Genomic DNA, 55,311 nt, shown 5'->3' on the forward strand with positions numbered 1-55,311 from the left:
CCCCTCCCAGTGCGAGGTGCCGTCCCCCAGGCGTACGCGGCCGGAGACGACGTAGAGCGTCGCCTCCTCGGGGGCCTCGTGCTCGTCGAGTTTGTTGCCGCCCGCCAGCGCGATCAGTGTCTGGCGCAGCGAGTGTTCGTGGCCGCCGTAGACGGTGTGGGCGCTGCGGCCGCTGTTGTGCGAACGGGCCAGTTCGAGTTGTTCGCGGGCGAGCGCGGTGAGAGAGATCTTCTCCATGTCTTTCGGTGTTCCCACTTCCTCTTCAGACAATCATGATCGGGGGTCGACCGGGTTCACCCGATTGACGATCAGCGGATCGGCGTTGGTGAACGGGAACTGCGGCAGATCGTCGATGTGCACATCGAACGTCGCCGCGAGCACCGCCCGCGAGTACGCGCTCGCCGACGCGCGGTAGCCGATGTCGGCGGGCGCCGGCTGGTCGAAGAAGATCGCGAAGTGCAGATCGGGTGCGTCGAACACCTCGATGTGGTGGGGATACGCGCGGGGAATGAAGTACATGTCGCCCTGCTGCAGATACCAGGTGTCGAGGCTGCCGTCGGGATTCATGACCGTCATCCGGGAACTGCCCGCGGCCACGTAACCCATCTCCGCGGTGGCCGGGTGCCAATGTGGTTCGCGCATACCGTCTTCACGGATGCGCAGCGAATACATCGACATGTCCTTGAGCGCGGGCCAGAACTGCACCCGGGCCAGCCGGGCCGATCCGACCGCGCTGCCCACGGGTGGGTTCTGGGCCTCCACGGCGAACTTGTGCGGATCGTTGAAGTACGCGTTCGCCGGGATCTCCGGGTCCCCCGTCCGCGCGGCCAGCCTGCGGTCGGAGGTGTCCCGGCGGATCGCGGCGAAATCGGCGGCGGGCAGGTCGTAGGTGTTGCCCAGCACCGCGTCGGTCATCGCGCCGAATGCGGCGCCGAGGCCGAAATCCTCCGGACGCTCGTGACGGAACGCGAGGACGAATTCGGCGGGCTCCTCGCCGATGTTCTCGATGTGGTGCAGCGATCCGGAGTCGATGTGGAACATCTCGCCGGGTCCGACGATGAACGACGAGAACTCGCTGCCGCTGTCGAGCACCGACACCAGTGACGTCCCCGAGATGCAGTAGGTCAGTTCGTTCGCATTGGCGTGCCAGTGCGGTGTGCGCATCGCCCCCGGGTTGATGACCAGACGCTTGATCGACAGCCCCGTCAGGATGGGCAGGGTGTCGGCGGTGACCCGGCGCATCGAGCCGAATTCGGACTCCTCGACGATCTCCCCGTCGAGCAACGAGGTGGAGTGCTGGCGCGCGTCCAGATTCACGGTCATGCGGGTTGCGTCCCCTCACTGCCCGTTGCGCGCTGAAGAGCGAAACTGGGCGCTGAGCAATGCATTTGGCCTACTGGCGTAGGCCGTCCAGGCGAGATCGTATCCCGGACGCGCACGCCACGCGATGAAAGCCGCCGAATCCACGGGCAACGGCAGCGGTACGGCGATGTCGGCCCTGCGGCCGGCGATCAGACGCTGCTGGCCCATCCACCAGTCCTGGTCGCGCCGCGTCGTGAGGTTCATGGTGACGGCCTCGGCCACCTCGACCGAACCGACCACCGGCGGTTCGGCGTCCCCTGGTTGATGGTGAAAACCCCGCTCGAGCCGAGCATCCGCCGCCCACCGCGTACCACAGGCTCATGGCGTTGTCCGGGAACCCGTGGTCGAACAGGCCTTTCGACTCCTGTAGCGGGGCCTCAACTCAGCGCCGGGATGACCTGCTGTTCGAACAACTCGATGCCCGACCGGTCGTACGCCGCCTCGGGGAAGTAGAGGATCGCGTACTCGCAGCCGAGATCGCGCATGCGGGTGAGCTTCTCGATGACCTGCTCGGGCGTTCCACTCGCCGACTCCGGCGCCGTCGCGGTGGACAGCATCGCGTTCACCGCATCCTTGTTGGCGACGCCGACCTGCCGCTCGCGCACTCGCTCGACCCGCGCGGCGACATCGTCCTCGGACTCGCCGATCACGGCGTTGAAGTTGGCCGACCGCACGATCGCGTCGTAGTCGGTGCCGACGTCGCGGCAGTGGTCGGCCAGCACCTGCGACTTGTGCTCGAACCCCTCGGGGTCGGAGGTGAAGTTGGTGTACTGGGCGTACTTGGCGGCGATCCGCAGCGTGACCTTCTCCCCGCCGCCGGCGATCCACAGCGGGATCCCGCTGTCCTGCAACGGTTTCGGCTGCACGATCGCATCGGTGATCTGATAGTGCTTACCGTCGAGGGTGGCCCGCCCGTCGCGCCAGGCGTCGCGCATGATCTGCACCCCCTCGTCGAGGCGGCCCAACCGCTCACCGGCCGACGGGAAACCGTAACCGTAAGCCCGCCATTCGTGTTCGTACCAGCCGCCGCCGATGCCCATCTGCACGCGGCCGCCGGAGATGACGTCGACGGTCGCGGCGACCTTGGCCAGATAGGCCGGGTTGCGGTAGCTCATCGCGGTGCACATCTGGCCGAGTTTGATGCGCGACGTCGTCGCCGCGTAGGCGGCCATCAGCGACCACGCCTCGTGGGTGGCCTCGTCGGTCGGGACCGGGACTGTGTGGAAGTGGTCGTAGACCCACAGCGAGTCCCACGCGGTGCCGTCGGCGTAGGCGGCCAGGTCCGACATCACCCGCCAGTGCTCCTCGACCGGAATACCGACGAGATCGAGCCGCCAACCCTGCGGAATGAACAGTCCGAAGCGCATGACCTCAGACTGTAGACCCGGCAGCGGGGGTTTCGGCGACTTGCGGACAGTGTCGGTCGCCCTCACTACCCTCGCGAACATGGCCCTATCGAAAGACGACCGCGAAGGATTCCTCGCCGAACCCCATGTCGCCGCGCTCTCGGTCACCGCCGGGCCCGAGCGCGGACCGCTGACCGTCCCGGTCTGGTACCAGTACTTCCCCGGCGGGGAGCCCTGGGTGCTCACCGGCGCCGGCTCCCGCAAACACCGGCTGATCGAGGCGGCCGGCCACTTCTCGCTGATGGTCGAGCGCGTCGAGCCGACGGTGCGCTACGTCGCCGTCGACGGTCCGGTCAGCCGCATCGAACCCGCGACCGACGACCACCTCGTCGAGGTGTCGAAACGCTACCTCCCACCCCAGGCGCTGGAGCCCTACCTGGAGGTGGCCCGCCGCGAACACGGGGAGAGCGTGGTGATCCACCTCCGCCCCCAGCACTGGTTGTCGTCGGACCTCGGCTCATTCTGATGTCCTCGCGGCACCGGTTGTTCACGGTGTTCTACCGCCTCGGCTTCACGCCGTGGGACGGTCATCCGCTGGCCGCGACGCTGCGCGACCTCGTCGAAGGCGACCGCGCGCTCCCGCCGGGCACCGCGCTCGACGTCGGATGCGGCACCGGGGACACGGCGATCTACCTCGCCGAGCACGGTTGGCGGGTGACCGGCGCCGACTACGTCGACCGGGCGCTGGGCAAGGCGCGCGCCAAGGCCGCGGCCAGGGGTGTGCTGGGCAGCTTCGTCCGCGCCGACGCCACCCGGCTGTCCGCCGAGGGGCTCGGGGGCGACTTCGACCTGATCGTCGACAACGGCTGCCTGCACGGGATGCCCGCCGACGACCGCGACGCCTACGTCCGCGAGGTCACCGCCGTCGCCGCGCCCGGCGCGCACCTGCTGATCAACGCGTTCATCCCGGGCGGCTCGTTCGGGGTGTCCGGCATCGACCCCGACGAGGTGCGGCGCCGCTTCGCCGGCGACTGGACGCTGCAGGACACCACCGTCGAATCCGGGGGTGCGGCCCGCTCCTACCTGTTCACCCGGTCGTAGAGCGCGGCGACGTCGGGCAGCCGCACCTTGAGCGACGGCGTCCGGGGCAGTTCGTCGACCGCCACGACGGCGACCGGCACGTGGTGCACCGGCAGCGCTGCGCGCACCCACTCGCGCAGTTCGTCGCTGTCCGGAACCGGTTGTCCGCGTGCGGGTTCCACCGCCGCGAACGGAACCTGCCCCAGACGCTCGTCGGGCACCCCGACCACGCACGCGTCCCGCACACCCGGGTGGGTGAGCAGACGGCCGCGCACCGTCTCGGGCAGGATCTTGAACCCACCCCGGATGATCGCGCCGTCGGCCCGGCCGTGAAGGGTGACGAACCCGTCGGCGTCCATCGCCGCGATGTCGGTGGTGCGGATCCAGTCCGGCGACAGCACCGCGATGCGCGCCTCGAGCACACCCTGCTGTCCGGCGGGGACCTCGGCACCGGTGTCCGGGTCGACGATGCGCACCTCGGTGTCGGGCAGCGGACGGCCGACGCTGTCGCGTTTGGCCGGGCCGAAGCGCAAGACGAGATCCGGCGTCCACGCACACACCGACCCCGCGAATTCCGTGGCCCCGTAGGCCAATTGGATCGGGATGCCGAAGTGCCGTTCGAATTCGTCTCGGGTCGCCGGATCCAGCGGACCCGACGCGCTGATCAGGAACTGCAGTGACGCCAGGTCCGCGGCGGGGACGTCGGCGTCGAGCAGCATCCGCACCACCGCCGGTTGCACCCCGGCGCGCGGGATGCGGTGGGTGCGCACCGCGCGCACCCAGTCGTCGACGCTGAAGCGCTCCAGCAGCACGATGCGCTTGCCGGTCGCGAAACCGGCGATCAACTGGCACACCCCGATCCCGCCGAACGGCCAGTAGGACAGCTCCGGCGGATCCTCGGGCGATGCGAACAGTCCACCCGTCACGCTGAACACCGTGCGCTCGAGGACGGCCTCGCCGATCGCCTGCCGCTTGGGCGGGCCGGTGGTGCCGGAGGTGAGGATCGACAGGCCCGCCGACGGCGCCGCCGTCACCGGCGCACCTTTCGCCATGACACGCGGACCGTCCGGCGAAAGAGCAACGCCGCCAACGCCACACCGCGTCACCGCATCGAGCACCGGCACCGTCCAGTCCTCGAGGTCGGCGACGACGGCGGCCGGCCGCAGCTGTTCGACGTCGCGGGCGATGGCCTCCGGCGACTGGAACGAGTAGATCATCGACACCCACCGGCCGCCGGCGAGCGAACCGGCGATCGCGGCGGCGTGCGGCAGCCGGTTGCGCACCACCAGGCCGATCGGTGCGTGCGGGCCTGCGCCCGCGTCACGCAGGGCGGCGTCGACAGCGGCCGCGTACCCCGTCACCTCGTCGCCGCTGTGCCACCGGCCCTCGAACTCGATGCACGGCCGAGCGCCGTAGCTGGTGAAGCCTGCCGCGAACGTTTCGGTGAAGCCCACGCTGGCAGGCTAACGGCGCGGCGCGGGCTGAGTTATTGCATTGAGGGTCGTGATCGTGGGGAAATCACGACCCTGAGCGCAATCTCTCGGCCCCGAACGGCACGAAACCCCCGCGACGAAACGTCGCGGGGGTCCGTGGTGGTGCGAACTACTTGGTCAGCGACTCCGGCGGGGTGAACCGGTCGCCGTAGCGCTCGGCCAGCTGCTTGGCCCGCGCGACGAACGCCTCCTTACCGCGGCCGAGCTCGCCCTCGTAGCCGACGATGTACTGCGCGCTACCGCCGGTGTAGGGCGGGTAGCCGATGCCCATGATCGAACCGATGTTGGCGTCGGCGGTCGAGGTGAGCACCCCTTCGTCGAGGCACTTCTGCGTCTCGATCGCCTCGGCGAACAGCATGCGGTCGATCATGTCCTGCAGGGGGATATCCGCTTTGCCCGACCCGAAGGTCTCGCGCAGGCCCGGCCACAGACCGGTGCGCTTCCCGTCGACGTACTCATAGAAGCCGGCACCCTTCAAGCGGCTGGGTCGGCCGATCTCGATCATCTTGTTGACGACGGCCTCCGCCGGATGCGCATCGTGCGTACCGCCCGCGGCCTCGGTGGCCTTACGGGTCTCGGTCGCGATCTTCTGCATGAGCTCGAGGTTGAGCTCGTCGGACAGCTGCAGCGGCGGCGCCGGGTAGCCGGCCATGCTGCCTGCCCGCTCGATGCTCGCCGGCTCCACACCCTCACCGAGCATCGCCAGCGCCTCGTTGACGAAGGTGCCGATGACGCGGCTGGTGAAGAAGCCACGGCTGTCGTTGACCACGATCGGGGTCTTGCCGATCGCCAGCGTGTAGTCGAACACCCGGGCCAACGCCTCGTCGGAGGTCTTCTCGCCCTTGATGATCTCGACCAGCGGCATCTTGTCGACCGGGGAGAAGAAGTGGATGCCGATGAAGTCCTCCTGGCGCTTGACGCCGGTCGCCAGACCGGTGATCGGCAGCGTGGAGGTGTTCGAGCCGAGCAGCGCGTTGGGCTCGACGATGTCCTCGATCTCCTGGAAGACCTTGTGTTTGAGGTCCTGGTTCTCGAACACGGCCTCGATCACGAAGTCGACGCCCTTGAGATCCTGCGGGTCGGCCGCCGGGGTGATCCGGGCCAGCAGCGCCTCGGACTTCTCCTTGGTGGTCTTGCCGCGCTCGAGCGCCTTGGCCTCGATCTTCTCGGAGTACGCCTTACCCTTCTGCGCGTTCTCCAGGCTGACGTCCTTGAGCACGACGTCGTAGCCGGCCTTGGCCGACACGTAGGCGATACCGGCGCCCATCATGCCCGCGCCGAGCACGCCGATCTTCTTGATCTGCTGCTTCTCGATACCGTCCGGGCGCGACCCGCCGCCGTTGATCGTCTGCAGATCCAGGAAGAACGCCTGGATCATGTTCTTCGCGACCTGGCCGGTCACCAGGCTGGTGAAGTAGCGGCTCTCGATGCGGCTGGCCGAGTCGAAGTCGACCTGCGCACCCTCGACGGCGGCGTCGAGAATCGCCCGCGGTGCCGGCATCGGCGCACCCTTGAGCTGCTTTTTCAGCAGCGCCGGGAACGACGGCAGGATGCTCGCCAGACCGGGGCTCGACGGGGTGCCGCCGGGCATCTTGTAGCCCTTGGCATCCCACGGCTGGGTGTGGGCCTCGGGATTCGCCTTGATCCACGCCTTGGCAGCCGGGACGAGTTCGTCGATGCTGCCGACCAGTTCGTCGACCAGGCCGATTTCCTTGGCCTTGCCGGGCTTGAAGCGGGTGCCCTGCGAGAGCACCTCCATGAACGCCTTCTGGATGCCGAACATCCGCACAGTGCGGGTGACGCCGCCACCGCCGGGCAGCAGGCCCAGCGTGACCTCGGGCAGCCCGATGACGCTGCCCTTGACGTCGGCGGCGACGCGGTGGTGGGTGGCCAGCGCGATCTCCAGGCCGCCGCCGAGCGCGGCGCCGTTGATGGCCGCGACGACCGGCTTGCCGAGGGTCTCGAGCTTGCGCAGGTCGGCCTTGATCGACTCGACGTTCTCGAACACGGCTTGCGCGTCGTCCGGGCCGGTGTTGATCATGCTCTTGAGGTCACCGCCGGCGAAGAAGGTCTTCTTCGCGCTGGTGATGACGACGCCGGTGACGGAGTCGTCTGCCGCAAGCCGTGCCAACTTCTCGACGGCGTTGTGCATCGACTCCTTGTAGTGGTCGTTCATCACGTTGGCCGACCCGGTCGGATCGTCCAGCGTGAGGGTCACGATGCCGTCGGAGTCCTGCTCCCACTTGATGGTGTTCTCAGCCATGGTTGTCTCCTAGACCCGCTCGATGATGGTGGCCACGCCCATGCCGCCGCCCACGCACAGCGTGATCAGCGCGCGCCGGGCACCCCGGCGCTCGAGCTCGTCGACCATGGTTCCGGTGATCATCGCGCCGGTGGCACCCAGCGGGTGGCCGAAGGCGATGGCGCCGCCGTTGACGTTGAGCTTCTCGTCGGGGATGTTGAGGTCCTTCTGGAACTTCAGCACCACCGAGGCGAACGCCTCGTTCAGCTCGAACAGGTCGATGTCGTCGACGGTCAGACCCGCACGGTCGAGCACCTTCTTGGTCGCCGGCGTCGGGCCGGTGAGCATGATGACCGGATCGGCGCCGCTGGTGGCGGTCGCCACGATGCGGGCACGCGGGGTCAGGCCCTGCGAGGTGCCGGCTTTCTCGCTGCCGACGAGCACCAGGGCGGCGCCGTCGACGATGCCCGAGCTGTTACCGCCGGTGTGGACGTGGTTGATCTTCTCGACGTAGTGGTACTTCTGCAGCGCCACATCGTCGAAGCCGCCCATCGCGCCGATGCCGTCGAACGCGGTCTTGAGCTTGCCGAGGCTCTCGACGGTCGAGCCGGGACGCATGTGCTCGTCGTGGTCGAGGACGACCAGACCGTTCTGGTCGCGCACCGGAACCACGGATTTGGCGAAGTACCCGCCCGACCATGCTGCCGCGGCGCGCTCCTGGCTGCGGGCGGCGTAGGCGTCGACGTCTTCGCGCGAGAAGCCCTCGATGGTGGCGATCAGGTCGGCGCCGATGCCCTGCGGGACGAAGCCGATCCGGTAGTTGGTCTCCGGATCCGCGGCCCAGGCGCCGCCGTCGGAGCCCATCGGAACGCGGCTCATCGACTCGACGCCACCGGCCAGCACCAGGTCGTCCCAGCCGGAGCGGACCTTCTGCGCGGCGGTGTTGACCGCCTCCAGCCCCGAGGCGCAGAACCGGTTGAGCTGCACGCCACCGGTGGTGTCGGGCAGCCCGGCCGCCAGCACCGCGGTACGTGCGATGTCGCCGCCCTGATCGCCGACCGGCGAGACGACGCCGAGGACGACGTCGCTGATCAGCGTCTCGTCCAGGTCGGGGTGGCGACGACGGATTTCGTCGATCAGGCCGGTCACCAGGTTCAGCGGCTTGACCTCGTGCAATGAACCGTTGCGTTGCTTGCCGCGAGGCGTGCGGATCGCCTCGTAGATGAAGGCTTCTTCAGACATGTGCGCGAGCGTAACAGCACAAACCAACCTGTTGGTTGGCCGGTCGCGATCTTGCCGCGACCAGACACAGATTCGCGCGCTATGGCCGCTCAGCACCCGAATCTGTGACTGCTCACGCCGACTCCGGAGCCTCCAGCTCGGCGAGCGTCGGGTAGTCGACGTAGCCGACCGGCCCCGGGGAGTAAAAGGTGGCGACCTCGGGTTCGTTGAGTTCCGCGCCGAGCACCAGCCGGTCGATCAGGTCGGGGTTGGCCAGGAACGCCCGGCCGACGGCGACGGCGCTGACCGCACCCCATTCGGCGAAGCTCTCCAGCTGGCAGAAGTCCGTGTCGGTCTCGCGGCCGGTGTTCAGTACGAACACCCCCGACCACAGCGCCCGGATCGCCCCGAATGTCGTCTTGGTCGGGTCGATCAGCACGTGCAGGTATGCCAGGCCCAGCGGGGCTATCCGGTCGAGCAGTGCCTCATAGGTCGAGACCGGATCGTTCTCCCGGACGTCGCCGACCCCGTTCCCGGGTGAGATGCGCAGCCCGACGCGGCCGGCCCCGATCTCGTCGACGACGGCTTCCACGACCTCGGCGGTCAGCCTCGCGCGGTTCTGCGGTGAACCGCCGTAGGCGTCGGTGCGTTGGTTGACGACGTCGGACTGGAACTGGTGCAGCAGGTAGCCGTTGGCGCCGTGGATCTCCACCCCGTCCATCCCGGCGTCGACGGCCCGGCGGGCGGCGGCGCGGAAGTCGGCGACGACCTGGGGGATCTCGTCGGTCTCGAGCGCCCGCGGCACCTCCAGCGGCTGCTTCCCCGCCGGGGTGTGGGCGGACATGTCCGCGGCCACCGCCGACGGCGCGACCGGCTGCAGACCGCTGATGTCGGGGTGGCCCATCCGGCCGACGTGCCACAACTGCATGAAGATGCGGCCACCCGCGTCGTGCACCGCCGCGGCGACCTGTGCCCACTTCTGCTGGTGGCGGTCGGTGTAGATGCCCGGGGTGTTGACGTAGGCGCCGTTGCCGACGGCGGAGACGGCGGTGGCCTCGGTGATGACGATGCCCGCCGACGCCCGCTGGCTGTAGTACTGAGCGGCCAGCGGCGACGGGGTCGCGTCGTCCTGTGCGCGGGACCTGGTCAGCGGTGCCATGAACACCCGGTTGCCCGCGAACGTGTCGCCGACCATCAGCGGAGTCAGCAGGGTCGCGTTGTCATCGAATTTGAAAGCCACGTCGGGTGCAGACGCCACGCGCGCCGGTTTCATTCCCGTCGTTACGCTCGAAGCCATGACGGTGTCGAGGTTGCGGCCGTACGCGGTCACGGTGTTCGCCGAGATGTCGGCGCTGGCCACGCGCATCGGCGCGGTGAATCTCGGGCAGGGGTTCCCCGACGAGGACGGCCCGGCCTCGATGCTCGACGCGGCCCGCGCCGCGATCGCCGACGGGGTGAACCAGTACCCGCCCGGCCTGGGCATCGCACCGCTGCGGGAAGCCATTGCCGCGCAACGCAAACGGATCCACGGCGTCGACTACGACCCGGACACCGAGGTGCTGGTGACCAACGGCGCCACCGAAGCGATCGCCGCGGCGGTGCTCGGTCTGGTCGAGCCGGGCTCCGAGGTGCTGCTCATCGAACCGTTCTACGACTCCTACTCGCCGGTGATCGCGATGGCCGGCTGCCACCGCGTCGCGGTCCCGATGACCGAACACGGCCGCGGTTTCGCGATCGATGTCGAGGGGCTGCGCGCTGCGATCACGCCCCGCACCAGGGCGCTGTTCGTCAACACCCCGCACAACCCGACCGGCATGGTGGCCTCCGACGCCGAACTCACCGCGATCGCCGAACTGGCCGTCGCACACGATCTGCTCATCTTCACCGACGAGGTCTACGAACATCTGGTCTTCGACGGGCGCAGACACCTGCCGCTGGCGGCGTATCCCGGGATGGCCGAACGCACGGTCACGCTCTCCAGCGCGGCCAAGATGTTCAACGTGACCGGCTGGAAGGTCGGCTGGGCGTGTGGCCCTGCCGATCTCATCGCCGGGGTGCGTGCGGCCAAGCAGTACCTCACCTATGTCGGCGGGGCGCCGTTCCAGCCCGCGGTCGCCCATGCGCTCAACCACGAGGACCGATGGGTGACGGAGTTGCGGGACTCGCTGCAGGCCAAACGGGACCGGCTCGGCACGGCGCTGACCGAGCTGGGCTTCGCGGTGCACGACAGTGCGGGCACCTACTTCCTGTGCGCGGACCCGCGTCCGCTCGGCTACGACGACAGCACCACGTTCTGTGCCGATCTGCCGCAGCGGGCCGGGGTCGCGGCGATCCCGATGTCGGCGTTCTGCGATCCGGAGTCACCGCACATCGACCGGTGGAACCACTTGGTGCGCTTCGCATTCTGTAAACGTGACGACACCCTCGACGAGGCGATCCGCCGGTTGCAGGTGCTGCGTCGTTAGAGCGACGCCGCCACCTCCCGCACCGCGGCCACCGATGCGGCGTCCGACCGCCCGACCGGGCTGAGCACCACCTCGTCGGCACCGGCGTCGAGGTAGCGCTGCAACTGCCGCATCACTGCATCGGCCGGGCCCGCGGCCGCCAATTCCACAGGCCCACTGACGTTCTCGCGCGCGATGATCTTCTGGTACGACGGAATCGACTCGTAGAAACTCAGCGCGGCGGCCACCTCTTCGCGCGCCGTGTCCGCGTCGTCGTCGACCAGCACCGGCACCATCGCCACGATCTTCGGGGTGGGCCTGCCCGCCTCGGCCGCCGCCTTGGCGAGGGTCGGTGCGATGAACTCGGCGATCGAGCGCGGCCCCGCCAGATACGGCATGGTTCCGTCGGCGAGCTCACCGGTGACGCGTAGCGCTTTCGGCCCCATGGCCGCGACGTAGATCGGGATCGGGGTGCCGCCGGGCACCCGGACCGGCCACTGGGGTGCGGCGGACAGGTACTCGCCGTGGTAGTCCACCGCCGCGGTGTCGAAGATCGCGCGCAGCACGCTGAGGTGTTCGCGCAGCCGGCCCACCGGGTCGGGCCAGTCGATGCCGAACGCCGGACGTTCGACGGCGCGGGCGCCGAGCCCGAGCCCGAGGCTGAAGTTGCCGTGGGACGCCGCCTGGGCGGTCTGCGCCGCCGAGGCGACCAGCAGCGGGTGGCGTGGGTTGATCGGGACGACCGAGGTGCCGACGCCGAGGCCGGAGACCGCGGCACCGATGAGACCCGCCAGCGCGATGGCGTCGTAGTCGACGCGCTGCGGCAGCCAGATCCGCTCGATCCCGAGCTGGTGGGCGGCGGCGGACTGGGCGATCGCGTCGTCGACCGCGTTCTCCGCGTCGGGGCTGATGTTGACGATGAGTCCGGTAGGCATGTCCGGCACAACCCGTCACCGGCCCACAGTGTTCCTTTTTACTCAGCGTGCGTCTTGGCCATGACGCGAGCGCGCAACCCTTCCGTCGCCGAGTGCAGGACGATCCGCTTGGCGCGCTTGACGAGGAACTGCGGTAGCGGCGCCGAGGGGTCGACGACGACGTCGAACCGCACGCGGGTGCGGTCCCCCTCGCGGGTGAGGTTGTACTCGACGTGCTGGCCGCGCTGCTGGAAGGTGTCCTCGGCGTCCCACACCACCCAGTTCCGGCCCCAGTGGTATTCGAGGATCTCGTTGTCGGTGACGCCCATCAGCCGCAGTGTGGCCTTGACCCGGTGCGGCCGGCCGTCGGGATGGCGGTCGAGCACGGTCACCTTCTTGTACACCGACGACCACGACGGCAGCGCCTCGATGTCGGCGAGCACGTCGAGGATGGCCTCTGGCGGGGCTTCGAAGACCACTTCACGGGATGCGCGAACGGCCATGCCTCAATCTAGCGACCGCAGCGGGACTTTCAACGGGTTCGGCCGAAGAACCTTCGCTCAGCCCTTCTTGAGTTTCAGCACCCGTTTGCGCAGCCCGTCGGTGGCCGTCTCCATCAGCCCCTTGGCACCCTTCTTCACGAGGAATCCGGGCAGCGGCACCGTGGGGTCGACGGTCAGCTCGAACCGCACCGTGGTCTTGTCGCCGTCCGGGGTCAGGGTGTACCGGCCGTCCTGGGCGCGTTGCTGTTTCGAGCTCACCAGCGTCCAGCTCACCCCGTCGTCGTGGACGGAGTAGTCGAGCACCTGCTCGTCACTGACCCCGACTATCTTGACCACCTGACGAGACCGTTTCGGCCGCCCCTCCTCGTCGCGTTCGAGGATCTCCACTTCCTGGTGAGCAGAGGACCACTCGGTCAGCGACTCGAGGTCGTAGAGCACGTCCAGGATCTCGTCGGCACTGGCTTCGATGACGACTTCCCGCGATTCGGTGATGGCCATGGAACCCTATGTGCCACTCTTCGTCACCTTCAAAACCTGTTTGCGCAAACCGTCGGTGGCGGTCTCCATCGCACCCTTCATCGCGCGCTTCATGACGAATCCGGGCAGCGGCACCGACGGGTCGACGGTGATCTCGAACCGCACCTTGGTCTTGGTGCCGTCCTGGGTGAGCGTGTAGGTGGCGTCCTGGCTCTTGAGCTGACCCGCGCTGACCAACGTCCAGCTCGCGGAGCTGTCGGTCCAGGTGTACTCGACGACCTGCTCGTCGCTGATCCCGGCGGCCTTGACCTTCATCTTCACCCGGCGCGGCCTGCCGTCGGGGTGGGTCTCGAGGATCTCGGCGCTCTGGTACTGCGGCGACCAGTCCGGGGTCGACTCGACGTCGGCGATGACGTCGAGGATCTGAGCGGGGGTTGCTTCGATGACGACTTCACGCGAATCGTTGACGGCCATGCGGTGACCCTAGCGACACCGATGCCGCCGCGGGATCAGTTGGCCCGCTTACGCACCTCGAGCACCCGTTTGCGCAAACCGTGGGTTGCGGTGTCGATGACGCCCTTGGCGGCCCGGCGCAGCAGGAATCCCGGCATCGGCATGATCGGGTCGACGGTGACCTCGAAGCGCACGCGGGTCCGGTCACCCTCGGGGGTCAGTTGGTAGCGCGCGTCCTGGGAGCGCTGATAGGTGGAGCTCAGCAGCGTCCAGCCGTAACCGTCGTCGTGGTAGGTGAGCGCGATCTCCTGGACGTCGGTGATGCCGACCGTGGTGACCGTGGCGCGGCTGCGGGTCGGTCTGCCCTGCTCGTCGCGTTCGAGCACTTCCGAACTGCGATGCGCGGCAGACCATTCCGGCAGCGCCTCGAGATCGAGCATCACCGGCAGGATCTCCTCGACCGGCGCCTCGATCACGACCTCGCGGGACTCCCGAATGGCCACAGCCGCGACCATACGCCGGCGTAGGCTCCCCCGGTATGACCGAGGCGATCGACCCCGCGGTAGCGCCGAGCGGAACCGGCTGCGCCGAATGCGAAGCGGCGAGCGGATGGTGGGTGCATCTGCGACGGTGTGCGGCGTGCGGGCACATCGGCTGCTGCGACGACTCCCTGGCCCGCCATGCGGCCGCGCACTGGCGCGAGACGGGCCACCCGGTCATCCGGTCGTTCGAGCCGGGTGAGGACTGGTTCTGGAACTACGAAACCGACAGCTATTACGACGGTCCCACGCTGGCCGACCCGCAGGCCCACCCGCCCGACCAACCCACGCCGGGCCCGCGGGGCCGGGTACCGGCGGACTGGGTACAGCAACTGCGCGGCCGCTGACCACGTCGTTTCCCCATGCCCGGGGCCGGGTACCACCGTCCGGTGAGCAACGACCCGAAGACCGCGGAAACCGACAAAGGCCCCGACAACGCCAAGGACGACGTCGTCAGCGACCCCGGCGAGGGCGCGGGCGACCGCGTCGACTGGTCCAGCGAGGGCGGCGCGACTCCCAGCGGACCGGCCGACACCGGTGACGACACGCAGTGACCCGTTAGTGGATGGTGCTCGCCAGCGCTGAAAGCGCCTCGGCGGCGGTGTATCTCGGCGTCCAGCCGAGCTGCCGCCTGGCTTTGGAGGTATCCATCACCACCGATGTGCGGCCCGCGTGCAGCCACTCCAGCGCCGACGGTACGAACGGCAACCGCGCCACCACCTCCGACGTCGCCACCGCCGCCACCCGCGGCACTCGCACAGGCCGTGCGCCGAGCGCCTCGGCGACATCCGACATCGACAGCACGCCGTCGCCGGCGATGTTGTAGGCGCCGGGCGGGGCCGATGTGGTCGCGGCGATCGCGATGGCCGACGCGACGTCGTCATGGTGGACCAGCTGCAGCGGGGTGCCCGGATCCGGGAACGGCGGTTTGAGCAGCGGCAGCGCCTGGGTCACCCGGCGGACCGGGCCGGGTAGCTGATTCCACGGCATCGCATCGGCCAGTGCGGGCGCCTTGGGCCCGACCACGATGCACGGCCGCAGCACGAACACCTCCAGGTCCGAGCCCGCGGTGATCTCGTCCAGCGCGGCCTCGCACGCCGCCTTCTGCTCGGAGTAGTAATGCTCCGACGACCCGCGCGGCGGCACGTCCTCGGTGATCGGCACCGGATTGTCCGAGTGGTAGCCGTAGGCGGAGACCGAGGAGGTGTAGACGAGCCGGCGTGGCCGTGCCGCGGCGACCGTCGCCTCGAACACGTTGCGGGTGCCCGCCAGGTTGATCCGAGCGCTCTCCTCCCGCGATCCCAGGATGATGAACGCCAGGTGCACCACCACGTCGACATCGGCGACGAGCGCGTCGACCGCGGACCGGTCGAGGATGTCGCCCTGCCGGTAGGTGGTCTTCGTCCAGCCGCGCTCCTTCGGATCGAAGGGACGCCTGGCCATTCCGATGATCTCGGTGACATCGGGATGGTCTTCGAGCGCCTCGATCGCCGAGATGCCGATGTCCCCGGTGGGCCCGGTGACCGCCACACGCAATGACATGAGCGTGAAGTTCCCGGTCTGCCATCGACAAAACGTTGCCCGCTCGCTCCCAGTGGGCATATAAGGGAGACCCACGATCCCGAAGGGACTGCGATGAAGCTGATCTCCCCGACCGACTCCATGTTCCTGCTCGCCGAGTCGCGGGAGCATCCGATGCACGTCGGCGGGTTGCAGCTGTTCGAACCGCCCGAGGGCGTCTCGGGTGCGGAGATCCTGCGCGAGATCCACCAGGCGATGGTGGCGCAGAACGACTTCGGTGAGACCTTCCGCAAACACCCGGGGACCGTGCTCGGCGGCGTCGCCAACCTGACGTGGACCGTCGACGACGACGTCGATCTCGACTACCACCTGCGCCGGTCGGCGCTGCCGACGCCGGGGCGGGTGCGTGAACTGCTGGAGCTGACCTCCCGCTGGCACGGCACCCTGCTCGACCGGCACCGACCGCTGTGGGAGGCGCATCTGGTCGAGGGGCTCGCCGACGGCCGGTTCGCGGTGTACGTCAAATTCCACCACGCGCTCATCGACGGGGTGTCGGCGCTCAAGCTGACCCAGCGCACGCTGTCGAAGGACGCCGACGACACCGAGGTCCGCGTGCCGTGGAATCTGCCTTCGAGGCGCCGAAACGTCGAACCGGAATCGAAGTCGCTGCTGCGCAACGTCACCGACCGCGTGGGATCCGTTGCCGCGCTGGCGCCGTCGACTCTCGGACTGGCCCGCGCGGCGCTACTCGAACAGCAACTCCAGCTGCCGTTCGCGGCGCCGCGCACGATGTTCAACGTGCCGATCGGCGGGGCCCGACGGGTGGCCGCGCAGTCCTGGCCGCTGGAGCGCATCCGGTCGGTCAAACAGGCCACCGGCGCGACGGTCAACGACGTCATCCTGGCGATGTGCGCCGGCGCGCTGCGCACCTACCTCACCGAACAGCAGGCGCTGCCGGACGCGCCGCTCATCGCGATGGTGCCCGTCAGCCTGCGCACCGAGGAAGAGCAGGATTCGGGTGGCAACAAGACCGGCGTGGTGCTGTGCAACCTGGCCACCGACGACCCCGATCCGGCCCGCCGCCTCGACACGATCAGCCTCTCGATGCGCCGCAACAAGCAGGTGTTCAGCCAGCTGCCGCGGGTGCAGCAACTGGCGCTGTCGGCGTCGATGATCGCCCCGCTCGGCCTCGGGGCGGTGCCGGGCTTCGTCTCGACCGCTCCCCCGCCGTTCAACATCGTGATCTCGAACGTGCCGGGCAACCAGACGCCGATGTTTTGGCACGGCGCGCGCCTGAACGGCAACTACCCGTTCTCGATCGCCCTTGACGGGCAGGCGCTGAACATCACGATGACCAACAATGCCGACAACCTGGACTTCGGTCTGGTCGGCGCGCGCGGCAGCGTGCCCCATCTGCAGCGGCTGTTGGCCCACCTCGAGGACTCGTTGAAGGAGCTCGAGCGCGCGGTCGGGGTGTGAGACGGGTCAGGCCGGGTCGGGGCGCAGCAGCGCGATCGAGGCGGCGACGGCCTCGTCGGTGATGTCGCTCATCGCGCCGCCGTCCTCGACGGTGATCGCAGTGAGTTCCCGCAGACCGCCGAGCAGCATGACCACGCGTTGCCGCGAGACCGGCCCGATGCCTGCGGAGTGGAACTGGTCGCTGTCGCCGAGCGCCTGCACCATCGCGATGAAGTTCTCCATCACCTCGCGCTGCAGATCGTGGGCGGCGGGTCCGAGCGCGGGCAGGTCGCGGGTGGCGCTGTGCATCAGCGCCGAACGCGCCTCGGCCGAGGAGATCCACGCCTCGACGGCCTGGCGCACCTGTATCCGCCACGGGGAACCGGGGTCGACCGCGGCCGAGATCTGCTGTACCTGGTCGGCGTAGGCCTCGGCGAGCAGGGCGAGGAAACAGGCCTCGCGGCCCTCGAAGTGTTCGTAGAAGGTGCGCCGCGAGGTGCGGGCGCGCCGCACGATGTCGGCGACGGTCGTCTTCTGGTAGCCGTCCTCGCGGATCGACTGCTCGAGCGCGTCGAGCAGTCGCTTGCGGAAGTTGTTCTTGTCTTCCACCGCACCGGGGGCCAGGGATGTCGCGGTCATGTCAGCGAGCATCGTACGACCCCGAGCCGGAAATTGACTGGGAAGAAGAATCTGGGGGGGCTTCCACTGTCCTGGTGGCCAGGGCCGGGATCGAACCGGCGACCTTCCGCTTTTCAGGCGGACGCTCGTACCAACTGAGCTACCTGGCCGGAAGGCACCGGCTCGTTGAGAACCTCTGCCTCGCCGTGATGGCGACCCTGACGGGACTCGAACCCGCGACCTCCGCCGTGACAGGGCGGCGCGCTAACCAACTGCGCCACAGGGCCTTACTGTGTGCTCCGTGCTTCCACGTCGCGTACCCCCAACGGGATTCGAACCCGTGCTACCGCCGTGAAAGGGCGGCGTCCTAGGCCACTAGACGATGGGGGCCTAATCCGAATTCCTCCGGGGTACTCGTCAACGCTTCCGTTGGGAGCTTCGATAGCTTAGGACACGCACAGCCCATATCCAAAACGAGGGTCGGCACCGCACCCGGTGCGGACCCAGTATTGTGGTGCACCGCGCCCCTATAGCTCAGTTGGTAGAGCTACGGACTTTTAATCCGCAGGTCCCAGGTTCGAGCCCTGGTGGGGGCACCAACTTCTCCCGCCGAGACTGCGCACAGATCGCGGTTTGGCAGGTTCTCACGATCTCCCCGCAGTCTCGGCGAGCGCTCACGCCGTCGCCGGTCGAGGAAGTCCTTCCGTGCGCGCGGTCAGGCGCGCGCACACGGTCTGCACCGGCGGCGCCTTGTCGTCGTAGGCGGACGCGATGCACGTCGGCGGGTCGTTTCACCACCGCAGCCCCCCACGCGAGTCGAGAGAGTCGCTCGCGCAGCGCCTCCTCGGCGGGCAGATCGCGCTCGGACCCGCGGAGTCGGCGAGCAGTTCGCACACGGTGTCCTCGATGACCGCGGCCAGCAGGTCGCGGGTCGGGAAGTTCCGGTAGAGCGTCGCGTTGCCCAACCCGGCCGCGGTGGCGATGCGCGCGGTGGGCGGGCGGGAAGCATTGACCGCCGCCGTCGCGCCTGCCCTCGCCGAGTTCGTCCCCTGATCCGTTGACTCTGCGCGGAGGGCGCGGATTCGGCGATTCTCCCGCCCTCACCGCAGAGTCAACGGTCGGCGAGCGCCTGAGTGGCGGCGTTGTACCCCGGCACGAACGTGATCCCGGGCCCGCCGTGACAGCCCGCACTGCCGAGGTACAGCCCGTCGATCGGGATGGGTTGATCAACATAACCTTTCGGCCCGGGACGGTTGGGGCCGATCTGGTCGGGGTGCAACAGGCCGTGGCAGTAGTCGCCGCCGGGGGCACCGAACATCGTGCCCATGTGTTTGGGCGTGAAGGTGGTGTGCCGGAGGATCCGGTCGTCGAAAACCGGTGCCAGCCGGGCAATCTTCTCGATCACCCGCCGCCCCATCTCGGCCTTCATCTCACCGTAGCTCGCCGGGTGGCCGTCATCGGGGATCGGGAACCACAGCGAGAACGCTGACGCGGCATGCTTACCCTCGGGCGCGAGCCCCGGATCGTTGACCGACGGGATCTGCAGGGCGATCGCGGGATCGGCGGGCACGATACCCCGCCGCGAATCCTCCCACTGCTGCTGCAGTTCCTCGGGGGTGCTGAAGATGCCGATGTTGGACTGCATGGCCGGATCGTTGAGCAGTCCGTAGGGTTCGGCGAACTCCGGTACACCGTCGAGCGCGAAGTGCATTTGCAGATAGCTACCGCGGTGGTCAATACGTGAGAATCGTTGCCGCACATCGGCAGGCAGCGCGGCGGGGTCGATCATCCCGTTGACCGTGAGGTCCGGGGCGACCGACGAGACGACGACGGGCGCGGCGATCGTCGACCCGTCGTCGAGGCGCACGCCGGTGACGCGGCCGTCGGACACGGTGATCTCGTCCACCCGCGCGCGCAGCCGCACCTCACCACCGGTGGAGGTGAACTGCTCCCGCAGATGTTCGGTCAGCGCGCCGATACCGCCGCGCAGTTTCTTGACCAGCAGTGCCTTCTCGTCCGGAACGGCGAAACCGTATGCCAGGGCCGCGGCCGTGCCGGGGGTCTCGGGTCCGCGGTAGGTGGTGTTGACCGCGAGCAGTGACAGCATGCCGCGCAGCGCGCCGTGCTTCTCCCGGTCGGGCAGGTAACGGTCGAGCACGTCGGTGACCGAGGCGAACAACAGGTCCGTGATCGCCGACCGCTCGAATTCGTTTGTCGCGCAGGCATACATCTCGTCGATCGACTTCGGCGGCACACCGGCCTCGAACCGGCCCAGCGCCCGCGTCGGCGCCTGGCACCACGCCATCAGCCCGGCCATTCCGTTGACGGCATCGGCGCCGTGCACCTCGTTGAGGTGGGTCAGCAGCTTGACCGGGTCGGTGTAGTAGACGACGGGTTCGTCGCCGACGCCGCGCAGCGACACCGACATCACATCGAGGTCGACCGTGGGCAGGCTGTCGAGGCCGAGTTCCCGGCTCACCGCCGCCGCGGTCGGGATCTGCACCGAGCCGGCGATCTCGAAGCGGAAGCCGTCGAAAAGCTCGACGGTGGAGGCCATTCCGCCGGCGTAGCGCTTGGCGTCGAGGCACAGGGTGCGCAGCCCCGCGCGTTGCAGCAGCGTCGCCGCGGTCAACCCGTTGTGGCCCGCGCCGATGACGATTGCATCGAAGTCCGCCATGCCTGAGGCTGGCACGCCGCGCCGAGTTTTGTCAATATTGACGAAACTTCCGGAACCTCAGAGGTCGCCGACCCCGCCCGCGACGGTGTCGAGCGCCTCGCGGGTCAGCCGCGCCAGCTCCGGCAGCGACCGCCCACCGCCGAGCATCCAGACCTCCATCGCCCCGAACACCGCCGCGGCGATACAGCGCGCGGTGACGGTCATCCGCATCCGCGCGTCGCTGCCGGGTTCGGGCGCCTCGTCGCGGGTGAGGTGTTCCTCGATCGCCTCGGCGAATTCGGCCTCGACCTGGCGGATGTGGCGCGCGACGCGGCCCGGGTCGAGCTCCTGGGCGCGCAGCATCGCGATCTTGGGCAGCGCGGCATCGTCGTACGGCGACGCCATGATCGCGGCGTGCACGGCCTCGATGAGCGATTCGTCGGCGGACCGCTTCGCCAGCGCCGTCCGGAACCACTGCAGGCCGGCGTCGTAGTCGGCGAACAGCAGGTCGTGTTTCGAGGCGAAGTGCCGGTAGAAGGTCCGCAGCGACACCCCGGCGTCCGCGGCGATCTGTTCGGCCGACGTCTCCTCGACCCCCTGGGCGAGGAACCGCACCAGCGCCGCCTGCCGCAGCGCCTCGCGGGTGCGCTCGCTGCGCGCGGTGTGGGCGGGCCGGGCCATGCCAGGCAACGTACCGCACGCCAGTTATGTCAATATTGACAAAACTTCGGCGGGTCACGAGACTCCGGCTATGGTCTCGCTCCTGCTCCACGGGATTCTGGGTCTGGTGGTCGTCGGCCTCCTGATCCGGACCAACCCGCACATCTACTCACGTGTGCCCGCGGGCGCGCAGATCTCGGCGCTCGAAGCCTTCTACTACGTCGTCGGCATCGCCTCGGTGGCGCTCGGCTACTACTTCAACAACCAGTACGTCGCGCAGTACGCGCCGGCGGACGGTCTGCACAACTTCGTGTGGGGCCCCGGCAGCTGGTCGGAGTTCATCGCACTCGGCTACGACAATCCGGCGGCCAGTTCGGCCAGCCAGGACTACACGATCATGAGCGTGCTGATCTTCCCGGTGTGGGCGATCGTCGACGGCCGCAGGCGCGGGATCAACCACGCCTGGCTCTACATCGGGTTCATCCTGTTCGCCAGTTCGGCCGCGGCCTGGGCGTTCTACCTGGCCGCCGCCGAACGCCAGCGCAGGCAGCAGAGGGCAAGGGTCGCAGTCGAAGCGGCTTGAGGCACCATCACGCGCTGCGCGGGGTGGCGATGTCGTCGGCCAGCGGCGCGATCGCCGCGATGATCTGGCTGACGAGGGGTTCGGGGACACCGGCCGCGGTGAGTGTGTCGGTGAGATGCCGCGCGACCAGCGTGAAGTGATGCACGGTGATTCCGCGCCCCTGATGCACCTGCCGCATCGGTGCCCCGGAGTAGGGCTCGGGCCCACCGAGCGCGGCGGCGAAGAACTCCACCTGCTTGCCCTTGAGCCGCGACATGTTCGTGCCCGCGAAGAAGCCCGCGAGCTCCTCGTCGGCCAGCACGCGGCGGTAGAACTCCTCGACGACGCCCTCGAGTGCCTCGGCGCCGCCGATCTGCTCGTAGATCGTGGTCATGCACCGAGGAAACGCGGTCGCGATTGCGCACCGATTGCGCCGCAGTACCCCCGCGGCTAACAACGCCTCACAATCGCCGGGACCCGCCGGTGAGGTTCGCTGACTCTGCGCCCAGGGCGCGATCCGGGCGAAATCCGCGCCCTGGGCGCAGAGTCAACGGAATCGGTCAGACCTTGGGGCTGTAGTGCATCGGGCTGTCGCGGTACTCGACCGGCGGCAGGTTGCGCGCGGGCGTGTGCACCAGCGGGTGGTCGGCGGGCAACCGGCCGGCCTCGCGGTCCCACGCCGACCGGGCACGGGGGTGGTAGCGCCTGCGTTCGGGCAGCAGTTTGAACACCACGTTGACGGCCCTGCCGAACAGCCAGTGCAGCCGCTCGTCACGGCGAGACCAGCTGTAGCCCATCAGCTCCCGCACCGGCGGGTCGTAGAGGCCGACGGTCACCCACACCGCGAACGGTCCCAGCACCTTGAGGTGCAGCTTCCACATCCAGTCCGGAACCCACTGCAGCGACGGATGTTTCGGCATCGTCGACAGGTCGAGGACTTCGCGGGCCGCCCAGTTGTTCTCGAGGACGTTGCGGCACATGTGGTCCCAGTACTCCTGGAATTCCTCCCAGGTCTTCGGGACGGGCCGCATGCTCATCCCGTACATCCGGTACCAGGTGATGTGCTCGTCGAACAATTGACGCTTCTCGTCCTCGGTGAGTCCGTCGCCGAACCGCTCGGCGGTCAGGATCGTGCCCATGAAGAACGTCGAGTGCGCCCAGTAGAAGACGTCCGGGTTCAGCGCGCTGTAGCGGCGCCCCTGATCGTCGACGCCCTTGATGCCGATGTGGTAGTCGCGGACCTCGGCACCGGTCTGCGGCGCGCGGTCGCCGTCGAACACCACGCCGCCGATCGGGTACAGCGAGCGCAGCAGGCGGGGCAGCCGCTCGAGGAAGAAGATCGAGTGCTCTTGCACGGCGGCGCCGAGCTGGGGATGCATGTTCTGCATCGACCCCGCCCACGGCCCCTGCAGCAGACCGCGCCAGTCGCCGAACAGCTTCCAGGTCAGCGAGTCGGGACCCAGGGGCGGCGGGCCGTCGTAGCCGCCGGATGACACCGGACATCCGCTGGCCACGGGGGCGGATTCGCTGGCAGCGACGGGTACCTCGGACGTATCTTGACTCACTGGCGCACTTTCCGGTCGGCGGCCCTGGCAGGTTTGACTACGCGCGTTGTCAGTGTGAGCTTAGGAGGGATGTGTCTTCCGGTCAACGACGCGGACGCTGGTCCGGGGTCCCGTTGCAGGACCGCGCCGCGCTGCGCCGCGACGAACTGATCGCCGCGGGGGTCGATCTACTCGGCGGCGCCGAGGGTCCGAGCCTGACCGTGCGTGCCGTGTGCCGTGAGGCCGGCCTGACCGAGCGCTACTTCTACGAGAGCTTCGAAGACCGCGACGAATTCGTCCGCGCCGCCTACGACGACGTCTGCAGCCGCGCGATGACTGCCCTGAGCAGCGCCGAGACGCCCCGCGACGCGGTCGAACGCTTCGTGAAACTGATGGTCGACGATCCGACCCGCGGGCGGGTGCTGCTGCTGGCGCCGGCGTCCGAACCGGTGCTCACCCAGTCCGGCGCGGCGTGGATGCCCAATTTCATCGAACTGCTGCAGCGCAAGCTGACCCGGATCACCGACCCGGCGATCCAGGCGATGGCGGCCACCGGGCTGATCGGCGCACTGACCGCGCTGTTCACCGCCTACCTGGACGGCAGGCTCACCGCCACGCGCGAACAGTTCATCGACTACTGCGTCGACATGCTGCTGAACCACGCTTCGACCTCCTGACGCGCGCGTGAGGGGCCGCCGACGGGGGTACCCAGCGGTCAGCGAAAAGTGGTCGGAGGTGCTCAAACGACCCGCGGTGACGCACGCGACACTCGCGCGACGGAACTTGATGTCACCGACGTACACAGATAACCTGACTGCAACCGACAGGCACAGACAACGCTGACGGGCTCCCGCACGCGAGGAGGACTACGGGACATGCACGAGAATTTGACCGACCTGCACCTGCTGCACGAGTTGGAGCCGGTCGTCGAGAAGCTGCTCAACCGGCACCTGACCATGCGTAAGGACTGGAACCCGCACGACTTCATTCCGTGGTCGGACGGCAAGAACTACTACGCCCTCGGCGGTCAGGACTGGGATCCCGAGCAGACGAAGCTCTCCGAGGTCGCCCAGACCGCGATGGTGCAGAACCTCCTCACCGAGGACAACCTGCCCTCGTATCACCGCGAGATCGCGATGAACATGAGCATGGACGGCGCCTGGGGCCAGTGGGTGAACCGCTGGACCGCCGAGGAGAACCGCCACGGCATCGCGCTGCGCGACTACCTCGTCGTCACCCGCGCGGTGGACCCCGTCCAGCTCGAGGAACTGCGCGTCGAGCAGATGACCCGCGGCTTCTCCCCCGGCCAGAACCAGCAGGGCGACCTGTTCGCGGAGAGCCTGTTCGACTCGGTCATCTACGTGACCTTCCAGGAACTCGCCACCCGCGTCTCGCACCGCAACACCGGCAAGGCGTGTAACGACCCGATCGCCGATCAGCTGCTGCAGCGCGTCTCGGCCGACGAGAACCTGCACATGATCTTCTACCGGGACGTGTCCGAGGCCGGCTTCGACATCGCGCCCGACCAGGCCATGCACTCGCTGCACCGCGTGCTGCGCAACTTCAAGATGCCCGGGTACACCGTGCCGGAGTTCCGCCGCAAGGCCGTCATCATCGCCGTCGGCGGGGTCTACGATCCGCGGATCCACCTCGAAGACGTCGTGATGCCGGTGCTCAAGAAGTGGCGCATCTTCGAACGCGAGGACTTCACCGGCGAGGCCGCCCGCATGCGCGACGACCTCGGCGTGCTCGTCGAGGAACTCAAGGACTCGTGCGAGAAGTTCGAGACCGCCAAGCAGAAGCGGCTCGAGCGCGAAGCCAAGATGGCCGAGAAGAAGGCCAGTAAGGTCCTCGCGTCATCAGCGTCGTAACCCCAGCCGCCGATACGGCCCGATCCGCGAACCTGCGGATCGGGCCGCTGGCATTGCCGAGCCCGGTCGTCCTCGCCCCGATGGCCGGAGTCACCAACGTCGCCTTCCGCACACTGTGCCGTGAGCTCGAGGTGGCCAGGGCCGGAACGGTCAGCGGCCTCTACGTCTGCGAGATGGTGACGGCCCGCGCGCTGGTCGAACGCCACCCGGTCACGCTGCACATGACCGCGTTCGCACCCGACGAGTCCCCGCGCTCGCTGCAGCTCTACACCGTCGACCCGGCCACGACCTACGCCGCGGCGAAGATGATCGTCGACGAGGACATGGCCGATCACATCGACATGAACTTCGGCTGTCCGGTGCCCAAGGTGACCAAACGCGGCGGCGGGGCCGCGCTGCCGTACAAGCGCAGACTGTTCGGCCAGATCGTCGCGGCCGCGGTGCGCGCCACGGAGGGCACCGACATACCCGTCACCGTCAAGTTCCGCATCGGCATCGACGACGCCCACCACACCCACCTCGACGCGGGCCGCATCGCCGCCGAAGAGGGCGCCGCCGCCGTCGCGCTGCACGCCCGCACCGCCTCGCAGCGGTACAGCGGCACCGCCGACTGGGATCAGATCGCCGCGCTCAAGGCGCACGTCACCAGCGTCCCCGTGCTCGGCAACGGCGACATCTTCGACGCCGACGACGCGCTGGCCATGATGGCCGCCACCGGCTGCGACGGCGTCGTGATCGGACGCGGCTGCCTGGGCAGGCCCTGGTTGTTCGCCGAGCTGTCGGCGCGGTTCACCGGCCGGCCGCTGCCGGAACCACCGACGCTCGGCGAGGTGGCCGACATCGTCCGCCGCCACGGCGAACTGCTCACCGACCACTTCGGCGAGGACAAGGCCATGCGCGACATCCGCAAACACGTCGCCTGGTACCTGCACGGCTTCCCCGCCGGATCGGATCTGCGCCGCGCGCTCGCGCTGGTCAAGACCCGTGCCGAACTGTCGGATCTGCTCGGCCAACTCGACCCCGACGTGCCGTTCCCGCCTGCGGCGACCGGTCCGCGCGGCCGCCAGGGCTCGGCGGCGTCGGTGTCGCTGCCGGAGGGCTGGCTCGACGATCCGGACGACTGCACCGTGCCCGCGGGCGCGGACGTCATGCACTCGGGTGGCTGACCGGTCACGAGACCGAGACGATCTCGAGACGTTCGCCGCCTGGATGCCTCACAGGATCGCTCAGTACGATGTGGTTCTCGTTGCAGCCCGGCTCCGGTGGCGGAGTCCCGACGGTGCTGCTACAAGACAGTGAGCACTGCGCACGTTCGCGACGCGCACCACGCTGGATGAAATCGGAGGCCGATTGGACATGAGTGACGGCGACAACGCCACTCCTGACCCTCGGCGCCCCGGCGACCCACGGTCCGACAAGGACAGGCATACCCGATCGGCGCCGGGTTCTTTCGGTGCCGCGCCGTGGGAGCGCAGTCAACCCTTGAAGCGACGCGCGCCGGAACCCGACGACGCACCCGAAGCGGCCGAAGTCGACGAGTCCGCGGGCAGCCACGCCGACGGTGTGGTGACCGTCGCCGACCTCATCGCCAAACTCAGCGGCGACGGCAGCGGACCGGTCGAGATCACCCCGAAGCGGCGCCGCGCCGAACCAGAGCCGGAGCCCGAACCCGAGCCGCCCGCCCCGGCGACCGAGATCATCGAGCCGATCGTCGAACCGATCCGCGAACCCGATTCCGACCGCCTGGAGACCGAGATCATCCCCGCGGTCACCAGCGCCTACGCCGACGAACTGCCCGTGCTCGCCGCAGAGGAGGACGACGACGACCGGGTGCCGCCGTCGCGCGTCGGCAAGGCCCTCGTCCCCCTCCGCGCCGACGAACCGCACCGCCGCCGGCGGGTGATGATCGCCGGCCGCGCCGCCGCCGCCCTACTGGCCGTGCTCGCACTGGTTCTGACCGGCGGCGCCTGGCAGTGGCAGTCGTCGAAGAACAACAGCATGAACAAGGTGTCCGCGCTGGACCAGGACTCCCGCGACATCATCGACCCGAACGCGCAGTTCGGCGACGAGAACTTCCTGATCGTCGGTGTGGATAGCCGGATCGGCCAGAACAGCGAGCTGGGTGCGGGCACCACCGAGGAGGCCGCGGGCGCCCGGTCGGACACCGTGATGCTGGTGAACATCCCGGCCAACCGCAAACGCGTCGTCGCGGTCTCGTTCCCCCGCGACCTGGCGATCGATCCCATCGAGTGCGAACCCTGGAATCCCGAGACCCGGCAGTACGGGCCGATCATGGATCCGAACTCGCCGATGTACAACCGCGAAGAGGTCTACACCGAGACCAAGCTGAACTCGGCGTACGCCGTCGGCGGGCCGAAATGTCTGGTGAAGGTCGTCCAGAAGCTGTCCGGGCTGTCGGTCAACCGGTTCATGGCCGTCGACTTCGCCGGGTTCTCGAAGATGGTCGACGCGCTCGGCGGTGTCGAGGTGTGCACCACCGAACCGCTGGAGGACTACGAACTCGGCACTGTGCTCGCGAACGCGGGCCGGCAGATGGTCGACGGGCACACCGCGCTGAACTACGTCCGCGCCCGCAAGGTGACCACCGAGATCAACGGCGACTACGGGCGTATCAAGCGTCAGCAGCGGTTCCTGTCGTCGCTGATGCGGGGGCTGATCTCCAAGGAGGTCTTCTTCTCGCTGTCCAAGCTCAACAACGTGGTCAACATGTTCATCGACGACAGCTACGTCGACAACATCGACACCCGCGATCTGGTGACGCTGGGCCAGTCGATCCAGGGTGTGACCGCGGGACGGATCACGTTCGTCACGGTGCCGACCACCGGCTACGCCGACGAGTGGGGTAACGAGACCCCGCGCACAGACGACATGCGGGCACTGTTCGACGCGATCATCAACGACGACCCGCTGCCCGGGGAGAAGAACGCCGACAACACCCCGGTCCCCGGCACCCCGGAGTCGACGACGGCCGACCCCGCGGCCGAGGAACCCACCACCGCCGAAGACCCCGAGAAGGCCGAGCTCGTCAGCGCCGTCACCACCGAACCGCAGGACATCACCGTGCAGGTGTCGAACTCGACCGGGCAGACCGGGCTGGGCGCGAGCACCGCGAACGCCCTGCAGCAGCACGGCTTCAACGTCACCACCCCGGACGACTACCCGAGCGAGCTGACCGACACGACGGTGTTCTTCTCCCCCGGCAACGAGCAGGCGGCGGCCACTGTCGCATCGTCGTTCGCCAACCCCACGATCGAACGGGTCAGCGGGATGGGCGACATCGTGCAGGTGGTCCTCGGCAGCGACTTCAACACCGTCGCGGCCCCGACGCCCAGCGGCTCCCCGGTCCAGGTGAACGTGTTACACGACACCGGCAGCACCCCGGCCCCGCTGCCCGAGGACCTCAACGTCACCAACGCCGCCGACACCAGCTGCGACTGACCTCCCGAACGGCGTTTGGGCAGGTGGGATTCACCGGCAGTTCACCCGCGGCTCCGTGACGGGGCCGCCGGGGACCTCTAGGCTTGACATATGCGTACCGCGTACCACGAGCAACTAGGGGCCCTCACCACTCAACTGGGTGAGATGTGCGGCCTGGCCGGCGGAGCGATGGAGCGCGCGACCCAGGCACTCCTGCAGGCCGACCTGGTGCTGGCCGAACAGGTCATCTCCGACCACGACAAGATCGCCGTGATGAGCGCCCGTGCCGAGGAGGCGGCGTTCGTACTGCTCGCCCTGCAGGCGCCCGTCGCGGGTGATCTGCGCGCCGTGGTCAGCTCCATCCAGATCGTCGCCGACGTGGACCGGATGGGCGCACTGGCGCTGCACGTCGCCAAGATCGCGCGCAGGCGCCACCCCCAGCACGTGCTGCCGGAGGCGGTCAACGGCTACTTCGCGGAGATGGGCCGCGTGGCGGTGGAACTCGGCAACGCCGCGCGCGAGGTGCTGGAGACCCGCGACCCGGAGAAGGCCGCCCGCATCCAGGAGGAAGACGATGCGATGGACGACCTGCACCGCCACCTGTTCACCGTGCTGATGGACCGGGAGTGGAAGTACGGCGTCACCGCCGCGGTCGACGTCACGCTGCTCAGCCGGTTCTACGAACGCTTCGCCGACCACGCCGTCGAGGTCGCGCGTCGGGTGATCTTCCAGGTCACCGGCGCCTACCCGACCGAAGAGGTCATCCCGACGCCGCGCTGAGCGGGTCCGCTACACACACCAGCCCCCGAGGTATCTCGGGGGCTGGCGTCGTGCGGCGAACCGGTCAGCCGAAGCGACCGGAGATGTAGTCCTCGGTGGCCTTCTGCGTCGGGTTGGAGAAGATCTTCTCGGTGACGTCGATCTCGATGAGCTTGCCCGGCCTGCCCGTCGCCTCGAGGTTGAAGAACGCCGTCTGATCGCTCACGCGCGCGGCCTGCTGCATGTTGTGGGTGACGATCACGATCGTGAAGTCCTGTTTGAGTTCGGCGATCAGATCCTCGATCGCCAGCGTCGAGATCGGGTCCAGCGCCGAACACGGCTCGTCCATCAGCACCACGTCGGGCTGGACGGCGATCGCGCGGGCGATGCACAGCCGTTGCTGCTGACCGCCCGACAGCCCGCCGCCCGGTTTGTCGAGCCGGTCCTTGACCTCGTTCCACAGGTTCGCCCCCCGCAGCGACCGCTCGGCGACCTCGTCGAGCGTCTTGCGGTTGCGCATGCCCTGCAGCTTCAGCCCGGCCACCACGTTGTCGCGAATCGACATGGTGGGGAACGGATTCGGCCGCTGGAACACCATGCCGATGGTCTTGCGCACCCCGACCGGGTCGACGCCCGCGCCGTAGATGTCCTCCCCGTCGAGCAGCACCGAGCCCTTGACGTAGGCGCCGGGGATCACCTCGTGCATGCGGTTGAGCGTGCGCAGCACGGTGGACTTGCCGCAGCCCGACGGGCCGATGAACGCGGTGACGCTGCGCGGGGGCACCGACATCGAGACGTCGGCGACCGCGTGGAACGACCCGTAGTAGATGTTGACGTCTTTGAGGTCCAGCCGCTTGGCCATGTCAGGTTCCTAGACTTTCTTGGGGGCGAAGAATCTGGCGAGGTAGCGCGCGCCGACGTTGAGCGCTGCGATGAGGACGACGAGCGTGAGTGCCGCGCCCCAGAGGCGGTCGGTGGGAACGGGATTCGCGCCGGCGCCGGCGGAGGTCTGGTCGTACATCATGCCGGGCAACGAACCCATGAAGCCGCCGAACATGTCGAAGTTCATCGCCTGGGCGTAGCCGACGAGGATCAGCAGCGGCGCCGTCTCACCCATGACGCGGGCCAGCGACAGCAGGATGCCGGTGACGATGCCCGAGAGCGCCGTCGGGATGACGATCGAGGAGATGGTCTTCCACTTCGGCACGCCCAGTGCGTAACTCGCCTCGCGCAGATCCATCGGCACCACGCGCAGCATCTCCTCGGTCGAGCGCACGATCACCGGGATCATCAACAGCACCAGGGCGAGCGAGACCGCGAACCCCGACCGCTGGAAGCCCAGCGTCGCGACCCACAGCGCGTAGATGAACAGCGCCGCCACGATCGACGGCACGCCGGTGAGGATGTCGACCATGAAGGTGGTGATCTTGCCCAGGCGGGTCCCGCCGCCGTACTCGACCAGGTAGATCCCGACGAACACGCCGACCGGGATCGAGATGATCGCGCACACCAGCGCCTGCAGCACCGTGCCGACGATGGCGTGGTAGGCGCCGCCACCCGACTGGAAGGCCGTCATCCCGGCCTGCGAGTGCGTCCACCACGTCGACGACGTCACCGCGCCGATGCCCTTGGACACCACGGTGTAGAGCACCCACAGCAGCGGGACGATCGCCACCACCACCGACGACGTCACCAGGACGGTCGCGACGGCGTTGATGATCCTGCGCCGGGTGCCGACACCCTGGAAGGTGGGTACCTTGACGGGTCGGTCGAGCACCGGGTTCGTCGGAGTCGTCGTCACGATGCGGACCGGTCCTTTCCGGCGACCGCGGCACGGGCCAGCGAGTTCACCACGAAGGTCAGGACGAACAGCACCAGACCGGCGGCGATGTAGGCGCCGGCCTTGTACTGGTCGTTGAATTCGGAGGCCGCGGCGGCGATCTTGCTGGCGAACGTGTAGCCGGCGTCGAACAGCGACCAACCGAAGGCCTGCTGTGTGCCGCGCAGGATGATCAGCAGCGCGATGGTCTCACCGAGCGCGCGGCCCAAGCCGAGCATCGCCCCGCTGATGTAGCCGGACATCCCGAACGGCAGGACCGTCGTGCGGACCACCTCCCACCGGGTGGCGCCCAGGGCCAGCGCGGCCTCGATCTGACCGCGCGGTGTCTGCACGAACACCTCCCGGGTCACCGCGGTGATGATCGGCAGGATCATCACCGCGAGCACGATGCCCGCGGTGAAGATCGTGCCGCCGCCCGCGACGGACGCGTTCCCTGTGTCGAACAGGAACAGCCAGGACAGATGGTCGTTGAGCCAGACCGCGAACGGTTTGATCGCCGGGGCCAGCACGTACAGCCCCCACACGCCGTAGATGATCGACGGCACCGCGGCCAGCAGGTCCACCATGTACCCGAGCGGCCCGGCCACCCGCTTCGGCGCGTAATTGGTCAGGTAGATCGCGATGCCCAACGCGACAGGCATCGCCAGCACCAGGGCGAACAGCGATACGAACACCGTCACCTGCAGCAGGTCGAGGATGCCGAACCGCATCGCCGACGTGTCGGTGGTGACCCAGTTACCGCCGTAGAGGAAGAAGTTCGCCTCGTTGCGCGCCAACGCGGGGACCGCACGCCACAACAGGAACAGCCCGATCGCCACGATGATCGCGACGATGAAGACCCCGGAACCCTCCGCGAGGCCGCGGAAGACCCGGTCGCCGAACCGCACCTTCGCATGCCGCGACGGGTCGGTGGAGAGGGGTTCCGGTTCGGGGAAGGGCGCGGCCATCGCCTCGCCCGATCCCCGTTCCGTCGGATTCGGAAACGTCACATCCACCCTGTCGGTCATCGGCTACGCAATCCATCCTCGCCGTGTTCGCGTCGTGGCGCCACCACGATCAGGCCGTCGAGCCGATCGCGTCGATCGAACCCAGCAACCGCTCCTTGAAGCGGTCGGGCAGCGGCACGTAGCCGGCGGCGGACAGCCCGGCCTGCCCGTCGTTGGCGGCGACGGTGAGGAAGGACTTCACCGCGGCGGCCGTCTCGGGGTCGTAGCCGTTGGAACAGACGATCTCATAGGTGGCGAGAACCAGCGGGTACGCCCCGGCTTCCTTGGTCCCGTAGAGCGAGTTCAGGTCGAGGGTCAGGTCGTTACCCTCGCCCGCGAACTTCGCGGCGTCGATGGCCTTGCCCGCGGTCTCGTCGGTCAGTTCGACGGCGCCGCCGCCGTTGTCGATCTGGGCGTAGTCCAGACCGGCCTGGTCGGCGAAACCCTTCTCGACGTAGCCGATCGACCCCGGGGTGGCCTGCACGGCCTGCGCCACACCGGCCGACTTCTGGGCGCCTTCGCCTGCACCGCCCTGGAATTCGCTGCCGTCACCCTTGGTCCACGTCTGCGGGGCGGCCGCGGCCAGGTACTTCTGGAAGTTGTCGGTGGTGCCCGAGGAGTCCGAGCGGAAGATCGGGGTGATCGCGGTATCGGGCAGCGTCTTGCCCTCGTTCAGTGCGGCGATCGCCGGATCGTTCCACGTCTTGATCTGGCCCTGGAAGATCTTGGCGAGGGTGTCGCCGTTGAGGACCAGGCCCTCGACCCCTTCGATGTTGTAGGCCAGCGCGATCGGGCCGAACACCAGCGGCAGGTTCCACGCCGGGCTGCCGCCGCAGCGCTGGGCGGCCTGCTGGGCCTGGTCGCCCTTGATCGCCGAGTCCGAGCCGGCGAAGTCGACGTTGCGCGCGACGAACTGTTCACGGCCTGCACCGGATCCGGTGGGGTTGTAGGCCAGCGTCTTGCCCGCGCACTTCTGGCCCCACACCTGGTTGAACAGGGCGATCGCGTTCTGCTGGGCGGTCGAGCCCTCGGCGTTCACCGTGTTCTTGCCACCGCAGTCCGCGGCGCCTGCGGCACCGGTGCTCGAGGCCCCGGTGGTCTCGGCGGTGCCCGCGTTGTTGTCACTGCCGCACGCGGTCAGCGTCAGCGCAGCGATCGCGGTGGCGGACAACAGCGTGCCCATGCTCTTGAGCTTCACTTATCCCACTTTCGTAGACGGCGTCGAACCCAACGCGCAACGTATGCGCCGCTGGTGGACGGTCCGCGGATCGCGGGTTAACGACAAGTGAACAGGTTCAGCGACTTCACAGGCTGTCGGCGGCGGCGTAGGCCGCGTCGACGCTGTGGACGTCGAAACCCAAACGGCGGTAAGTCTTCACGGCCGCGCCGTTGTCGGCCTCGACGTAGAGCATGACCGTCGGCTGTGAGGAATCCGACAGCCGGTCGGCGAGGTGGTGCAGCCCGACGGCGGTCAGCGTGGCGCCCAGACCGCGGCCCTGGGCGGCGGGGTCGACACCGACGACGTAGACCTCCCCCAGATCGGGTCCGTGGATCTTCGTCCAGTGGAATCCGAGCAGCTTGCCCGTGGCCTCGTCGAACGCCATGAACAGCCCGTCGGGGTCGAACCAGGGTTCGTCGCGCCGTTCGGCGATGTCGGCGTCGGTCCAGCCGCCCTGTTCGGGGTGCCAGGAGAACGCGGAATTGTTGACGCGCAACAACTCCGGATCGTCGGCGGGTCCGGAGTAGGTGGCCAGCCGGGCGCCCTCGGCGGCGGGCACCGGCGGCAGGTCGGCCAGCGGTCTGCGCATCTGCAACAGCTCACGCGCCACCCGCAGGCCGAGGCCGCGCGCGGTCGCCTGCGCGGCGTCGAGGTTGCCGTGCGCCCAGATGCGCGTTCCCGCACCACCTTTCGCGAGGCCCTCCCGCGCCATGGCGGTCCCGACGCCGCGGCGCCGGAAGTCGGGGTGCACCACGAGTTCGGCCATCGGCGGCGCGGTGTCGGAGGCGGGAGCCAGGTTGAGGTAGCCGACCACGCGGCCGTCCTCGACGCCCACCAGGTGCCGGGTGCGGTCCGCGGGCAGTTCACGCAAGACCTGATCGCCGACCGGGGCCACCCCGTCGGCGCGGGTGGCGGCGGCGATGACGCCGCGGATCTCGTCCTGTTCGGCCTCGGTCAGCGCGTCACGCCAGTCGATCGCCGTCACGGCGCGCGCAGCGGATCCGACAGCGACGGCGGCACACTGTCGGGGGTGTCGTAGTCGTCCTCGTCGTCGGCGAGTTCGGCCTCCGGGGCCGGCGGGCGGCCACGCGCGGGCCGCACGGCCTTGTAGCCGACGTTGCGGACGGTGCCGATCAACGATTCGTATTCGGGGCCGAGTTTGGCGCGCAGGCGACGGACGTGGACGTCGACCGTGCGGGTGCCGCCGAAGAAGTCGTAACCCCACACCTCCTGCAGCAGCTGCGCGCGGGTGAACACCCGGCCGGCGTGCTGGGCGAGGTACTTGAGGAGTTCGAACTCCTTGTAGGTCAGGTCGAGGGGGCGACCGCGCAACCGGGCGGTGTAGGTGCCCTCGTCGATCACGAGCTCACCGAGGCTGATCTTGCCGACGTTCTCCTGGTTGGCGACACCACCGCGGCGGCCGACCAGCAGCCGCAGGCGGGCGTCGATCTCGGCGGGTCCGGTGCTGGGCAGCAGGATCTCGTCGAGCCCCCACTCGTGGTTGACCGCGACCAGACCGCCCTCGTTGACCACGGCCACGACCGGCACCGCCGTCCCCGTGGTGCCGAGCAACCGGCACAGACCTCGGGCGGCGGCCAGGTCGGTGCGGGCGTCGACGATCGCGACGTCGGCGGTTCCGGCTTCCAGCAGAGAGGACACTTCGGTCGGTGCGGCGCGCACGTTGTGCGCGAGCAGCGACAGCGACGGCAGAACCGACTCCGGGTGCGGGTCGACGGTCAATAGGAGCAGATCCACAGGCCCTCCAGCAGTCCGGGGACGTCGGCCGACGTCTTTGTCTGCGGTGATCTCCCAGATTTGTGCCTGACACACGGCCGTTACCGGCCGTTGGGTCAAGTAACGATAGCGCGCCACCGGCAAATCAGCCGCGCCAAGTCCGAATGGGAGAACACGGTGAGCCAGAATGTGGCGATGCGCAAGGTGCTGATCGGGCTCGTCGCAACGTTGACCGCGGTGGTCGTCGGGGCGGTCGGAGCCGATTTCGGCGCCGCCATCTACGCCGAATACCGCTGGTCCCGGGCCGTGCGGGAGGTCGCGCACCTACAGTTCGACCCCTGGGTCGGCATCATCGGGTTCCCCTTCGCGACCCAGGCGATGGACCATCACTACGGCGAGATGGAAATCCGCGCCAGTGGCGTTGATCACCCCGTGGTGGGAAAGGTCTCCCTGGAGGCGACGCTGCACGACATCGACCTGAGCGAGACGTCCTGGCTGGTCCGGCCGGATGCGGCGATGTCCGTCGGCAAGGTGGAGAGCCGCATCATCATCGATTCCACGCACATGGGCCGGTTCATCGGGATCCCCGACCTGCTCGTGGAGGCGCCGACCGGGGAGACCAACGACGCGACGGGCGGCACCACCGAGTCCGGGATCTCCAGCAACAAGGGTGTGGTGTTCACCGGCACGCCGCGGTCGGCGGGTTTCGACGAGCGGGTGTCAGTCGCGGTCGACCTGTCGGTGACCGGGCCAGAGGACACGACGCTGGTGCTGACCGCCACCGACGTGCTCACCGGTGCGGGCACCGCCGAACAGGCGGTACCCGACGACAAGACCGCCGCGGTGCTCGACGCGTTCAGCACGACGGTGCCGGGGCAGAAGCTGCCCTTCGCGATCACCCCGACGGCCCAGGGCGCCCGCGGTTCGGATGTCATCATCGAGGGCATCGCCGAGAACATGACCATCGCACTCGACGGGTTCCGCCAGTCATGAGCTCGTCGTGGCTCGTGGTGATCGTGGTGCTGATCGCGGTGTTCGGCATCGCGTTCGTGGTGGGCCGCCTGGTCACCCTGCGCGCGGGCCTGCTCAAGGCCGAGGCCGCCGCGGCCGACATCGACACCTCCGGGCTCGGGTTGTCCGACACCGGACCGACCGTGCTGCACTTCAGCGCGGACTGGTGCGGACCGTGTGACGCGGTGCGCCGGGTGGTCGACCAGGTGTGCCGGGACCTGCCCCGGGTGTCCCACGTCGAGATCGACATCGACGCCAATCCGGAAGCGGCCAGGCGCCTTTCGGTGCTGTCCCTGCCGACGACGATCGTCTTCGACGCCGACGGCAGGCCGCGCTATCGCACGTCGGGTGTGCCCAAGGCCGCTGACCTGCGCGCGGTTGTCGAACCGCTGTTGGCTTGATCACCCGGTCATTGGGTAAGCTGGCCGCGTGTTCGCCCGCCTCGAGCTGATGCTCACCAAGCGCCGCGCAGTCGATCTGTGCCGCGTTGCGGGTTGTTGCTGTTGTTGTTGTCGCTGAGCGCTCACGCGCGGCCGCGCCGCGCACGCTCGAGCTAGCGGCTCTGGCATGTCCACAACCAGACATCAACGCAACAGGAGTACGACCACATGTCCACCGTGTCCAAGGCGACCGAGACCGTGTCGGCCCCCCGGGTCGACGTCCGCGGTCCCCGGTTCACCGCCTGGGTGACCACCGCGGTGCTCGTGGTGACGCTGCTGGTCTCGGCCGTCAGCGCCGCCGCGGCGGCCGTGGTGCTGGGACTGCAGACCGTGGTGTTCGCCGTCGGCGCCACGGCCGGCCCGCAGCGACACCCCTACGGGGTCGCGTTCCGCCGCCTGATCGCGCCCCGGCTCGGCCCGGTGACCGACCGCGAACCGGTGCCACCGCTGAAGTTCGCGCAGCTCGTCGGCTTCGTCTTCGCCGCCGCAGGCACCGTCGGCTTCGCCGCGGGCTGGCCGGCGGTCGGTGTCGTCTTCACCGCGTTCGCACTGTTCGCGGCGTTTCTCAACGCGGCCTTCGGCATCTGCCTGGGCTGCCAGCTCTACCCGCTCGCAGCCCGGTTCCGCCGGGTTCCCACCCCTGCATGACTTCGCAGTAGCAACGAAAGGATCATCGATGGCTCGCTCCGACGTCCTGGTCACCACCGACTGGGCCGAGAGCAATCTCAACGCGCCGAACACCGTGTTCGTCGAGGTGGACGAGGACACCTCGGCCTACGACACCGGACACATCGAGGGCGCGGTCAAGCTCGACTGGAAGTCCGATCTGCAGGATCCGGTGCGTCGCGACTTCGTCGACGCCCAGCAGTTCTCGAAGCTGCTGAGCGACCGCGGGATCGCCAACGACGACACCGTGATCCTCTACGGCGGCAACAACAACTGGTTCGCCGCCTACGCGTACTGGTACTTCAAGCTGTACGGCCACGAGAACGTCAAGCTGCTCGACGGCGGCCGCAAGAAGTGGGAGCTCGACGGCCGTCCGCTGTCCAGCGATCCGGTGAGCCGTCCGGCGACCAGCTACACCGCCAAGCAGCCCGACACCAGCATCCGGGCCTTCCGCGACGAGGTGATCGCCGCGATCGGGCAGAAGAACCTGGTCGACGTGCGCTCCCCCGACGAGTTCTCCGGCAAGATCCTCGCGCCGGCGCACCTGCCGCAGGAGCAGAGCCAGCGTGCCGGCCACATCCCCACGGCCATCAACGTGCCGTGGAGCAAGGCCGCCAACGAGGACGGCACCTTCAAGTCCGACGAGGATCTCGCGAAGATCTACGCGGAGGCCGGCCTGGACGGCGACAAGGAGACCATCGCCTACTGCCGCATCGGTGAGCGGTCCTCGCACACCTGGTTCGTCCTGCAGGAACTGCTGGGACACAAGAACGTCAAGAACTACGACGGTAGTTGGACGGAATACGGCTCCCTGGTGGGTGCCCCGATCGAGTTGGGAAGTTAGATATGTGCGCTCCTCCTAAGCAAGGCCTGGCACTGCCCGCCAGCGTCGACCTGGAGAAGGAAACCGTGATCACCGGTCGTGTGGTGGACGGCTCGGGTCAGGCCGTCGGTGGCGCGTTCGTGCGCCTGCTCGACGCCTCCGACGAGTTCACCGCCGAGGTCGTCGCATCGGCAACCGGTGACTTCCGGTTCTTCGCCGCGCCGGGCACCTGGACGCTGCGTGCGCTGTCGAAGATCGGCAACGGCGATGCCACGGTCGCGCCGTCGGGCGCGGGCATCCACGAGGTCGACGTCAAGGTCGCCTGACCGACCCTTCCTCGGCACGCCGGGGCGTCCGCGCCCCGGCGTGCCGCTGATTCCTGCGAATCTGCTGCGAAGTGCCCCGCGATCGGTCACGATGTGGTCAGTCCTGCGTTGACGCAGGTGTCAATTGGTCGAACGGGGCCGCTATGAAGATGACGCTCTCGTGCGCGGCCGCGTCGGTACTCGGTGCCGTCGCGCTGGCGACCGCCCCAGCAGCCACGGCCGCACCCGAGGACGCGTTCCTCGACGCGATCGCCGCCGAGGGCATCGAATGGGAACCGGCGGACACTCCCGCCGTCATCGACACCGGCCACGCCGTGTGCACCGACTGGGTCAACGGCGCCACCTTCGGGCAGGAACTGAACGATCTGCTCAGCGTCACCGACTGGACCCCGGAGCAGGCCGGTGTCTTTGTGGGCGCCGCGACGGGCGCCTTCTGTCCGCAGTTCATGGACAAGCTCGGCTGAACCCACCGGACGCGAAGCGCCAGGATCGGGTGGTTAAACTGACCGTGTGGTCCTGTTCTACGAAATCCTGTTGGTGGTGTGCACCTTGGTGATCACGTGGTTCGCGCTGTACGCGCTGTACCGCCTCATCACCGACGAGTCGTGACCTCGCCGCAGGAACCTGACGACGCCCCCGCCGGCTCCATCTTCTCGACGTCCGGCGACCGTGCCGTAGCCGACGCCGCGGAGCGGGCCAAGATCACCGCCGCGCGCAACATCCCGGCGTTCGACGATCTTCCGCTGCCCGCCGACACCGCGAACCTGCGCGAGGGCGCCGGTTTCAACGATGCGCTGCTCGCGCTGCTCCCTCTGGTCGGGGTGTGGCGCGGTGAGGGTGAGGGCCGAGACTCCCACGGCGACTACCGGTTCGGTCAGCAGATCGTCGTCTCCCACGACGGCGGCGACTACCTGAACTGGGAGGCGCGGTCCTGGCGGCTGACCGAATCCGGCGACTACGAGCGCGTCGGGCTGCGCGAGACGGGTTTCTGGCGGTTCGTGACCGATCCCGCTGACCCGTCCGAATCGCAGGCGATCGAACTCCTGCTGGCGCATTCGGCCGGCTACGTGGAGCTGTTCTACGGCCGTCCGCTCAACCAGTCGTCCTGGGAGCTGGTGACCGATGCGTTGGCGCGCAGCAAGTCCGGCACGCTCGTCGGTGGCGCGAAGCGGCTCTACGGGATCGTCGAGGGCGGCGATCTGGCCTACGTCGAGGAGCGGGTGGACGCCGACGGCGGGTTGGTCCCGCATCTGTCGGCCCGGTTGACGAGGTTCGCCGGCTAGTGCGGTGGCGGTACGTGACGGTGGCACTGGCCGCCGCGGGTGTACTGGCGGCGTGCGGTTCCGGGGACTCGTCGGACGGCGATACCCCGAGCACGGGCGATCACGGGTCCTATGCGGACTGCCTCAACCAGCACGGCGTACCGGCCGCGCCGGGTCCCAACACCGGTCCGCCCGCGGGCGTCGACCGCACCGCGTGGGAGGACGCGCTGGATGCCTGCGCGTCGCTCGCACCCGGCCCGGGCTGAGCGCACCCGGCGGCGAAAGTGCGTCAACTGCTTCAGAAATGGGGCAGCCCCCGAGCCGTTGGTTCCTGGTTGGACGGACCGAGGGGCTCGGGGGCCGGGTGACTGCGGGGAATTCGCCAGCGCACACAGGTCGGTGCAATACGACTCCCCCGGTGCTGCTAGCGGGCAGCCACCTCACATGTCCATAAGTCACTCAATTTGTCGGACCACCTCCTTCCCTGTGTACGAGCGACCGTACCCGCGGATCCTCGCACCGACAAGGGAATTTCACTTCGCCCTCAGCGATCGCTCACGATGGCCGCGTCGACGAGGGCGGCCATCTCCGCCGCGAGCGTCGTCGGCTGCAGCACCGCACCGTCGAGGGTGTGCACCCGTGCCGCGAGCGTGATACTCGACACCAGCCAAACACCTTGTGCGGCAATCAGATCCGCGACCGTCAACGCGCGGTAGTCGCAGTCGTAACCCTTGTCGCGCGCCACCTCGAACAGCGCCTGCTGGGTGGTGCCGCGCAGGATCGGATACCACGGCGGCGGGGTCAGCAGCCCCAGTCCCCCGCCCTCCATCTCCGTGGCGATCACCACAGTCGAGCGCGGACCCTCCAGGATGTGGCCGTCGCTGCTGACGAAGATCACGTCCCCGGCGCCGTGCTTCTCGGCGTGCCGCAGCGCCGCCATGTTCACCGCGTACGACAGGGTCTTGGCGCCCGCCAGCAGCCACGGCAGATCGGCCGCGTCCGTCGGCAGGCCACGCGCCAGCGTCAGCGCCGCGACCCCGTCGCGGCGGGCGGCCGCCACCCGCGCGGGCAGCGCACCGATCGAGACGTAGGCCGTCGGCGGTCCGCCGCCCTCCCGGCCTCGACTGCACACCAACCGCAGCACACCTTCGCCGCCGCCGTCGGCCGTCCACCGGCGCACCGCGGTGTCGACCGCCGAACGCCAGTGATCGCCCTCGGGTTCGGGGAGTTCCATCATCCGTGCCGACTGCGCCAGCCGCCCGAGGTGCGCCTCCAGCAGGCACGGTCTGCCGTCGCGGATCAGCAGCGTCTCGAAGATGCCGTCCCCGCGCACGGCGGCCAGATCGTCGGCGTGCAACAGGGGTGTCTGTGCGTCGTGGATTGCACCGTCGAGGGTGACGATCACACCGGGTCCGCTCGCCATGGGCCACCAGCGTAGACCCGTAGAGTTGACCTATGTCAGCAGTTCCCGTGCCCGAAGGTCCGGACGCCGGGGCGGTGTGGCACTACGGCGATCCGCTCGGCGAGCAGCGCGCGGCGACCGACGGCGCCGTGCTCGTCGACCGCTCCCACCGTGCGACGCTCACGCTCACCGGCGCCGAACGCCTCTCCTGGCTGCACAGCCTCACCACCCAGCACGTCAGCGCCCAGCCCGACGGCACCGCCGTCCAGAACCTGAGCCTCGACGGCCAGGGCCGCGTCGAGGACCACTGGTGGCAGACCGAACTCGACGGCGTGCTCCACCTCGACACCGAACCGTGGCGCGGCGAACCGTTACTGACCTACCTCCGCAAGATGGTCTTCTGGGCCGATGTGACCGTCGAACCCGCCGACCTGGCGGTGCTCTCCCTGCTAGGTCCCGCGCTGGCCGACACGCCGGTTCTCGACGCGCTGGGATTGGGTTCGCTACCGGCTGAAGCGTCCGCGGTCGCGCTCCGCGGCGGCGGTTTCGTGCGCCGGCTGCCCGCCGCGGGTGTGGAGCTCGATCTGGTGGTGCCGCGCGACCAGGTGGCCGACTGGCAGGCCCGCCTCACCGCCGCGGGTGTGCGGCCCGCGGGGCTGTGGGCCTACGACGCACACCGGGTCGCGACCCTGCAGGCCCGTCTCGGCGTGGACACCGACGAGCGGACGATCCCGCACGAGGTCGGCTGGATCGGCGCCGCGGTCCACCTCGACAAGGGCTGCTACCGCGGGCAGGAGACCGTCGCTCGCGTCCACAACCTGGGAAAACCACCCCGCATGCTGGTCCGGCTGCAGCTGGACGGGACCACCGACCGGCCTGCGACGGGTGATCCGGTGCTCGCGGGCGGTCGCACCGTCGGCCGGCTCGGCACCGTCGTCGACCACATCGACGACGGCCCGGTGGCGCTCGCACTCGTCAAGCGGGGACTGCCCGCCGACACCCCGCTGACCACCGGCGGAGCCGTCGAGGCGACCGCCGTCATCGACGCCGACTCACTGCCGTCGACCGATCACGTCGGCGCCGGACGGCTCGCGGTGGAGCGCCTGCGGGGCGGCGCGCGGTGAGTCTTGTCACCGGGGGCGAGGGCCTGCCAGCACAGGACGGGCGGGCACGCTAAAGTGTGGACAGGACAATAACGACATCGGAGAATCGGAGCCGCCTGTTCTAAAGGCCGCTCCGTTATTGCGCGAGGGGGTCCCCCATGGGCCGCGGCCGGGCGAAGGCGAAGCAGACGAAGGTCGCACGCGACCTCAAGTACAGCTCGCCACAAACTGACTTCGAACGGCTACAGCGCGAGCTGTCGGGCGGGTCCGACGACATCGACCACGGCGACAGCCTCGCCGACGATCCGTGGGCACCCGAGGACGACTGGCGCCGCTAGTTCCGCACTGCTCGATCAGAACCGCGGGTGCTGACCCACCAGCAGTGCCCGCGGCTCATCCTTGCCGGCCTTCTTCACTGTGCCGAGCGTCCAGCAGTCGATGTGGCGGGCGGTCAGAATGGCCAGTGCGCGGTCGGTGTCCTCCGGCGCGACGACGGCCACCATGCCGATGCCCATGTTGAACGTCTTCTCCATCTCGACGCGTTCGATGCGCCCGCGCTGGGCGATCATCTGGAACACCGGAGCGGGCGTCCAGGTGCCGCGGTCGAGTTCGGCCATCAGGCCGTTGGGCACGACGCGTTCGAGGTTGCCCGCGAGTCCGCCGCCGGTGACGTGGCAGAACGTCCGCACCTGGGTCTCGGCGGCCAGCGCGAGGCAGTCCTTGGCGTAGATCCGGGTGGGTTCGAGCAGTTCCTCACCGAGGGTGCGGCCGAACTCCTCGACGTGGCCGGCGAGGTTCATCCGGTCGATCTCGAGCAGCACCTTGCGGGCCAGTGAGTAGCCGTTGGAGTGCAGCCCCGAGGACCCCATCGCGATGATCACGTCGCCGGGGCGGACCCGATCGGGGCCCAGCACGTCGTCGGCCTCGACGATGCCGATACCGGTCGCCGAGATGTCGTAGTGGTCGGGCTCCATCAGCCCGGGGTGTTCGGCGGTCTCCCCGCCCAGCAACGCGCAGCCGGCGATGACGCAGCCCTCCGCGATGCCGCCGACCAGCTGGCTGACCCGTTCGGGCACGGTCCGGCCCACGGCGATGTAGTCCTGGAGGAACAGCGGTTCGGCGCCGCAGACCACCAGGTCGTCGACGACCATGGCGACCAGGTCGAGCCCGACCGTGTCGTGCTTGTCCATCGCCTGGGCGACGGCCAGCTTGGTGCCGACCCCGTCGGTCGAGGAGGCCAGTACGGGTTCGCGGTAGCCGCCGCGAAGGGCGAACAGCCCGGCGAAGCCGCCGAGCCCCCCGCGAACCTCGGGTCGGGTGGCTTTCGCGGCCAGCGGTTTGAACAGTTCGACGGCGCGATCACCGGCCTCGATGTCCACACCGGCCGATGCGTAGGAAATGCCGTGTTGTTCGGCGCGCTCGGTCATCGACTGAAAGGCTACCGCCCGCGCCTGCGCGACGTTAAACGCCTCCGGGATCGCTGCCTGCGCGTTTCGGCGTACCCGCGGCGCACGGTGTGGAAGCGTGGGCGCCCATGAACCCACAACACCTCGTTCTGGCGGCCGCGGTAGGCGTCCTCCCGGTCTTGGCGACGTTCGCGGCCCCCGCGGCGGCCACCCCGCCCCGCGACACCGAGGGCACCGTGCTGTGGGAGATGACCGACGGGGGCAACGACTACGTGTTCCGCGAGATCACGATCGCCCCGGGCGGCAGCACCGGCTGGCACTCGCACACGGGCCAGTTGCTGGCCACGGTCAAGGAGGGTGTGCTGCTGCACAACCGGGCGGACTGTTCGGTCGACGGCTTCTACGTTGCAAGTCAGGACATCGCCGAGAAGGGTGGCCCGGGCTACGTGCACATCGGCCGCAACGTCGGACCGACGCCACTCGTGCTTCAGGTCCTCTACATCAACCCCGCCGGTTCCGCGCTGGCCGACGACGCACCGGATCCCGGCTGCGGGTTTGCCTGACCCGTTCCGCGGTCATCCGTGCGGCTACCGGCTCCGAATCACGTGAGACGGAAACGAACGGAGATCTGGCGTGGCTGACAACATCCGGTGCTTGGTGACGGGCGCGACGGGCTACATCGGCGGGCAACTGGTGCCCGCGCTGCTCGACCGCGGACTTCAGGTCCGTGCGATGGCCCGCACGCCCGGCAAGCTGGACAGCGCACCGTGGCGTGACCGCGCCGACGTCGCGAAGGGCGATCTGACCGACCCGGACTCGCTGGTGCAGGCCTTCGACGGGATGGACGTCGTCTACTACCTGGTGCACTCCATGGGCACCTCGAAGAACTTCGTCGCCGAGGAGGCCGAATCCGCGCGCAACGTGGTGGCGGCCGCGAAGAAGGCTGGAGTCCGGCGGATCGTGTACCTGAGCGGGCTGCACCCCGAGGGTGTGGAGCTCTCGCGCCACCTGGCATCCCGCACCGAGGTCGGCGACATCCTCATCGACTCCGGCGTCGAGACCGTGGTGCTGCAGGCCGGCATCGTGATCGGGTCCGGGTCGGCGTCGTTCGAGATGATCCGCCACCTGACCGACCGACTGCCGGTGATGACCGCGCCGAAGTGGGTGCACAACAAGATCCAGCCGATCTCCATCGACGACGCGCTGTACTACCTCGTGGAGGCGGCCACCGCGGCGGTGCCCGAGTCGCGCACCTGGGACATCGGCGGCCCGGACGTCCTCGAGTACGGCGATGCGATGCAGGTCTACGCCGACGTCGCCGGGCTGAGCCGGCGCCGGTTCGTGGTCTTGCCGTGGCTGACGCCCACGCTCGCGAGCCGCTGGGTGGGTCTGGTGACCCCGATCCCGTCGGGATTGGCGCGGCCGCTGGTCGAATCGCTGGAGTGCGATGCGGTGATGCACGAACACGACATCGACGAGGTGATCCCGCAGCCGCCGGGCGGGCTGACCGAGTATCGCGACGCGGTGGCGCAGGCGCTCGAGCAGAACGGCACCGTCGCGACGGGCGGACGGCGACACCTGGTGCGGTTCAGTCCCGCGGTCGCGTCTTAGGGCTCAGGGCCTACGCAACGCAGAGGCGTTGTCGTTCTCGATCTTCTCCAGGGGGATCCCGCTGCGGGCGGCCGTCGCGAGCATGTGCTCGATGACGTTCTTGCCCAACGCCGACTCCCCGGGCAGCTCGATCGGGTAGTTGCCGTCGAAGCACGCCGAGCACAGCCGAGACGCCGGCTGTTCGGTCGCGGCGATCATGCCCTGCTGCGAGATGTAGCCGAGCGTGTCGGCGCCGATCGCGCGGCGGACGGCCTCGAGCATCTGGTCCTCGTCTTCGGCGCCGTTGGCGATCAGCTCGGCCGGAGTGGCGAAGTCGATCCCGTAGAAGCAGGGCCAGCGCACCGGCGGCGAGGCGATGCGGACGTGCACCTCGAGCGCTCCGGCTTCGCGGAGCATCCGGATCAGCGCCCGCTGGGTGTTGCCGCGCACGATGGAGTCGTCGACGACGATCAGCCGCTTCCCGCGAATCACTTCTTTGAGCGGGTTGAGCTTGAGCCGGATGCCGAGCTGACGGATCGTCTGCGACGGCTGGATGAACGTCCGGCCGACGTAGGCGTTCTTCATCAGGCCCTGGCCGTACGGGATCCCGGAGCCCTGCGCGTAGCCGACGGCGGCGGGCGTCCCGGATTCCGGCACGCCGATCACCAGGTCAGCCTCGACGGGCATCTCGCTGGCGAGCCTGCGGCCGATGTCGACGCGGGTGGCGTGCACCGAGCGGCCGGCCAGCGTGCTGTCAGGCCGCGCGAGGTACACGTACTCGAAGACACAGGCCTTGGGGGTGGGGTTGGCGAACCGGCTGGACCGTACACCGTCGGCGTCGATGGCCAGCAGTTCACCGGGTTCGATGTCGCGGACGAACGAGGCACCGACGATGTCGAGGGCGGCGGTCTCCGAGGCCACCACCCAGCCGCGGTCGAGGCGGCCGAGTGACAGCGGGCGCACGCCGTACGGGTCACGCGCGGCGTAGAGCGTGTTCTCGTCCATGAAGGTCAGGCAGAACGCGCCGCGCACGGTCGGCAGCAGTTCCAGCGCCGCCTGCTCGAGCGTCGCGTCGGCTGCGCCGTGGGCCAGCAGCGCCCCGAGGATGTCGGAGTCGGTGGTCGCCGCGCCGGGGGTGCGGTTGTTGATCAGGCCGGCATCCCGGGCGCGGGCGGCGAGTTCGGTGGTGTTGACGAGGTTGCCGTTGTGGCCGACCGCGACGCCGGTGCCCGCGCTGGTGTTGCGGAAGACCGGCTGGGCGTTCTCCCACGTCGTGGATCCGGTCGTCGAGTAGCGGCAGTGGCCGATCGCGACGTGTCCGTGCATCGCGGCCAGCGTCGGCTCGTCGAAGACCTGGCTGACCAGTCCCAGATCCTTGAACACCAGCACCTGCGAACCGTCGGCGACGGCGATACCCGCTGCCTCCTGGCCGCGGTGCTGCAGTGCGTACAGGCCGTAGTACGTGAGTTTGGCCACATCCTCACCGGGGGCCCAGACGCCGAAGACGCCGCATTCCTCACGAGGGTCGTTCTCGGGCTGGAGTTCGTCGTGGCCGCTCACGATATGGCTGCTCCCAAGGGACTGTGGGTGACGTGACCGAGTCTACGGGCCATATACCCACTTATGGCAATCGGCGACGTGTCGTCCACCACGTCTTTTCGCTAACCGGCCAAGGTGACCAGGGGCAGCCAGTTGGCCACATCGGGCGCGCGGGATCCCGACAGCTGCACCGCGTGCGCGGCGACCGCGTCGTCGAACGACAGCAGCCCCGCGGCGACCAGCAGCCAGGTGCGGGGGTCGGTCTCAACGACGTTGGGCGGGTTGCCCCGGGTGTGGGTGGGCCCGGCGATGCACTGCACGGCGACGAACGGCGGCACCCGCACCTCGACGCTGGCGCCGGGCGCGAGCGCCGCGATGGTCCTGGCGGTCAGCCGCACGGCCTCGGCGATCTCGGTCCGCGCCGGCGCGGGCACGGTGTCGTCGCGCAGCCACGCGGCGACGGCGGTGACCGCGGCCCGGGTCTCGGCGGGGTCGGCGGGGCGGCGGGGCGGCATGTCTTCAGTATCGACCGCACCGGGCCGCCAGCACGGCCAGCGCCCCCGCCTCGTTGAGCGCCAGATGCACCAGCATCGGGGCGGCCACGCTGCCCGACCGCTCGGCCAGCCAGGCGAACACCCATCCGGCCGCGCCGGTACTCAGCACGGTGGCGGCGATCGGCTCCCCCGTCGCACGGGCGTCGGAAACGTGCGACAGCCCGAACGCGGCCGCCTGCAGCAACCGGCCCCCGGTCGGGCCGAACGCCTCGGCGGCGAGGTGCGCCAGCGCGCCGCGGTAGAGCAGTTCCTCGCTCCACACCGTGCCCAGCGGGATCCGCACCAGCAGCCACCGCGCCGGGGTGTCGGGCAGCTCGCGCCGGGTCATCCCGGCCCGCACCCGAGGCACCGCGCTCACCGCGAGGACGCCGGCGGCGGCGGCCGCCGCGGCGAGCCCCCCGGCGCGCAGCCCGCCCCGCAGGGCCCGCGGTCGCAGTCCCAGCGGTGCGCGGGTGAGTCCGGCGGCGGTCGCTCCGACGACCCCGGGGACGACGGTGGCCCACCGCTCCGGGAGGCGCTGGCGCACCGGACCCGACAGCGCGACGACCGCGGCGGCCGCCGTCACGGCACCGAAAGCCTTGAGCCGCTTCAGTATTCGGGACCTCCCCCGTCGCGCAGCGCGGTCCGGATCCGCTCGGTGTCGTCCGGGGTCCACCCGGGTGGCGGTGCGACGGCCGCCCAACCGTCGAGCACCGATTCGCCGTAGTTGTGCCCGTGCCCGCCCGGCACGCTCGACGCGTTCGTCATATCCGCGCTCACCTGCCAGAACGTGATGATCGGGTACCAGCGCATGGACGCGGTGCGGTCCAGTCCCGGCGGTTCGCGCAGCCAGTCGGGCCGCGCGGTGACGAGGTCGGGGGTCCACCACACGATCGGGTCCGAGGCGTGCTGCAGGAACAGCACCCGGGTGCCGCGCCACGGGGCCGCGGTGTCGCGGGCGATCTCGGCGGGATCGGCGGCCTGGGAGAACCGGACGGTGCGGCCGCCGTCGTACCGGGGTTCGACTTCCGGGGTGCCGGGATCGCGGCGTTGGGTGACCGCGTTCCACAGCGGGCTGGCGTTCGGGGGTCCGACCCACAGCACACCCGAGAACCCCTTGTCGGAGATGTCGGGCAGCCAGGTGAAGGCGGCCTGCCCGGCCATCGAACCCAGGCTCTCACCGTAGAGGACCAGTTTCGGACGCCGATCGGAAGGCTTTTGCGCCCAACGCCTTTGAACGGCGTCGACGAGGATGCGCCCGGATTCCATGGACCGCTGCTGGTCGCCGAGGAACGAGATCCAGCTGGGCAGATACGAGTACTGCATGGCCACCATCGCGGTGTCGCCGTCGTACATCAGCTCGACGGCGCGGGCGGCGACGGGGTTGACCCACCCGGTGCCGGTGGTGGGGACGATGACGAGCAGTTCCCGGTCGAACGCCCCCGTGCGCTCGAGTTCGCTGAGCAGCACCGCGATTCGCTGTTCGTCGGTGTCCGCGGTCTGCAGCCCCGCGTACACGCGGATCGGCTCACGGGCGGGCCTGCCGTTGACCCGCTCGATCTCGGCGGCGTCGGGTCCGCTGCCGACGAAGTTGCGGCCCTGGAAGCCGAGGGTGTCCCACGCGGCGAACGATGCCGGGCTGCCGGACCGTTCGGGGACGGCCGGCTGGCTGATCCCCTCTCGGGTGGTGGTGTTCTGCGGCTGGAACACACGGCTGGCGCCTGCCAGGAAACCCTGCAACAGAACACCGTTGATCAACGTGACGAGCAGCGCGACCACGACGGCGGTGCCGATGAGCAACGCCATCTCGTCGCTGAGCCGCCACCGCCGGATCAGCCAGCGCGCAAGCACTTTGATGGTGTCGAGGACGACGCGGCTGAACGCGACGCACACCGCACCGACCACGGCGGCGACGACCAGCACCCGCAGGTAGCTCAGCGTCGCCGGTCCGGGCAGCCCCATCTCCGCCGACACCTGACGCTGCCACGCCGCAGCGGGGACGAGCATGGCCACGCTGGCCGTGATCGACCCGACGACGATGACGGTCTTGAGGGCGTAGAGCCGCCTGCGGGTCGGCGGCCACCAGCTGCGCCGCCGTAACACGAAGCGGGTCAACAACTTCGCCACGAAGACGCCGATGCCGTAGCCGATGGCGCCGTTGAGTCCGCCGATGAGGCCCTGGAACAGCCAGTCCCGCGGAAGCAGCGACGGGGTCAGGGACAGGCAGAAGAACAGGGCGCCGAAGGCGACGCCGGTGAAGTCCAGCCGGACCAGATCCCATGCCCACGCGAGCAGGGGGTGGCGCCGCGGGCGTTCGGGAGTGTCGGTGACCGCGCCACCGATGATGTCGTCGGTCTCCGCCCTCACCCGAACAATCCGGGCAGGACGCCCTCGCTGGTGGTGCGCAGCTCCGCCAGCGGCACCGAGAAGTGGCCCTGCACCTCGACCGCGTCGCTGCCCGGATCCACCACGCCGATGCGGGTGGCGGGTAGGCCGCGCGCCTCACACATCGACCGGAAGCGGCTCTCCTCGGTGCGCGGCACCGCGACGAGGACCCGGCCCGCAGATTCGCTGAAGAGCGTGACGAACGGGTCCACATTGTCCGGAACCAGGATGCGGCAACCGGTTTCACCGGCCAGCGCGGCCTCGACGACCGCCTGGATCAGTCCGCCCTCGCTGAGATCGTGTGCGGCCGAGACCAGTCCGTCGCGCGAGGCGGCGGTGAGCACGTCGGCGAGCAGCTTCTCCCGCTCGAGGTCGACCCGGGGCGGCACACCGCCGAGGTGACCCGCGGTGACCTGCGCCCAGATGGAGCCGTCGAACTCGTCGCGGGTGTCGCCGAGCAGGATCAGCGTCTCACCGGGTTCGGTGCCGAATCCGGTCGGGATGCGGCGTTTGACGTCGTCGAGGACGCCGAGCACACCGACGACCGGGGTGGGCAGGATCGCGGTGCTGCCGGTCTGGTTGTAGAAGCTGACGTTGCCGCCGGTGACCGGGATGCCCAGGGCGGCGCAGCCGTCGGCCAGCCCGCGGACGGCCTGGCTGAACTGCCACATCACGCCCGGATCCTCCGGCGAACCGAAGTTGAGGCAGTTGGTGACCGCGACGGGGGTGGCGCCGGTGACCGCGACGTTGCGGTACGCCTCCGCGAGTGCGAGCTGGGCGCCGGTGTAAGGGTCGAGCTGGGTGTAGCGGCCCGATGCGTCGGTCGAGACCGCGATACCGCGTCCGGTGGTCTCGTCGATGCGCAGGACGCCGCCGTCGGCGTGTTCGGCCAGCACGGTGTTGCCGCGCACGTAGCGGTCGTACTGCTCGGTGATGTAACCGCGGCTGCACAGGTGCGGGCTACCGATCAGCGCGAGCAGCGTGGCGCGCAGTTCGTCACCGGTGGCAGGTCGGGGCAGGTCGGCGGAGGTGTCGGCGTTGAGCGCGTCCTGGGTGTCGGGCCGGGCGACGGGGCGCTCGTACACCGGGCCCTCGTGGGCGACGGTGCGCGGCGGTACATCGACGACGGTCTCGCCGTGCCAGGTGATCTGCAGCCGGTCGCCGTCGGTGACCTCGCCGATCACGGTGGCCAGCACATCCCACTTGCGGCACACCGCGAGGAAGGCGTCCACGTTGTCCGGGGTGACCACCGCGCACATACGTTCCTGCGATTCGCTCGACAGGATCTCCGCGGGCGTCATGTTGGCCGCGCGAAGCGGCACCTGATCCAGTTCGACGTGCATACCGCCGTCACCGGCGGATGCGAGTTCGGATGTGGCACAGGACAACCCGGCACCACCCAGGTCCTGGATACCGACCACCAGGCCCGCAGCGTAGAGCTCGAGGCAGCACTCGATCAGCACCTTCTCCATGAACGGATCGCCGACCTGCACGCTGGGCAGCTTCTTGCGGCCCGTGCCGGACTCGTCGCCCGAGAACGTGTCGGAGGCCAGCACGCTGACGCCGCCGATGCCGTCGAGCCCGGTGCGCGCGCCGAACAGGATGATCTTGTTGCCCGCGCCGGAGGCGAAGGCCAGATGCAGATCCTCCTTGCGCATCGCGCCGACGCACAGTGCGTTGACGAGCGGGTTGCCCGCGTAGGAGGCGTCGAAGACCGTCTCACCGCCGATGTTGGGCAGGCCCAGCGAGTTGCCGTAGCCGCCGACCCCGCGCACCACCCCGTCGAGCACCCGTTTGGTGTCGGCGGCGTCGGCGGCGCCGAAGCGCAGCTGGTCCATCACGGCGACCGGGCGTGCGCCCATGGCCATGATGTCGCGGACGATGCCGCCGACGCCGGTGGCCGCGCCCTGGTACGGCTCGACGTAGGAGGGGTGGTTGTGGGATTCGACCTTGAAGGTCACCGCCCAGCCGTCGCCGATGTCGACCACGCCGGCGTTCTCACCGATGCCGGCGAGCATCCCGGCCCGCATCTCGTCGGTGGTGGTCTCGCCGAAGTACCGCAGATGCACCTTCGACGACTTGTACGAGCAGTGCTCGCTCCACATCACCGAGTACATCGCCAGTTCGGCGTCGGTGGGCCTGCGGCCGAGGATGCCGCGGATGCGCTCGTACTCGTCGTCCTTGAGGCCCAGCTCGCGGAACGGTTGGGGTTGGTCGGGGGTCGCTGCGGCACGCTCGACGGTGTCCAGCGTGGGGGCAAGCTCCTGCGTCACGCGAACAGTCTATTTCCCCGAGTCGATGTGCTCCGCGTCGCGGGAGGACGGGTACCGCGCCGCGTAGGCGTGCGCGACGGCGGGGGCGGCGATTCCGTGCAGGATGACACTGCCCAACACGCACAGCACGCGACCAGTCCGACGGTGTGCTCCTGGCGTCCGGCCAGCACGTTGAAGGCCAACAGCCCGAAGACGATGGTGCTGGTGCCGCGGGGTCCCAGGCCCCCGACGAGCAGGCGTTCGGGCACGGTGAAGCGCGTCCTGGCCATGCCGATCAGCACCGGGACGATCCGGACGACGGTGATCGCGAGCAGGCAGAAGACGACCGCGCCGAGGGAGACCCCGACCTCGAAGACCGCCACGGTGACCAGGCCCAGGGTGAACCACATGGCGACGGCGAGCAGGAAGCCGACGTCGTCGACGAGTTCGAGGTCGCGGCGGATGTCGTCGGAGTGACGCAGGAACTTGAACGCGATACCGCAGACGAACGCCGAGACGAAGCCGTTGCCGTCGATGGCCAGGCTGAGCCCGAACGCCAGCAACGGTGCTGCGACGAGCACCAGCCGGTCGGACTGGTGCGTGGTCCACTGCCTGCTGTGGGCGGCGTTGGACGCCAGCGCGAGCACGGTGCCCACGAGCAGTCCGACCAGGATGGCCTTGGCGGCCTGCGGCACCGCGGCCTCGAGCGCCTCCAACGGGGTGTCGGTGCGGGTGTCCGGATCGACGAGGAGCAGGGCGAAGATGAACAGCGGGGAGACGATGCCGTCGTTGTAGCCGGCCTCGACGTTGAGCATGTTACGCACCCGCTCGGGGATGCGCCGGTCCCGCAGGATCGAGGAGACCGGCGCGAAGTCGATCGGCACGACGATGCAGGCGATCACCAGCAGGACCGCCCACGACGACCCGGGCAGCAACCACAGCCCGAGCGCCATGGCGGCGAGGATGCTCAGCGGCTGGACCACGAACAGCACCCGCATCGCGGCCTTGGGTTCCTCACCGAACAGTCCGCCGCGGACGTCGGTGGCGTCCACGAACAGCAGGATCGCGAGGATCACCTCGGCGATGCTCTCGGCGACCTCGGTGTTGAGGCTGTCGGCGATGCGGTCCGAGGTGGCCAGGCCGATGACCACCCCGGCCAGCACGAGCACCATCGGCGCGGTGATCCGCCAGTTACCGAGCCGGCGGGCCATCACCGCCCATGCGGCCAGGACGGCGGACACCGCGATCAGGGACAGCAACACGACGGCGATCTTTCCAGCAGCGGCCCGGTTGTCGACCGGACACGCGACAAGGCCTCCTGCCGGTCCGACTCCGTCCCCCACGGAGTCGGTGGCAGGAGGCCTTGGGTCCCCCCGGAAGCGGTCTCCCGCCTCGGTCTCGCGTGATGAATCTAACACCGACCCGTCAAGATCATGAGAGTCAGCTGAGCTGAAGCTGAGAAATGATTGCAAGGAAAATCAAAAGAACTCGTATTAGCGGCGCTGACCTGCGCGTTCCTTGCGGCGGGCTCGCCAAACTCGGTTCAGGCGTTTGCGACGCAGAATTCGTTTCCCTCAGGATCTGCCAGCACGATCCAGCTGAAGTCGTCCCCGAAGCTGTGCCTGCTCCGCTCGGTCGCGCCCAGTCCGACGAGCCGGGCCGCCTCCGCATCGGCGTCGGGCGCCGTGAAGTCGACGTGCACACGGTTCTTCCCCGGCGTCACGGCGGGCACCTTCTGAAAACCGAGGCGCGGGCCGTTGTCCCGGATCAGGACGACGAACTCGCCCGGTGCGAACACATTCACCTCACCCCCGGCGGCCTCGGCCCACCAGCCGGCGAGCGCATCGGGGTCGGAGCAGTCGACGGTGATCATCTCCACGGTCATGGCCATGGCGCCGACCCTAGATCAGGCCGGTGACAGAAACGCCTGAAGAGCCGCGGAGTACGCCGCGACGTCGTCGGCGCCCATCAACTCGCGCGCCGAGTGCATGGCCAGCTGTGCCGCCCCGACGTCGACGGTGGGGATCCCGGTGCGCGCAGAAGTCATCGGACCGATCGTCGACCCGCAGGGCAGGTCGGCGCGGTGTTCGTAGCGCTGCATCGGCACCCCGGCCTGCGCGCAGGCGAGCGCGAACGTCGCGGCGGTGCGCCCGTCGGTGGCGTACCGCAGATTGGGCTGCACCTTGAGCACCGGACCGGCGTTGACCTCGATGAGGTGGTTGGGTTCGTGCCGCTCCGGATAGTTGGGGTGGGTCGCGTGCGCCATGTCGCCGGACGCGACCACCGACCCCGACATCCGCCGCAGCAGATCCTCCCGGTGCCCGCCCGCGGCCAGGGTGATCCGTTCCAGCACCGTGGGCAGCAGCTCGGACTGGGCACCGTGATCGGAGGTGGACCCGACCTCCTCGTGGTCGAAGAGCGCCAACACCGGCACCACGTCGCGCGGCTCGGCGGCCAACAGCGCCTCCATGCCCGCATAGCAGGTGGCCTGGTTGTCGAGCCTTGGCGCACTGACCAATTCGCGGTCGGCGCCGACCAGTGTCGACGGGGTCAGGTCATGGGTCATCAGATCCGCGGCCAGCACATCGCGCTCGGCGACGCCGGCCCGGTCGGCCACGAGACCGAGGAACGAGCCGCGCTCGCCGAGTCCCCACACCGCGTTGACGTGCCGCTGCGGGTCCAGGCTGACACCCTTGCGGTCGTCGGACAGGTGGATCGCCAACTGCGGCACCCGCAGGATGGGTTCGTCGATCCGGACCAGCCGGTGCTCGATCGTGTTGCCGTCGCGGATCGACAACCGGCCGCTGAGCCCGAGGTCGCGGTCCAGCCACGAGTTCAGCCAGGCCCCGCCGTAGGGCTGCAGAGCCACGATGCGCCAACCGGATACGAAGCGGTCGGGGTGTTGTTTGACGCGCAGGTTCGGGCTGTCGGTGTGGCCGCCGACAATGCGGAACGGTGCGTGTGGATCGCCCCCGGCCCGCCACGCCACCAGCGACCCGGCCCGCACGGTGAAGTAGTCGCCCGGCGCCGACGGCCATGCGTCACTCTCGGCGAGTTCGGTGAACCCCGCCGCGCGCAACCGGTCGGCGACGGTGGCGCACACGTGGAACGGCGACGGGGAGGCGTCGATGAAGGCGCACAGGCTCTGGGGGCTAGCGGGCATCTTTTCATCTTGACGGCCCTTTCGACTGATCTTGAAGCTAGGGTCCACTTCGTGCCCGATCCACTGCCGCAACCGGTGCTCGCGCCGCTGACCCCCGCTGCCGTGTTCCTCGTCGCCACCATCGACGCCGGCGGCGAGTCGACGGTGCGCGACGCACTGCCGGACATCGCGGGGCTGGTGCGGGCGATCGGGTTCCGCGATCCGACCAAGAACCTGTCGGCGGTCACCTCCATCGGATCCGACGCCTGGGACCGGCTCTTCAGCGGACCCCGGCCCGCCGAACTGCACCCGTTCCGCCCGCTGCGGGGTCCGCGCCACCACGCGCCCGCGACGCCCGGCGATCTCCTGTTCCACATCCGCGCCGAATCCATGGACGTCTGCTTCGAATTGGCGGTCAAGCTGACCGAGGCGATGGCCGGTGCGATCACCGTCGTCGACGAGGTGCACGGTTTCAAGTTCTTCGACAACCG

At 69.1% G+C, this 55,311-nt stretch carries 62 protein-coding genes and 4 tRNA genes (1 of these 66 only partly in view); 27 read left to right on the forward strand and 39 right to left on the reverse strand.

Annotated elements, in window-relative coordinates; translation table 11 throughout:
* The 4 genes from AU194_RS17420 to AU194_RS17435 all read right to left on the reverse strand — a co-directional run.
* On the reverse strand, positions 1-237 hold a 237-nt coding region (locus AU194_RS17420; protein ID WP_059090506.1), incomplete at its 3' end, for a hypothetical protein.
* A gap of 33 nt (positions 238-270) precedes the next feature.
* On the reverse strand, positions 271-1,323 hold the full coding sequence (locus AU194_RS17425) for a cupin domain-containing protein (protein ID WP_059090507.1): 1,053 nt from the start codon (positions 1,321-1,323) through the stop codon (positions 271-273).
* 15 nt (positions 1,324-1,338) lie between these two features.
* Positions 1,339-1,602, reverse strand: a complete 264-nt coding sequence (locus tag AU194_RS17430) for a hypothetical protein (RefSeq protein ID WP_059090508.1) — start codon at positions 1,600-1,602, stop codon at positions 1,339-1,341.
* A gap of 137 nt (positions 1,603-1,739) precedes the next feature.
* The gene (locus AU194_RS17435) at positions 1,740-2,729 is read right to left on the reverse strand and encodes an LLM class F420-dependent oxidoreductase (protein ID WP_059090579.1); all 990 of its coding nucleotides are present in this window, start codon (positions 2,727-2,729) and stop codon (positions 1,740-1,742) included.
* Between the two features lie 79 nt (positions 2,730-2,808).
* Here AU194_RS17435 and AU194_RS17440 point away from each other — a divergent pair, with 79 nt between their 5' ends.
* The gene (locus AU194_RS17440; RefSeq protein WP_059090580.1) at positions 2,809-3,234 is read left to right on the forward strand and encodes a pyridoxamine 5'-phosphate oxidase family protein; all 426 of its coding nucleotides are present in this window, start codon (positions 2,809-2,811) and stop codon (positions 3,232-3,234) included.
* Complete coding sequence (locus tag AU194_RS17445; protein WP_059090509.1) at positions 3,234-3,809, forward strand: bifunctional 2-polyprenyl-6-hydroxyphenol methylase/3-demethylubiquinol 3-O-methyltransferase UbiG; 576 nt, start codon at positions 3,234-3,236, stop codon at positions 3,807-3,809. The genes AU194_RS17440 and AU194_RS17445 overlap by 1 nt, the downstream gene beginning before the upstream one ends.
* On the opposite strand, the gene AU194_RS17450 is transcribed toward AU194_RS17445, so the two are convergent.
* The 4 genes from AU194_RS17450 to AU194_RS17465 form a co-directional block, all read right to left on the reverse strand.
* Entirely contained in the window at positions 3,788-5,242 is a 1,455-nt protein-coding gene (locus tag AU194_RS17450) for a class I adenylate-forming enzyme family protein (protein ID WP_059090510.1), read from the reverse strand. The two genes, AU194_RS17445 and AU194_RS17450, sit on opposite strands and share 22 nt — an antisense overlap.
* A 148-nt stretch (positions 5,243-5,390) precedes the next feature.
* Entirely contained in the window at positions 5,391-7,544 is a 2,154-nt protein-coding gene (locus AU194_RS17455; protein WP_059090511.1) for a 3-hydroxyacyl-CoA dehydrogenase NAD-binding domain-containing protein, read from the reverse strand.
* Between the two features lie 9 nt (positions 7,545-7,553).
* Positions 7,554-8,765: an acetyl-CoA C-acetyltransferase gene (locus tag AU194_RS17460; protein ID WP_059090512.1), complete on the reverse strand. Its 1,212-nt coding sequence runs from the start codon at positions 8,763-8,765 to the stop codon at positions 7,554-7,556.
* Positions 8,766-8,877: 112 nt separating this feature from the next.
* On the reverse strand, positions 8,878-9,984 hold the full coding sequence (locus AU194_RS17465) for an alkene reductase (protein ID WP_059090581.1): 1,107 nt from the start codon (positions 9,982-9,984) through the stop codon (positions 8,878-8,880).
* A gap of 55 nt (positions 9,985-10,039) precedes the next feature.
* Here AU194_RS17465 and AU194_RS17470 point away from each other — a divergent pair, with 55 nt between their 5' ends.
* Positions 10,040-11,209, forward strand: a complete 1,170-nt coding sequence (locus AU194_RS17470) for a pyridoxal phosphate-dependent aminotransferase (protein ID WP_059090513.1) — start codon at positions 10,040-10,042, stop codon at positions 11,207-11,209.
* Here AU194_RS17470 and AU194_RS17475 read toward each other — a convergent pair.
* From AU194_RS17475 to AU194_RS17495, 5 genes are read right to left on the reverse strand one after another with little or no spacing between them, the layout of a single operon-like run.
* On the reverse strand, positions 11,206-12,123 hold the full coding sequence (locus tag AU194_RS17475; RefSeq protein WP_059090514.1) for a TIGR03564 family F420-dependent LLM class oxidoreductase: 918 nt from the start codon (positions 12,121-12,123) through the stop codon (positions 11,206-11,208). The genes AU194_RS17470 and AU194_RS17475 overlap by 4 nt on opposite strands.
* A gap of 38 nt (positions 12,124-12,161) precedes the next feature.
* Positions 12,162-12,605 carry an SRPBCC family protein gene (locus AU194_RS17480; protein ID WP_059090515.1) on the reverse strand — a complete coding sequence of 148 codons (444 nt, stop codon included), beginning with the start codon at positions 12,603-12,605 and terminating at the stop codon, positions 12,162-12,164.
* 57 nt (positions 12,606-12,662) lie between these two features.
* Positions 12,663-13,103 (reverse strand): SRPBCC family protein, encoded by a 441-nt coding sequence (locus tag AU194_RS17485; protein WP_059090516.1) that lies wholly within the window; start codon positions 13,101-13,103, stop codon positions 12,663-12,665.
* 6 nt (positions 13,104-13,109) lie between these two features.
* Positions 13,110-13,556 carry an SRPBCC family protein gene (locus tag AU194_RS17490; protein WP_059090517.1) on the reverse strand — a complete coding sequence of 149 codons (447 nt, stop codon included), beginning with the start codon at positions 13,554-13,556 and terminating at the stop codon, positions 13,110-13,112.
* 35 nt (positions 13,557-13,591) lie between these two features.
* Entirely contained in the window at positions 13,592-14,038 is a 447-nt protein-coding gene (locus tag AU194_RS17495; protein WP_059090582.1) for an SRPBCC family protein, read from the reverse strand.
* A gap of 35 nt (positions 14,039-14,073) precedes the next feature.
* Here AU194_RS17495 and AU194_RS17500 point away from each other — a divergent pair, with 35 nt between their 5' ends.
* Positions 14,074-14,421, forward strand: a complete 348-nt coding sequence (locus AU194_RS17500) for a UBP-type zinc finger domain-containing protein (protein ID WP_059090518.1) — start codon at positions 14,074-14,076, stop codon at positions 14,419-14,421.
* Positions 14,422-14,463: 42 nt separating this feature from the next.
* Positions 14,464-14,628 carry a hypothetical protein gene (locus AU194_RS17505; protein WP_369804145.1) on the forward strand — a complete coding sequence of 55 codons (165 nt, stop codon included), beginning with the start codon at positions 14,464-14,466 and terminating at the stop codon, positions 14,626-14,628.
* A 4-nt stretch (positions 14,629-14,632) separates the two neighbouring features.
* Here the strand turns inward: AU194_RS17505 and AU194_RS17510 are convergent, their stop codons facing one another.
* A complete protein-coding gene (locus AU194_RS17510) occupies positions 14,633-15,616 on the reverse strand; it encodes an NAD-dependent epimerase/dehydratase family protein (protein ID WP_059090520.1) in 984 nt (327 codons plus the stop codon).
* 93 nt (positions 15,617-15,709) lie between these two features.
* On the opposite strand from AU194_RS17510, the gene AU194_RS17515 reads away from it, so the two are divergent.
* Positions 15,710-17,074 (forward strand): wax ester/triacylglycerol synthase family O-acyltransferase, encoded by a 1,365-nt coding sequence (locus tag AU194_RS17515; RefSeq protein ID WP_059090521.1) that lies wholly within the window; start codon positions 15,710-15,712, stop codon positions 17,072-17,074.
* A 6-nt stretch (positions 17,075-17,080) separates the two neighbouring features.
* Here the strand turns inward: AU194_RS17515 and AU194_RS17520 are convergent, their stop codons facing one another.
* The 4 genes from AU194_RS17520 to AU194_RS17535 all read right to left on the reverse strand — a co-directional run bounded on the left by AU194_RS17520 (position 17,081) and on the right by AU194_RS17535 (position 18,061).
* Entirely contained in the window at positions 17,081-17,692 is a 612-nt protein-coding gene (locus AU194_RS17520; protein WP_082698700.1) for a TetR/AcrR family transcriptional regulator, read from the reverse strand.
* 72 nt (positions 17,693-17,764) lie between these two features.
* Positions 17,765-17,841: transfer RNA gene (locus tag AU194_RS17525), tRNA-Phe, on the reverse strand.
* A 40-nt stretch (positions 17,842-17,881) separates the two neighbouring features.
* Positions 17,882-17,958, reverse strand: a tRNA-Asp gene (locus AU194_RS17530).
* 30 nt (positions 17,959-17,988) lie between these two features.
* Positions 17,989-18,061, reverse strand: a tRNA-Glu gene (locus AU194_RS17535).
* Between the two features lie 133 nt (positions 18,062-18,194).
* On the opposite strand from AU194_RS17535, the gene AU194_RS17540 reads away from it, so the two are divergent.
* Positions 18,195-18,270: transfer RNA gene (locus AU194_RS17540), tRNA-Lys, on the forward strand.
* Between the two features lie 192 nt (positions 18,271-18,462).
* Here the strand turns inward: AU194_RS17540 and AU194_RS32240 are convergent.
* From AU194_RS32240 to AU194_RS32650, 3 genes are all read right to left on the reverse strand, one after another.
* Positions 18,463-18,636: a hypothetical protein gene (locus AU194_RS32240; RefSeq protein WP_197417651.1), complete on the reverse strand. Its 174-nt coding sequence runs from the start codon at positions 18,634-18,636 to the stop codon at positions 18,463-18,465.
* A 146-nt stretch (positions 18,637-18,782) separates the two neighbouring features.
* Positions 18,783-20,348, reverse strand: coding sequence for an NAD(P)/FAD-dependent oxidoreductase (locus AU194_RS17545; protein WP_059090523.1), 1,566 nt, complete (start codon positions 20,346-20,348; stop codon positions 18,783-18,785).
* Between the two features lie 57 nt (positions 20,349-20,405).
* On the reverse strand, positions 20,406-21,008 hold the full coding sequence (locus tag AU194_RS32650) for a TetR/AcrR family transcriptional regulator (protein WP_059090524.1): 603 nt from the start codon (positions 21,006-21,008) through the stop codon (positions 20,406-20,408).
* Between the two features lie 70 nt (positions 21,009-21,078).
* On the opposite strand from AU194_RS32650, the gene AU194_RS17555 reads away from it, so the two are divergent.
* Positions 21,079-21,570, forward strand: coding sequence for a DUF2834 domain-containing protein (locus AU194_RS17555; protein WP_059090525.1), 492 nt, complete (start codon positions 21,079-21,081; stop codon positions 21,568-21,570).
* Positions 21,571-21,577: 7 nt separating this feature from the next.
* Here AU194_RS17555 and AU194_RS17560 read toward each other — a convergent pair whose 3' ends face one another.
* Both AU194_RS17560 and AU194_RS17565 read right to left on the reverse strand, forming a co-directional pair.
* The gene (locus AU194_RS17560; protein ID WP_059090526.1) at positions 21,578-21,943 is read right to left on the reverse strand and encodes a group 1 truncated hemoglobin; all 366 of its coding nucleotides are present in this window, start codon (positions 21,941-21,943) and stop codon (positions 21,578-21,580) included.
* 166 nt (positions 21,944-22,109) lie between these two features.
* On the reverse strand, positions 22,110-23,114 hold the full coding sequence (locus AU194_RS17565) for an oxygenase MpaB family protein (protein WP_157576170.1): 1,005 nt from the start codon (positions 23,112-23,114) through the stop codon (positions 22,110-22,112).
* Between the two features lie 71 nt (positions 23,115-23,185).
* Here AU194_RS17565 and AU194_RS17570 point away from each other — a divergent pair, with 71 nt between their 5' ends.
* From AU194_RS17570 to phoU, 5 genes are all read left to right on the forward strand, one after another.
* Positions 23,186-23,770 (forward strand): TetR/AcrR family transcriptional regulator, encoded by a 585-nt coding sequence (locus tag AU194_RS17570; protein WP_059090528.1) that lies wholly within the window; start codon positions 23,186-23,188, stop codon positions 23,768-23,770.
* Positions 23,771-23,968: 198 nt separating this feature from the next.
* Positions 23,969-24,964, forward strand: coding sequence for an acyl-ACP desaturase (locus AU194_RS17575; RefSeq protein ID WP_059090529.1), 996 nt, complete (start codon positions 23,969-23,971; stop codon positions 24,962-24,964).
* 32 nt (positions 24,965-24,996) lie between these two features.
* Entirely contained in the window at positions 24,997-26,130 is a 1,134-nt protein-coding gene (gene dusB / locus AU194_RS17580; RefSeq protein WP_059090530.1) for a tRNA dihydrouridine synthase DusB, read from the forward strand.
* 190 nt (positions 26,131-26,320) lie between these two features.
* The gene (locus AU194_RS17585) at positions 26,321-28,423 is read left to right on the forward strand and encodes an LCP family protein (RefSeq protein ID WP_059090531.1); all 2,103 of its coding nucleotides are present in this window, start codon (positions 26,321-26,323) and stop codon (positions 28,421-28,423) included.
* 90 nt (positions 28,424-28,513) lie between these two features.
* Positions 28,514-29,182, forward strand: a complete 669-nt coding sequence (gene phoU, locus AU194_RS17590; protein ID WP_059090532.1) for a phosphate signaling complex protein PhoU — start codon at positions 28,514-28,516, stop codon at positions 29,180-29,182.
* A gap of 64 nt (positions 29,183-29,246) precedes the next feature.
* Here the strand turns inward: phoU and pstB are convergent, their stop codons facing one another.
* The 6 genes from pstB to AU194_RS17620 form a co-directional block, all read right to left on the reverse strand.
* Positions 29,247-30,023, reverse strand: a complete 777-nt coding sequence (pstB, locus tag AU194_RS17595) for a phosphate ABC transporter ATP-binding protein PstB (RefSeq protein ID WP_059090533.1) — start codon at positions 30,021-30,023, stop codon at positions 29,247-29,249.
* Between the two features lie 9 nt (positions 30,024-30,032).
* A complete protein-coding gene (gene pstA, locus AU194_RS17600) occupies positions 30,033-30,962 on the reverse strand; it encodes a phosphate ABC transporter permease PstA (protein WP_059090534.1) in 930 nt (309 codons plus the stop codon).
* A complete protein-coding gene (gene pstC, locus AU194_RS17605) occupies positions 30,959-32,008 on the reverse strand; it encodes a phosphate ABC transporter permease subunit PstC (protein ID WP_059090535.1) in 1,050 nt (349 codons plus the stop codon). Before pstC ends, pstA begins: the two co-directional genes overlap by 4 nt.
* A gap of 49 nt (positions 32,009-32,057) precedes the next feature.
* On the reverse strand, positions 32,058-33,170 hold the full coding sequence (gene pstS, locus AU194_RS17610) for a phosphate ABC transporter substrate-binding protein PstS (protein WP_157576176.1): 1,113 nt from the start codon (positions 33,168-33,170) through the stop codon (positions 32,058-32,060).
* Between the two features lie 121 nt (positions 33,171-33,291).
* Positions 33,292-34,191, reverse strand: coding sequence for a mycothiol synthase (gene mshD / locus AU194_RS17615; RefSeq protein WP_059090537.1), 900 nt, complete (start codon positions 34,189-34,191; stop codon positions 33,292-33,294).
* Positions 34,188-34,961 (reverse strand): response regulator transcription factor, encoded by a 774-nt coding sequence (locus tag AU194_RS17620; RefSeq protein WP_059090538.1) that lies wholly within the window; start codon positions 34,959-34,961, stop codon positions 34,188-34,190. The genes mshD and AU194_RS17620 overlap by 4 nt, the downstream gene beginning before the upstream one ends.
* 174 nt (positions 34,962-35,135) lie before the next feature.
* On the opposite strand from AU194_RS17620, the gene lmeA reads away from it, so the two are divergent.
* From lmeA to AU194_RS17660, 9 genes are all read left to right on the forward strand, one after another.
* Entirely contained in the window at positions 35,136-35,933 is a 798-nt protein-coding gene (lmeA, locus tag AU194_RS17625; RefSeq protein WP_059090539.1) for a mannan chain length control protein LmeA, read from the forward strand.
* Positions 35,930-36,352 carry a thioredoxin family protein gene (locus AU194_RS17630; protein ID WP_059090540.1) on the forward strand — a complete coding sequence of 141 codons (423 nt, stop codon included), beginning with the start codon at positions 35,930-35,932 and terminating at the stop codon, positions 36,350-36,352. Before lmeA ends, AU194_RS17630 begins: the two co-directional genes overlap by 4 nt.
* Before the next feature lie 28 nt (positions 36,353-36,380).
* On the forward strand, positions 36,381-36,470 hold the full coding sequence (locus tag AU194_RS33050; RefSeq protein ID WP_369804146.1) for an Ms5788A family Cys-rich leader peptide: 90 nt from the start codon (positions 36,381-36,383) through the stop codon (positions 36,468-36,470).
* An 89-nt stretch (positions 36,471-36,559) separates the two neighbouring features.
* Positions 36,560-37,039: a DUF4395 domain-containing protein gene (locus AU194_RS17635; RefSeq protein WP_059090541.1), complete on the forward strand. Its 480-nt coding sequence runs from the start codon at positions 36,560-36,562 to the stop codon at positions 37,037-37,039.
* A 28-nt stretch (positions 37,040-37,067) separates the two neighbouring features.
* A complete protein-coding gene (locus tag AU194_RS17640) occupies positions 37,068-37,901 on the forward strand; it encodes a sulfurtransferase (protein ID WP_059090542.1) in 834 nt (277 codons plus the stop codon).
* A 2-nt stretch (positions 37,902-37,903) separates the two neighbouring features.
* On the forward strand, positions 37,904-38,206 hold the full coding sequence (locus AU194_RS17645) for a DUF1416 domain-containing protein (RefSeq protein ID WP_059090543.1): 303 nt from the start codon (positions 37,904-37,906) through the stop codon (positions 38,204-38,206).
* A 143-nt stretch (positions 38,207-38,349) separates the two neighbouring features.
* A complete protein-coding gene (locus tag AU194_RS17650; RefSeq protein ID WP_059090544.1) occupies positions 38,350-38,670 on the forward strand; it encodes a DUF732 domain-containing protein in 321 nt (106 codons plus the stop codon).
* A gap of 141 nt (positions 38,671-38,811) precedes the next feature.
* On the forward strand, positions 38,812-39,489 hold the full coding sequence (locus tag AU194_RS17655) for an FABP family protein (protein WP_059090545.1): 678 nt from the start codon (positions 38,812-38,814) through the stop codon (positions 39,487-39,489).
* Between the two features lie 14 nt (positions 39,490-39,503).
* Positions 39,504-39,734 carry a hypothetical protein gene (locus AU194_RS17660; RefSeq protein WP_369804147.1) on the forward strand — a complete coding sequence of 77 codons (231 nt, stop codon included), beginning with the start codon at positions 39,504-39,506 and terminating at the stop codon, positions 39,732-39,734.
* A 278-nt stretch (positions 39,735-40,012) separates the two neighbouring features.
* Here the strand turns inward: AU194_RS17660 and AU194_RS17665 are convergent, their stop codons facing one another.
* On the reverse strand, positions 40,013-40,891 hold the full coding sequence (locus tag AU194_RS17665) for an aminodeoxychorismate lyase (protein WP_059090547.1): 879 nt from the start codon (positions 40,889-40,891) through the stop codon (positions 40,013-40,015).
* Positions 40,892-40,923: 32 nt separating this feature from the next.
* Between AU194_RS17665 and AU194_RS17670 the strand changes: the two genes are divergently transcribed.
* Both AU194_RS17670 and AU194_RS17675 read left to right on the forward strand, forming a co-directional pair.
* A complete protein-coding gene (locus AU194_RS17670; protein WP_059090548.1) occupies positions 40,924-41,994 on the forward strand; it encodes a folate-binding protein YgfZ in 1,071 nt (356 codons plus the stop codon).
* Positions 41,995-42,131: 137 nt separating this feature from the next.
* Positions 42,132-42,311 (forward strand): DUF3073 domain-containing protein, encoded by a 180-nt coding sequence (locus AU194_RS17675; protein ID WP_059090549.1) that lies wholly within the window; start codon positions 42,132-42,134, stop codon positions 42,309-42,311.
* Positions 42,312-42,326: 15 nt separating this feature from the next.
* Here AU194_RS17675 and purM read toward each other — a convergent pair whose 3' ends face one another.
* A complete protein-coding gene (purM, locus tag AU194_RS17680; RefSeq protein WP_059090550.1) occupies positions 42,327-43,400 on the reverse strand; it encodes a phosphoribosylformylglycinamidine cyclo-ligase in 1,074 nt (357 codons plus the stop codon).
* A gap of 107 nt (positions 43,401-43,507) precedes the next feature.
* On the opposite strand from purM, the gene AU194_RS17685 reads away from it, so the two are divergent.
* Positions 43,508-43,942: a cupin domain-containing protein gene (locus tag AU194_RS17685; protein WP_059090583.1), complete on the forward strand. Its 435-nt coding sequence runs from the start codon at positions 43,508-43,510 to the stop codon at positions 43,940-43,942.
* A gap of 70 nt (positions 43,943-44,012) precedes the next feature.
* On the forward strand, positions 44,013-44,990 hold the full coding sequence (locus tag AU194_RS17690) for an NAD(P)H-binding protein (protein ID WP_059090551.1): 978 nt from the start codon (positions 44,013-44,015) through the stop codon (positions 44,988-44,990).
* Positions 44,991-44,993: 3 nt separating this feature from the next.
* On the opposite strand, the gene purF is transcribed toward AU194_RS17690, so the two are convergent.
* From purF to AU194_RS17730, 8 genes are all read right to left on the reverse strand, one after another.
* Entirely contained in the window at positions 44,994-46,529 is a 1,536-nt protein-coding gene (gene purF / locus AU194_RS17695; RefSeq protein ID WP_059090552.1) for an amidophosphoribosyltransferase, read from the reverse strand.
* Positions 46,530-46,630: 101 nt separating this feature from the next.
* On the reverse strand, positions 46,631-47,023 hold the full coding sequence (locus tag AU194_RS17700; RefSeq protein WP_059090553.1) for a sterol carrier family protein: 393 nt from the start codon (positions 47,021-47,023) through the stop codon (positions 46,631-46,633).
* Positions 47,024-47,027: 4 nt separating this feature from the next.
* A complete protein-coding gene (locus AU194_RS17705) occupies positions 47,028-47,627 on the reverse strand; it encodes a CPBP family intramembrane glutamic endopeptidase (protein WP_082698698.1) in 600 nt (199 codons plus the stop codon).
* Between the two features lie 23 nt (positions 47,628-47,650).
* On the reverse strand, positions 47,651-49,408 hold the full coding sequence (locus AU194_RS17710; RefSeq protein ID WP_059090554.1) for an alpha/beta-hydrolase family protein: 1,758 nt from the start codon (positions 49,406-49,408) through the stop codon (positions 47,651-47,653).
* On the reverse strand, positions 49,405-51,675 hold the full coding sequence (gene purL / locus AU194_RS17715; protein ID WP_197417652.1) for a phosphoribosylformylglycinamidine synthase subunit PurL: 2,271 nt from the start codon (positions 51,673-51,675) through the stop codon (positions 49,405-49,407). Before purL ends, AU194_RS17710 begins: the two co-directional genes overlap by 4 nt.
* A gap of 20 nt (positions 51,676-51,695) precedes the next feature.
* Positions 51,696-52,940 (reverse strand): sodium:proton antiporter, encoded by a 1,245-nt coding sequence (locus tag AU194_RS17720; protein ID WP_231743451.1) that lies wholly within the window; start codon positions 52,938-52,940, stop codon positions 51,696-51,698.
* 281 nt (positions 52,941-53,221) lie between these two features.
* Positions 53,222-53,569 carry a VOC family protein gene (locus tag AU194_RS17725; RefSeq protein WP_059090556.1) on the reverse strand — a complete coding sequence of 116 codons (348 nt, stop codon included), beginning with the start codon at positions 53,567-53,569 and terminating at the stop codon, positions 53,222-53,224.
* A 15-nt stretch (positions 53,570-53,584) separates the two neighbouring features.
* Positions 53,585-54,841: a M18 family aminopeptidase gene (locus AU194_RS17730; RefSeq protein ID WP_059090557.1), complete on the reverse strand. Its 1,257-nt coding sequence runs from the start codon at positions 54,839-54,841 to the stop codon at positions 53,585-53,587.
* 51 nt (positions 54,842-54,892) lie between these two features.
* Here AU194_RS17730 and AU194_RS17735 point away from each other — a divergent pair, with 51 nt between their 5' ends.
* Positions 54,893-55,311: the 5' end (the start) of a Dyp-type peroxidase gene (locus tag AU194_RS17735; protein WP_059090558.1), read on the forward strand. Its footprint extends 568 nt past the window's final position; 419 of the gene's 987 nt are visible here — the first part of the coding sequence; it begins with the start codon at positions 54,893-54,895; the stop codon falls past the right edge of the window.

Origin of the sequence: Mycobacterium sp. GA-2829 (genome assembly GCF_001499965.1) — a bacterium.
Lineage (GTDB): Bacteria > Actinomycetota > Actinomycetes > Mycobacteriales > Mycobacteriaceae > Mycobacterium.

Excerpts from the sequence above, each read along its gene's own strand:
- AU194_RS17480 (WP_059090515.1), bottom strand. The coding sequence starts at position 12,605 with ATGGCCGTTCGCGCATCCCGTGAAGTGGTCTTCGAAGCCCCGCCAGAG.
- AU194_RS17545 (WP_059090523.1), bottom strand. The coding sequence starts at position 20,348 with ATGGCGGACTTCGATGCAATCGTCATCGGCGCGGGCCACAACGGGTTG.
- AU194_RS17440 (WP_059090580.1), top strand. The coding sequence starts at position 2,809 with ATGGCCCTATCGAAAGACGACCGCGAAGGATTCCTCGCCGAACCCCAT.
- lmeA (WP_059090539.1), top strand. The coding sequence starts at position 35,136 with ATGCGCAAGGTGCTGATCGGGCTCGTCGCAACGTTGACCGCGGTGGTC.
- phoU (WP_059090532.1), top strand. The coding sequence starts at position 28,514 with ATGCGTACCGCGTACCACGAGCAACTAGGGGCCCTCACCACTCAACTG.
- AU194_RS32650 (WP_059090524.1), bottom strand. The coding sequence starts at position 21,008 with ATGGCCCGGCCCGCCCACACCGCGCGCAGCGAGCGCACCCGCGAGGCG.
- AU194_RS17555 (WP_059090525.1), top strand. The coding sequence starts at position 21,079 with ATGGTCTCGCTCCTGCTCCACGGGATTCTGGGTCTGGTGGTCGTCGGC.
- AU194_RS17490 (WP_059090517.1), bottom strand. The coding sequence starts at position 13,556 with ATGGCCGTCAACGATTCGCGTGAAGTCGTCATCGAAGCAACCCCCGCT.
- pstS (WP_157576176.1), bottom strand. The coding sequence starts at position 33,170 with ATGGGCACGCTGTTGTCCGCCACCGCGATCGCTGCGCTGACGCTGACC.
- AU194_RS17730 (WP_059090557.1), bottom strand. The coding sequence starts at position 54,841 with ATGCCCGCTAGCCCCCAGAGCCTGTGCGCCTTCATCGACGCCTCCCCG.
- pstB (WP_059090533.1), bottom strand. The coding sequence starts at position 30,023 with ATGGCCAAGCGGCTGGACCTCAAAGACGTCAACATCTACTACGGGTCG.
- AU194_RS17460 (WP_059090512.1), bottom strand. The coding sequence starts at position 8,765 with ATGTCTGAAGAAGCCTTCATCTACGAGGCGATCCGCACGCCTCGCGGC.
- AU194_RS17520 (WP_082698700.1), bottom strand. The coding sequence starts at position 17,692 with ATGACCGCGACATCCCTGGCCCCCGGTGCGGTGGAAGACAAGAACAAC.
- AU194_RS17445 (WP_059090509.1), top strand. The coding sequence starts at position 3,234 with ATGTCCTCGCGGCACCGGTTGTTCACGGTGTTCTACCGCCTCGGCTTC.
- AU194_RS17585 (WP_059090531.1), top strand. The coding sequence starts at position 26,321 with ATGAGTGACGGCGACAACGCCACTCCTGACCCTCGGCGCCCCGGCGAC.
- AU194_RS17665 (WP_059090547.1), bottom strand. The coding sequence starts at position 40,891 with ATGGCGAGCGGACCCGGTGTGATCGTCACCCTCGACGGTGCAATCCAC.
- AU194_RS17700 (WP_059090553.1), bottom strand. The coding sequence starts at position 47,023 with ATGCCGCCCCGCCGCCCCGCCGACCCCGCCGAGACCCGGGCCGCGGTC.
- AU194_RS17560 (WP_059090526.1), bottom strand. The coding sequence starts at position 21,943 with ATGACCACGATCTACGAGCAGATCGGCGGCGCCGAGGCACTCGAGGGC.
- AU194_RS17485 (WP_059090516.1), bottom strand. The coding sequence starts at position 13,103 with ATGGCCATCACCGAATCGCGGGAAGTCGTCATCGAAGCCAGTGCCGAC.
- AU194_RS17635 (WP_059090541.1), top strand. The coding sequence starts at position 36,560 with ATGTCCACCGTGTCCAAGGCGACCGAGACCGTGTCGGCCCCCCGGGTC.
- purM (WP_059090550.1), bottom strand. The coding sequence starts at position 43,400 with ATGACCGAGCGCGCCGAACAACACGGCATTTCCTACGCATCGGCCGGT.
- AU194_RS17685 (WP_059090583.1), top strand. The coding sequence starts at position 43,508 with ATGAACCCACAACACCTCGTTCTGGCGGCCGCGGTAGGCGTCCTCCCG.
- AU194_RS17630 (WP_059090540.1), top strand. The coding sequence starts at position 35,930 with ATGAGCTCGTCGTGGCTCGTGGTGATCGTGGTGCTGATCGCGGTGTTC.
- AU194_RS17435 (WP_059090579.1), bottom strand. The coding sequence starts at position 2,729 with ATGCGCTTCGGACTGTTCATTCCGCAGGGTTGGCGGCTCGATCTCGTC.
- AU194_RS17470 (WP_059090513.1), top strand. The coding sequence starts at position 10,040 with ATGACGGTGTCGAGGTTGCGGCCGTACGCGGTCACGGTGTTCGCCGAG.
- AU194_RS17475 (WP_059090514.1), bottom strand. The coding sequence starts at position 12,123 with ATGCCTACCGGACTCATCGTCAACATCAGCCCCGACGCGGAGAACGCG.
- AU194_RS17500 (WP_059090518.1), top strand. The coding sequence starts at position 14,074 with ATGACCGAGGCGATCGACCCCGCGGTAGCGCCGAGCGGAACCGGCTGC.
- AU194_RS17515 (WP_059090521.1), top strand. The coding sequence starts at position 15,710 with ATGAAGCTGATCTCCCCGACCGACTCCATGTTCCTGCTCGCCGAGTCG.
- AU194_RS17640 (WP_059090542.1), top strand. The coding sequence starts at position 37,068 with ATGGCTCGCTCCGACGTCCTGGTCACCACCGACTGGGCCGAGAGCAAT.
- AU194_RS17670 (WP_059090548.1), top strand. The coding sequence starts at position 40,924 with ATGTCAGCAGTTCCCGTGCCCGAAGGTCCGGACGCCGGGGCGGTGTGG.
- AU194_RS17645 (WP_059090543.1), top strand. The coding sequence starts at position 37,904 with ATGTGCGCTCCTCCTAAGCAAGGCCTGGCACTGCCCGCCAGCGTCGAC.
- AU194_RS17425 (WP_059090507.1), bottom strand. The coding sequence starts at position 1,323 with ATGACCGTGAATCTGGACGCGCGCCAGCACTCCACCTCGTTGCTCGAC.
- pstC (WP_059090535.1), bottom strand. The coding sequence starts at position 32,008 with ATGACCGACAGGGTGGATGTGACGTTTCCGAATCCGACGGAACGGGGA.
- AU194_RS17650 (WP_059090544.1), top strand. The coding sequence starts at position 38,350 with ATGAAGATGACGCTCTCGTGCGCGGCCGCGTCGGTACTCGGTGCCGTC.
- AU194_RS17510 (WP_059090520.1), bottom strand. The coding sequence starts at position 15,616 with ATGTCATTGCGTGTGGCGGTCACCGGGCCCACCGGGGACATCGGCATC.
- AU194_RS17575 (WP_059090529.1), top strand. The coding sequence starts at position 23,969 with ATGCACGAGAATTTGACCGACCTGCACCTGCTGCACGAGTTGGAGCCG.
- AU194_RS17675 (WP_059090549.1), top strand. The coding sequence starts at position 42,132 with ATGGGCCGCGGCCGGGCGAAGGCGAAGCAGACGAAGGTCGCACGCGAC.
- AU194_RS17725 (WP_059090556.1), bottom strand. The coding sequence starts at position 53,569 with ATGGCCATGACCGTGGAGATGATCACCGTCGACTGCTCCGACCCCGAT.
- AU194_RS17455 (WP_059090511.1), bottom strand. The coding sequence starts at position 7,544 with ATGGCTGAGAACACCATCAAGTGGGAGCAGGACTCCGACGGCATCGTG.